The organism is Roseateles cavernae (assembly GCF_040187885.1).
GTDB classification, from domain to species: domain Bacteria; phylum Pseudomonadota; class Gammaproteobacteria; order Burkholderiales; family Burkholderiaceae_C; genus Roseateles_E; species Roseateles_E cavernae.
Genome location: NZ_JBDPLH010000010.1, coordinates 168,274 through 216,015 on the forward strand (window position 1 = coordinate 168,274; position 47,742 = coordinate 216,015).

40 protein-coding genes and 1 pseudogene are annotated in these 47,742 nt (G+C 68.9%); 16 read left to right on the forward strand and 25 right to left on the reverse strand.

Annotated elements, in window-relative coordinates; genetic code table 11:
* Positions 1-13: 13 nt before the first annotated feature.
* Genes ABGI63_RS21800 through ABGI63_RS21830 form a run of 7 tightly spaced genes read right to left on the reverse strand, consistent with a single transcriptional unit; the run spans position 14 to position 6,459 of the window.
* Complete coding sequence (locus tag ABGI63_RS21800; protein WP_432767454.1) at positions 14-994, reverse strand: TRAP transporter substrate-binding protein; 981 nt, start codon at positions 992-994, stop codon at positions 14-16.
* A gap of 46 nt (positions 995-1,040) precedes the next feature.
* Entirely contained in the window at positions 1,041-2,027 is a 987-nt protein-coding gene (denD, locus tag ABGI63_RS21805; RefSeq protein WP_349744603.1) for a D-erythronate dehydrogenase, read from the reverse strand.
* Complete coding sequence (otnI, locus tag ABGI63_RS21810) at positions 2,024-2,812, reverse strand: 2-oxo-tetronate isomerase (protein WP_349744604.1); 789 nt, start codon at positions 2,810-2,812, stop codon at positions 2,024-2,026. The genes denD and otnI overlap by 4 nt, the downstream gene beginning before the upstream one ends.
* A 20-nt stretch (positions 2,813-2,832) precedes the next feature.
* Positions 2,833-3,495 carry a class II aldolase/adducin family protein gene (locus ABGI63_RS21815; RefSeq protein WP_432767458.1) on the reverse strand — a complete coding sequence of 221 codons (663 nt, stop codon included), beginning with the start codon at positions 3,493-3,495 and terminating at the stop codon, positions 2,833-2,835.
* Entirely contained in the window at positions 3,492-4,775 is a 1,284-nt protein-coding gene (gene otnK, locus ABGI63_RS21820) for a 3-oxo-tetronate kinase (RefSeq protein WP_349744606.1), read from the reverse strand. Before otnK ends, ABGI63_RS21815 begins: the two co-directional genes overlap by 4 nt.
* Positions 4,772-5,704 (reverse strand): L-threonate dehydrogenase, encoded by a 933-nt coding sequence (ltnD, locus tag ABGI63_RS21825; protein ID WP_349744607.1) that lies wholly within the window; start codon positions 5,702-5,704, stop codon positions 4,772-4,774. The genes otnK and ltnD overlap by 4 nt, the downstream gene beginning before the upstream one ends.
* Positions 5,701-6,459 carry a FadR/GntR family transcriptional regulator gene (locus tag ABGI63_RS21830; protein WP_349744608.1) on the reverse strand — a complete coding sequence of 253 codons (759 nt, stop codon included), beginning with the start codon at positions 6,457-6,459 and terminating at the stop codon, positions 5,701-5,703. The genes ltnD and ABGI63_RS21830 overlap by 4 nt, the downstream gene beginning before the upstream one ends.
* 209 nt (positions 6,460-6,668) lie before the next feature.
* Here ABGI63_RS21830 and ABGI63_RS21835 point away from each other — a divergent pair, with 209 nt between their 5' ends.
* The 3 genes from ABGI63_RS21835 (at position 6,669) to ABGI63_RS21845 (ending at position 12,246) form a co-directional block, all read left to right on the forward strand.
* Positions 6,669-8,114, forward strand: a complete 1,446-nt coding sequence (locus ABGI63_RS21835) for a hypothetical protein (protein WP_349744609.1) — start codon at positions 6,669-6,671, stop codon at positions 8,112-8,114.
* A gap of 164 nt (positions 8,115-8,278) precedes the next feature.
* Entirely contained in the window at positions 8,279-10,897 is a 2,619-nt protein-coding gene (locus ABGI63_RS21840; RefSeq protein ID WP_349744611.1) for a TonB-dependent receptor, read from the forward strand.
* A gap of 20 nt (positions 10,898-10,917) precedes the next feature.
* Positions 10,918-12,246, forward strand: a complete 1,329-nt coding sequence (locus ABGI63_RS21845; RefSeq protein ID WP_349744612.1) for a sugar MFS transporter — start codon at positions 10,918-10,920, stop codon at positions 12,244-12,246.
* A gap of 10 nt (positions 12,247-12,256) precedes the next feature.
* On the opposite strand, the gene ABGI63_RS21850 is transcribed toward ABGI63_RS21845, so the two are convergent.
* The 7 genes from ABGI63_RS21850 to ABGI63_RS21880 form a co-directional block, all read right to left on the reverse strand.
* Entirely contained in the window at positions 12,257-13,807 is a 1,551-nt protein-coding gene (locus tag ABGI63_RS21850; RefSeq protein WP_349744613.1) for an ATP-binding protein, read from the reverse strand.
* Positions 13,797-14,513 carry a response regulator gene (locus ABGI63_RS21855; protein ID WP_137944729.1) on the reverse strand — a complete coding sequence of 239 codons (717 nt, stop codon included), beginning with the start codon at positions 14,511-14,513 and terminating at the stop codon, positions 13,797-13,799. The genes ABGI63_RS21850 and ABGI63_RS21855 overlap by 11 nt, the downstream gene beginning before the upstream one ends.
* On the reverse strand, positions 14,510-15,937 hold the full coding sequence (locus tag ABGI63_RS21860; protein WP_349744614.1) for an ABC transporter substrate-binding protein: 1,428 nt from the start codon (positions 15,935-15,937) through the stop codon (positions 14,510-14,512). Before ABGI63_RS21860 ends, ABGI63_RS21855 begins: the two co-directional genes overlap by 4 nt.
* 212 nt (positions 15,938-16,149) lie before the next feature.
* Positions 16,150-17,232, reverse strand: a complete 1,083-nt coding sequence (locus ABGI63_RS21865; protein WP_349744615.1) for a PDDEXK nuclease domain-containing protein — start codon at positions 17,230-17,232, stop codon at positions 16,150-16,152.
* A gap of 83 nt (positions 17,233-17,315) precedes the next feature.
* The gene (locus ABGI63_RS21870; protein ID WP_349744616.1) at positions 17,316-18,161 is read right to left on the reverse strand and encodes a PA4780 family RIO1-like protein kinase; all 846 of its coding nucleotides are present in this window, start codon (positions 18,159-18,161) and stop codon (positions 17,316-17,318) included.
* A 24-nt stretch (positions 18,162-18,185) separates the two neighbouring features.
* Positions 18,186-19,190, reverse strand: coding sequence for a Gfo/Idh/MocA family protein (locus ABGI63_RS21875; RefSeq protein WP_349744618.1), 1,005 nt, complete (start codon positions 19,188-19,190; stop codon positions 18,186-18,188).
* A 3-nt stretch (positions 19,191-19,193) separates the two neighbouring features.
* Positions 19,194-19,589, reverse strand: a complete 396-nt coding sequence (locus tag ABGI63_RS21880) for a PPC domain-containing DNA-binding protein (protein ID WP_349744620.1) — start codon at positions 19,587-19,589, stop codon at positions 19,194-19,196.
* Positions 19,590-19,683: 94 nt separating this feature from the next.
* Here ABGI63_RS21880 and ABGI63_RS21885 point away from each other — a divergent pair, with 94 nt between their 5' ends.
* Both ABGI63_RS21885 and ABGI63_RS21890 read left to right on the forward strand, forming a co-directional pair.
* On the forward strand, positions 19,684-20,943 hold the full coding sequence (locus ABGI63_RS21885) for a sensor histidine kinase (RefSeq protein WP_349744622.1): 1,260 nt from the start codon (positions 19,684-19,686) through the stop codon (positions 20,941-20,943).
* 52 nt (positions 20,944-20,995) lie between these two features.
* Positions 20,996-21,505, forward strand: coding sequence for an endonuclease V (locus ABGI63_RS21890; protein WP_349744624.1), 510 nt, complete (start codon positions 20,996-20,998; stop codon positions 21,503-21,505).
* A gap of 83 nt (positions 21,506-21,588) precedes the next feature.
* Here the strand turns inward: ABGI63_RS21890 and ABGI63_RS21895 are convergent, their stop codons facing one another.
* The 6 genes from ABGI63_RS21895 to ABGI63_RS21920 form a co-directional block, all read right to left on the reverse strand.
* The gene (locus ABGI63_RS21895; protein WP_349744626.1) at positions 21,589-21,900 is read right to left on the reverse strand and encodes a hypothetical protein; all 312 of its coding nucleotides are present in this window, start codon (positions 21,898-21,900) and stop codon (positions 21,589-21,591) included.
* Positions 21,901-22,754: 854 nt separating this feature from the next.
* The gene (locus ABGI63_RS21900) at positions 22,755-23,684 is read right to left on the reverse strand and encodes a VTT domain-containing protein (protein WP_349744628.1); all 930 of its coding nucleotides are present in this window, start codon (positions 23,682-23,684) and stop codon (positions 22,755-22,757) included.
* 87 nt (positions 23,685-23,771) lie between these two features.
* Positions 23,772-24,035: a hypothetical protein gene (locus tag ABGI63_RS21905; RefSeq protein WP_349744630.1), complete on the reverse strand. Its 264-nt coding sequence runs from the start codon at positions 24,033-24,035 to the stop codon at positions 23,772-23,774.
* Between the two features lie 25 nt (positions 24,036-24,060).
* The gene (gene ycaC, locus ABGI63_RS21910; RefSeq protein ID WP_349744632.1) at positions 24,061-24,690 is read right to left on the reverse strand and encodes an isochorismate family cysteine hydrolase YcaC; all 630 of its coding nucleotides are present in this window, start codon (positions 24,688-24,690) and stop codon (positions 24,061-24,063) included.
* 42 nt (positions 24,691-24,732) lie between these two features.
* Positions 24,733-25,410: a hydrolase gene (locus tag ABGI63_RS21915; RefSeq protein WP_349744634.1), complete on the reverse strand. Its 678-nt coding sequence runs from the start codon at positions 25,408-25,410 to the stop codon at positions 24,733-24,735.
* 47 nt (positions 25,411-25,457) lie between these two features.
* Positions 25,458-26,327, reverse strand: coding sequence for a pirin family protein (locus ABGI63_RS21920; protein ID WP_349744636.1), 870 nt, complete (start codon positions 26,325-26,327; stop codon positions 25,458-25,460).
* A gap of 117 nt (positions 26,328-26,444) precedes the next feature.
* Here ABGI63_RS21920 and ABGI63_RS21925 point away from each other — a divergent pair, with 117 nt between their 5' ends.
* Positions 26,445-27,371 (forward strand): LysR family transcriptional regulator, encoded by a 927-nt coding sequence (locus ABGI63_RS21925; RefSeq protein ID WP_349744638.1) that lies wholly within the window; start codon positions 26,445-26,447, stop codon positions 27,369-27,371.
* An 18-nt stretch (positions 27,372-27,389) separates the two neighbouring features.
* On the opposite strand, the gene ABGI63_RS21930 is transcribed toward ABGI63_RS21925, so the two are convergent.
* The 3 genes from ABGI63_RS21930 to ABGI63_RS21940 are packed head-to-tail and all read right to left on the reverse strand — an operon-like array spanning position 27,390 to position 33,302.
* Complete coding sequence (locus tag ABGI63_RS21930; protein ID WP_349744639.1) at positions 27,390-28,793, reverse strand: efflux transporter outer membrane subunit; 1,404 nt, start codon at positions 28,791-28,793, stop codon at positions 27,390-27,392.
* Positions 28,793-32,068, reverse strand: a complete 3,276-nt coding sequence (locus tag ABGI63_RS21935; RefSeq protein ID WP_137945722.1) for an efflux RND transporter permease subunit — start codon at positions 32,066-32,068, stop codon at positions 28,793-28,795. Before ABGI63_RS21935 ends, ABGI63_RS21930 begins: the two co-directional genes overlap by 1 nt.
* A gap of 19 nt (positions 32,069-32,087) precedes the next feature.
* Entirely contained in the window at positions 32,088-33,302 is a 1,215-nt protein-coding gene (locus tag ABGI63_RS21940; RefSeq protein WP_349744640.1) for an efflux RND transporter periplasmic adaptor subunit, read from the reverse strand.
* Positions 33,303-33,597: 295 nt separating this feature from the next.
* Here ABGI63_RS21940 and ABGI63_RS21945 point away from each other — a divergent pair, with 295 nt between their 5' ends.
* The 3 genes from ABGI63_RS21945 to ABGI63_RS21955 all read left to right on the forward strand — a co-directional run bounded on the left by ABGI63_RS21945 (position 33,598) and on the right by ABGI63_RS21955 (position 35,746).
* Positions 33,598-34,242: a TetR/AcrR family transcriptional regulator gene (locus tag ABGI63_RS21945; protein WP_349744641.1), complete on the forward strand. Its 645-nt coding sequence runs from the start codon at positions 33,598-33,600 to the stop codon at positions 34,240-34,242.
* Positions 34,243-34,325: 83 nt separating this feature from the next.
* A complete protein-coding gene (locus tag ABGI63_RS21950) occupies positions 34,326-34,958 on the forward strand; it encodes a hypothetical protein (RefSeq protein ID WP_349744642.1) in 633 nt (210 codons plus the stop codon).
* Positions 34,955-35,746 (forward strand): hypothetical protein, encoded by a 792-nt coding sequence (locus tag ABGI63_RS21955; protein ID WP_349744644.1) that lies wholly within the window; start codon positions 34,955-34,957, stop codon positions 35,744-35,746. The genes ABGI63_RS21950 and ABGI63_RS21955 overlap by 4 nt, the downstream gene beginning before the upstream one ends.
* On the opposite strand, the gene ABGI63_RS21960 is transcribed toward ABGI63_RS21955, so the two are convergent.
* Positions 35,743-37,620 (reverse strand): sigma-54-dependent Fis family transcriptional regulator, encoded by a 1,878-nt coding sequence (locus tag ABGI63_RS21960; protein ID WP_349744645.1) that lies wholly within the window; start codon positions 37,618-37,620, stop codon positions 35,743-35,745. The two genes, ABGI63_RS21955 and ABGI63_RS21960, sit on opposite strands and share 4 nt — an antisense overlap.
* A gap of 233 nt (positions 37,621-37,853) precedes the next feature.
* On the opposite strand from ABGI63_RS21960, the gene ABGI63_RS21965 reads away from it, so the two are divergent.
* The 3 genes from ABGI63_RS21965 to ABGI63_RS21975 are packed head-to-tail and all read left to right on the forward strand — an operon-like array spanning position 37,854 to position 41,618.
* Entirely contained in the window at positions 37,854-39,107 is a 1,254-nt protein-coding gene (locus tag ABGI63_RS21965; protein WP_349744646.1) for a PQQ-dependent sugar dehydrogenase, read from the forward strand.
* 50 nt (positions 39,108-39,157) lie between these two features.
* On the forward strand, positions 39,158-39,469 hold the full coding sequence (locus ABGI63_RS21970; protein ID WP_349744647.1) for a c-type cytochrome: 312 nt from the start codon (positions 39,158-39,160) through the stop codon (positions 39,467-39,469).
* The gene (locus tag ABGI63_RS21975) at positions 39,456-41,618 is read left to right on the forward strand and encodes a TonB-dependent receptor family protein (protein ID WP_349744648.1); all 2,163 of its coding nucleotides are present in this window, start codon (positions 39,456-39,458) and stop codon (positions 41,616-41,618) included. The genes ABGI63_RS21970 and ABGI63_RS21975 overlap by 14 nt, the downstream gene beginning before the upstream one ends.
* Here the strand turns inward: ABGI63_RS21975 and ABGI63_RS21980 are convergent.
* Positions 41,536-42,540, reverse strand: a complete 1,005-nt coding sequence (locus ABGI63_RS21980; RefSeq protein ID WP_349744649.1) for a LysR substrate-binding domain-containing protein — start codon at positions 42,538-42,540, stop codon at positions 41,536-41,538. The two genes, ABGI63_RS21975 and ABGI63_RS21980, sit on opposite strands and share 83 nt — an antisense overlap.
* A 123-nt stretch (positions 42,541-42,663) precedes the next feature.
* Between ABGI63_RS21980 and ABGI63_RS21985 the strand changes: the two genes are divergently transcribed.
* The 4 genes and pseudogenes from ABGI63_RS21985 (at position 42,664) to hpaI (ending at position 47,674) form a co-directional block, all read left to right on the forward strand.
* Complete coding sequence (locus tag ABGI63_RS21985; RefSeq protein WP_349744650.1) at positions 42,664-43,650, forward strand: Bug family tripartite tricarboxylate transporter substrate binding protein; 987 nt, start codon at positions 42,664-42,666, stop codon at positions 43,648-43,650.
* 5 nt (positions 43,651-43,655) lie between these two features.
* Positions 43,656-45,185: a UxaA family hydrolase gene (locus ABGI63_RS21990; RefSeq protein WP_349744651.1), complete on the forward strand. Its 1,530-nt coding sequence runs from the start codon at positions 43,656-43,658 to the stop codon at positions 45,183-45,185.
* Positions 45,186-45,195: 10 nt separating this feature from the next.
* A pseudogene (locus ABGI63_RS25920) lies at positions 45,196-46,865 on the forward strand (NAD-dependent succinate-semialdehyde dehydrogenase).
* Positions 46,866-46,876: 11 nt separating this feature from the next.
* Entirely contained in the window at positions 46,877-47,674 is a 798-nt protein-coding gene (gene hpaI, locus ABGI63_RS22005) for a 4-hydroxy-2-oxoheptanedioate aldolase (protein ID WP_349744652.1), read from the forward strand.
* The last annotated feature ends 68 nt before the right edge of the window (positions 47,675-47,742 follow it).

The window sequence follows — 47,742 nt, forward strand, 5'->3', positions numbered from 1 at the left end:
GGGCGCGGCTCAGTTACTTCACCGCCTGGATGGCCGCGATCTTGTCGGCGCCGAACTCCTTGGCGAAGTTCGCATAGGCCGGGGCCACGGCCTTGCGGAAGGCCTCGCCGTCGACCTTCTCGACCACCTGCATGCCGTCCTTGCGCAGCTGGGCGATGCCGCTGGCCTCGTCGTCATTGACCTTCTTGCGCTGGGCCGCCGCACCCTTGGCGGCCGCGTCGAGGAAGACCTTTTTGTCGGCCTCGCTCAGCTTGTTCCAGACCGTCGGCGACAGCAGCAGCACGGCCGGCGAGTAGACATGGCCGGTCAGCGACAGATGCTTCTGCACCTGGGCGAACTTGGACGACAGGATCACCGGGATCGGGTTCTCCTGCCCGTCGACCGTGCCCTGCTGCAAGGCGCCGAACAGCTCGGGGAAGGCCATCGGCGTGGGCAGCAGGCCGAAGGTCTTGTAGCCCTCCATATGGATCTTGTTCTCCATCGTGCGCAGCTTCAGGCCTTTCGCATCGGCCGGCGTCACGATGGCGTGCTTGTTATTGGTCATGTGGCGGAAGCCGTTCTCGGTCCAGGCCAGGCCGATCAGGCCCTTGCCCTGCAGCTTCTTCAGCACCTCCTGGCCGATGGGTCCGTCCATCGTGTGGCGCGCATGGTTGTAGTCGCGGAACAGGAAGGGAATGTCGAAGATCTTGGACTCGGGCAGGAAGTTGCCCAGCGGCCCGGTCGAGGTGTTGGTCAGGTCCTGCGTGCCCAGCTGCACCGCCTCGATCTGCTCACGCTCGCCGCCCAGCGCCGAGCTGGGGAACTGCTGGCATTTGTAGCGGCCTTGCGTGCCCTTCTCGATCTCGTCGCAGAAGGCGGTCGAACCGACGCCGTAATGCGATTCCTTGCTGGTCGCGTAGCCGATCTTCAGCACGGTCTGGGCCGAGGCCGCGCCGGTGAGGGCGGTCATGGCGATAAGGGCCAGTGCGGCCCCTTGGATAGCGTTCTTTGTCATGGTTTGTCTCCTGTTTTTCTATAGAGAAGGGTTGAAGAAATGGAAATCAGAGCCGCAGCGGCACGCTGGCGGGGTTGTCCTGCAGGTACTGCCGGACGATGCTGAGGAAATCGCGGTCGGGGGCGAGCCCCAGCCGCGCCTGGCGCTGCGACTCGAAGCGGGCCGGCCAGCCGCCCACCATGCGGGCCACGCCGGCATCGGGCCGGAAGCTGACGCGGGCCACGGCCTCGGGCCCGGCCACGGTGGCCAGCGCGTCCAGCATCTGCTGCACGGTGACGGTCAGCGCCGGCAGGTTCAGCGCGGTGCGTCCGCCGAAATCCTCGCGGCTGGCTTCATAGACCTTGATCAGCCCGGCGATGGTGGTGGCCGGCGAGGCCAGCGCAATCGCCGTGTCCGGCGCCACCGGACAGACCGCGTCCAGGCCCGCCAGCGGCTCGCGGATGATGGCCGACAGGAAACCCGAGGCCGCGCCATTGGGCCGGCCCGGCCGCACCGACACCGTCATCAGCCGCGCCGTGCGGCCATCGATGAAGCCCTTGCGGCTGTAGTCGGCCACCAGCTGCTCGCAGATGAATTTGTGGATGCCATAAGAAGACTGCGGCGTCGGCAGCGTGTCGTCGCGCACCACGGCCGGCAGCGGCAGCGCCGGGTCGGAGCCGAACACCGCCACCGAGCTGGCGAACACCAGGCGCGCCGGCCGTGGCGCGGCCCGCAGCGCGTCGAGCAGGGCCCGGGTCGTGTCGAGATTGGAGCGCAGGCCCAGCTCGAAATCGGCCTCGCATTCGGCCGACACGGCCGAGGCCAGGTGGAACACGCCGTCGAAGCCCTCGGCACCCAGCCCCGCGCACTGATCGAGCAAGGCACCGGTGCGGGCCTGCACGCGCGCATCGGCCAGCAGATCGGCCGGCGGCGAGAACAGATCGGCCAGCACCAGGGCCTCGATCGGCTGGCCGGCCAGGCTGCCGCGCGCCAGCAAGGTGCGCGCCAGACGCGCACCGAGGAAACCGGCACCGCCGGTGATCAAGAGCTTCATGTTTGGGAATCCTTGTAGGGGGCAAACCAGCCCAGGCCCGCCGAGGTCCCTGCCCGCGGCCGGTACTCGGCGCCGACATGGCCGGCGTAGCCCAGCTCGTCGAGCAGCGCGAACAGCCAGGGGTAGTTCAGCTCGCCGAGATCGGGCTCGTGCCGATCCGGCACGCCGGCGATCTGGATGTGGCCGACCGCGCCGCCGGGCACCAGGTACTGGCGCAGCTTCGTCGCCAGATCACCCTCGACGATCTGGCAGTGATAGAGGTCCATCTGCAGCTTCAGATTCGGCGCGCCGATCTCGGCGATCAGCGCATGGGCCTCGTCCTGGCGGTTCAAAAAGTAGCCGGGAATGTCGCGGGTGTTGATCGGCTCGATCAGCACCTCAAGGCCTTGCGCCCTCGCCTGCCCGGCCGCCCAGTCCAGATTGGCCAGATAGGTCTCGCGCACGGCACCGGCTGAGCGCAGGCCGGCCATCACATGGATGCGCGGGCAGGCCAGGGTCTCGGCATAGGGCAGGGCCTGCTCGACAAAGCCCCGCCGGAATTCATCCTCGCGGCCGGGCAGCGCCGCAATGCCGCGCTCGCCGGCCTCGAAGTCGCCCGGCGGGGCGTTGAACAGCACCTGGCGCAGGCCGGCGTCGCGCAGACGTGCGGCCAGCTCGGCACGCTCGAAGGCATAGGGAAACAGGTACTCGACCGCCTTGAAGCCATCGCGCGCGGCCGCCGCGAAGCGGTCCGCAAAGGCATGCTCCGTGTACATCATCGACAGATTGGCGGCGAAACGGGGCATGTGTTTTTTCCTCTTCCTTCTTACCAGCGCGCGCCGAAGTGCTGGCGCAGCTCGTCGATCTGCTGATCGCTCAGCGGTGCCGGCTTCGGATCGCTGATCAGCCAGAGCCGGGCGGTCTCTTCCAGCTCTTCCAGCACCGCCATCGCGTTGGCGGGCGAGTCGTGCCAGACATTGGGGCCCAGCCGATCCATCAGCAGCGCGCGAATCGGTGCGCCGCTGCGCTGGGCTCGCAGGATCGCGGCAGCGGCGGCCTCGGCCGCGGCCGGGTCGCCGGGCCGGTGGTAGCGGATCAGCGGCACATGACCGACCTTCATCACGTAATAGGGCGTGATCGGCGGCAGGATGTCCTGCTCGCGCCAGACACCGGCCAGGCTCAGCGCCACCAGATGGCTGCTGTGGGTGTGGATCACGCAGCCTGCCTGCGGCTCGGCCTCATAGATGCGCCGGTGCAGGGCCAGGGTCTTGCTGGCGCGCGCGCCGGAGACTTGCTCGCCATCCAGCCCCACCAGGGCCAGGTCTTGCGGATTCAGAAAGCCCAGGCAGGCGTCCGTGGGTGTGATCAGAAAGCCCTGCTCATCGGGCAGGCGCACGCTGATATTGCCGGCCGTCGCATGCACATAGCCACGCTCGAACAGCGAGCGGCCGACGCGGCAGATCTCGGTGCGCAAGCTGTCCATCATCAGCCCACCATTCCCAGCGCCTTGGCGAAGAAATCGACGCTGCCGAAATTGCCGGACTTCAGCGCCAGCAACAGCGCCCGGCTCTCGGCCTGCGTCCAGGGCACGCCCGGATCAATCGTCGCGCCGATGCGCAGCGAGCGCACGCCCAGGGCCTGCACCACCGCGCCCGAGGTCTCGCCGCCGGCCACCACCAGGCGGCGCACGCCGCCACGCTCGACCAGTCCCTGCGCGATCTGGGCCAGACAGTGTTCGACCAGCTGACCGGCCCGCGCCACGCCCAGGGCCTCTTGCACCGCCTTCACATCGGCGGGCTCCGCCGTCGCGTAGATCAGCACCGGATCGGGTTGCCGGGCCGCCCAGGCCAGCGCCTGCTCGGCTTGCGCTTCGCCGGCGGCCAATGCCAGCGCATCGATCTGGAAGCCCGGACGTCCATCACCAAGCCAGTGACAGACCTGCGCATTGGTCGCCGCCGAGCAGGAGCCCGACAGCACCGCCGCCGCGCCGCCGACCGCCGGCAACACGGCCGCGCCGGCATCGGGCTGGAGCCAGCCACGCGCGGCATAGACCTCGGGCAGGCCCAGCGCGACGCCGGAGCCGGCCGTGATCAGCGGCAGATCGTCGCAGGCCTGGGCCAGCACGCGCAGGTCCTCGTTGCCGATCGCATCGGCGACGGCCAGGCGCACGCCCTCGCCGCGCAGCGCCGCGATGCGCTCGCGCGTCGCGGCCACGCCCCGGGCGATGCTGTCGTAGCGCAGCAGGCCCACGCGGGACTGCGGCGCCTGCGACTGCAGCACACGCACCAGATTGGCATCCCGCATCGGCGTCAGCGGGTGATCGCGCATGGCCGAGTCGCTGAGCAGCTGGTCGGCCACGAAGAGATGACCGCGGAACACCGTGCGGCCGTTCTCCGGGAAGGCCGGGCAGGCGATCGCGAAGTCGGTGCCCAGCGCCGCCATCAGCGCCTGCGCCACCGGGCCGATATTGCCGGCCGCGGTGGAGTCGAAAGTGGAGCAGTATTTGAAATAGAACTGGCGCGCGCCGGCGGCCTGCAACCAGCGCAGCGCGGCCAGCGACTCGACCACCGCCTCGGCGGCCGGTGTCGTACGCGATTTCAAGGCGATGACCACCGCGTCGGCATCCGGCGCGGCCTCGCCATCGCCCGGCACGCCGATCAGCTGCAGCGTGCGCATGCCGGCGCGCACCAGCATGCTGGCCACATCGGTCGCGCCGGTGAAGTCATCGGCGATCACGCCGAGCACAATGCTGCTGCGTTGCGCCCTCATGCGCTCGCCTTCGGCAGCTCGATATCGGCCAGTTCGGCATAGAACTTGATCACCGCCGCATCGTCCTCGGCACCATGGCCGGCGGCGGCGGTGGCCAGATAGAGCTGGTGGGCCTGGGCCGCCAGCGGCAGCGGGAAGTGCAGCTTGCGCGCCGCGTCCAGCACGATGCCCAGGTCCTTGATGAAGATATTGACGGCCGACAGTGGCCGGTAGTCGCCGTCGAGGATATGAGGCACGCGGTTCTGGAACATCCAGCTGCTGCCGGCCGAGTTGCAGATCACCTCGTAGAGCTGGCGCGGGTCGGCGCCGGCCCGCATGCCCAGCGCCATCGCCTCGCAGGCCGCCGCGATATGCACGCCGGCCAGATGCTGGTTGACCATCTTGACGGTGGAGCCGACGCCGGCCTTGTCGCCGAGCCGGTAGACCTTGCCGGCGATCGCGTCCAGCGTCGCGCCGGCCGCCGCAAAGGCCTCGGGCTTGCCCGAGGCCATCACCGTCATCTGGCCCTCGGCCGCCTTCTTCGCGCCGCCCGAGACCGGGCCGTCGATCAGCCACAGGCCGCGCTCGGCCAGCCGTGCTTCCCACAGCGGCGGCAGCGTCGGGTCGACCGTGGCCGAGCTGACGACCACCGAGCCCGGCTTCAGCAGCTCGCACAAGCCCTTGGCCGCCCCATGGCCGAACAGCAGCTGCTCGGTCTGCACGGCGTTGACTACCAGCACCACGACCACATCGCAGTGCGCGGCCAGCTCGGCCAGCGACTCGGTGGCCGCGCCGCCCTCGGCCGCGAAGCGCTCGCGCGCGGCGGCCGTCAGATCCAGGCCCCAGGTCGGCACGCCGCGCCGCAGCGCCGATACGGCCGCGCCGAAGCCCATCGAGCCCAGACCAATCACGCCCAGGGTCTTCGCGCTTGTTGTCTGTGCTGCCGTCATTGCTTTGCCTTTGTTGACTTGCCGGCTTTCAGCACGCCGGCGATCTCGAGTCGCCGCGCCGCCTGTTCCATATGGCCGGTGGCCACGCGCCGCGCCGTCAGCGCATCGCGCGCCGCGATCGCCTCGACCAGGGCGCTGTGCTCCTGGCGCACTGCCTCGGCGAAATCGCGGTGGCGCGCCTCGTTACCGCGCGTGACCCGCATCGCCTCGCGCAGATACTGCTCCAGAAAGCCGAGCAAGCGGCCGAACTGCGGATTGCCCGAGGCCTCCGCGATCGCGCGGTGCAGGGCCAGGTCTTGATCGACCCCGTCGCCACCGGCGGCCACGGCCACCTCGATGGCCTGCAAGGCCTTGCGTATCGCCGCAATCTGGGCCCGCGAGGCCCGCTCGGCCGCCAGCGCCGCGATCTCGCCTTCCAGCGCGCGTCGCACCTCGACGATCTGCGCCACCGCCTGCAGCGACTCCAGCACCGTCGGATCAAAGGCCAGCGGCTTGTTGGCAGCCGGCGGCGCGACATAGACGCCCGAGCCCTGGCGCGAGATCAGGAGACCCTGCGACTTCAGCTGATGCACCGCCTCGCGCACCACGGTGCGCGACACGCCATGCAGTTCGCTGAGTTGCTGCTCGGTCGGCAGCCGGGCGCCGGGCGCCAGGCTGCCGGCCTCGATCTGCCCGGCCAGCAAGGCCGCCAGCCGGTCCGACAGGCGGCTGGCCTGCAGCCGTGGCGCACTGTGCGCTGCGGCGTTCAGTGACACGATGGGAAGAAGCTGAAATTCATCAGGTCATCCTACAACTTTGGAGAAGCAGCGTTCCTGGGGGATACCCTGGCGACCGAGCCGGCGCGGCACTCCAGATTTGCAAAGCGCTGCCGATACAGCAGACAAGGTCCGCACCGCGCCGCGGACCCAGAACAATCAGGGAGACTCCGACTCGCATGACACGCATCAGCTCAGCAGGCTTGAGCTTGCCGACACAACACCTCAGCGCCGTGCGCACGGCAACGCCGGCCCGGCCCACCGCCGTGGCGGTAGAAGGCAGTGCGTCGCCAGCGCCCACGCGGGTGACACTGGACACCGCGGCCGTCGCCACGGTGGTCTATGCCAAACCCAGGGCTGTCGACGAAGCGCCGTTCGCGCCGACCCGTTCCTGGGCTGCGCCGCAGCAAGACGCCATCAGCAGCCTGATGGCGCGCAATGGCAGCGCCGGCGGCTTGGCCGGGCGCTGGAGCGGGCTGGGCGGCGCGCTGCTGTCCCACCTCGCCAGCACGCAGTCGGACTACCGCCAGACCCTGGTCGATGACTCGGCACCGCCTGCGGCCGACGCGAGGGCCACAGATCGCACAGGCGCCCTTGCGGCCCCGGCGCTGGATGGCGCAGCCGCGGCCCAGGTCAGCCTGAAGATACGGACCCTCTCGGGGCAGACCGTGGCGCTGAAGATCGCCACGAGCGAGCATGAAGGCCGCAGCGGCCTTCAGGTCGAGATCGGCAGCTCGGGCCCGCTGAGCAAGGCCGAGCGCGAGGCCTTGGCCCGGCTCGCCGAGGGTCTGGACAAGGCGCTGGACGGCCTGGGCCAAGCCGGCGCGCTCAAGCTGGATCTGGCCGGGCTGATGGACTACGACAGCAGCGCGCTGACCAGCGTGGATCTCACGGTCAGCAACCCCAAGCCCTCGCAAGCCCTGGCTTCGTTCGCGCTGCATCTGGGGACGGACCGCAAGACGCTGGCGCTGGCGGGCCAGGCGGGCGAGATCGCAGTGGATCTCGACATGAGCACGCCCGTCGGTCGGGGCAGCGCGCAGCAGCGGCAGTCCGCGATTCAGCAGCATCTGCAGCAGTTCGATGCCGCCGCGCAGCGCAGCCGCGCCGACGCCGCGCTGGTGGCCCTGTTCAAGAACGCCTTCACCCAGCTGCATGCGCAGCCACCAAGCCAGGCGGCGTCCCGGGCCGAGGCCTTGAGCCCGGCGCTGGAGCGGCAGGTGCAGCCCCTGCTCAGCGGCTTGATGGATTTCCAGGCCAGTTTCGGCGGCGACTTCGAGAGAAGCAACCCGGCGGGCGCCGTCACCGAGGCCGGCCGCGCCGACTACCAGCTCAGCCAGAAGACCACGCTGCGCCGACACGGCGCCGCCGACGACAGGTCCATCACCCAGACGCAGAGTGAGAAGCTGGATGCGCATGCCAAGAAATCGCGCACCGGCGGCATGCTGGACACCCGAAGCGGCAACTACGACCTCCACAAGATCCAGGATCGCAACACGGTCACGACCTTGATCGAGGCGACCGAGGGCCAGCTGACCCGCGCGCTGAAGAAGACCGACCAGCATCAGCTGCACACCTACGAGAAGCTGGTGGACCACCGCGTCGAGGAACGGCGCAGCACGCCGCTGGCCAAGAACACGCTGGAACGGCTGCGCTAGCCGGCGCTGCCGGGCTGCTCGTCGGGCGCGAGACTTCATCTTGCGTCTTTGTAAGCCCGCCGCAATGTAGTCCAACAAAAGGCAACGCCGTGCGCCGAAGCGGGCCGGCGCCGTTAGATTGGCCGCTCCGAACCGCCCCCAATGAAAACATCAGGAGCAAGCCCGTGTCCCAAGCCATCGTCAAGCCGCAGTTCCGTCGGCAAGTCCTCCCCACGCTGATCACCCTGGTCCTCGGCACGCTGGCCGCCGCAGCCACTGCCCAGAGCCAGGAGTCGGCCGGCACCGAGGCCAAGGAGAAGCTGGACACGGTGGAGATCACCGGCGTGCGCGCGACGCTCAAGCGCAATCTGGCCGAGAAGCGCGAGTCGCTCAATATCGTCGACTCGATCAGTGCCGAGGATGTCGGCAAGTTCCCCGACAAGAACGTGGCCGATTCGCTGCAGCGCGTGCCCGGCATCTCGGTGGACCGCATCTGGGGCGAGGGCAAGGCCATCTTCGTGCGCGGCACCGACAAGAATCTCAATATGACCCAGCTCAACGGGCAGGCCGTCGCCTCGTCCGAGTGGTGGCTCAATGAACCGCAGACCCGCAGCTTCAACTACGACGTGCTGCCGTCCGAGATCGTCGGCAGCCTCGATGTCTACAAAAGCCCCTCGGCCGACCTCGACGAGGGCAGCATCGGCGGCCTGGTGATCGTCAAGACGCGCCGTCCGCTGGATTTCAAGCAGCGCCTGACGCTGCAGGCCGCCGCCGAAGCCATGCACAGCAAGCTGCCGGGCAAGACCGATCCGCAGCTGTCCGGCCTCTTGAACTGGCAGAACGAGGACCGCAGCTTCGGCGTGCTGCTGGCCATCAGCAGCCAGCGCCGCCATATGCGCCGCGACGGCCTGGAGATGTTCCCCGACGGCAAGTACGAGGTGGTCGACCAGAACGGCGCCATCACCACCGCCTACGCGCCCTGGGGCGGCGGCTCGGCCATCTTCCGCCAGGATCGCCGCCGCACCACCACCAATCTGTCGCTGCAGTTCCGACCCAACCCGGCCACCGATCTGGTGCTGAATCTGATGGATTCAGACATGAAGATGGACAACAACAACCAGAACTATCTGTGGCAGGCCGGCGGCCTGGCGGTGAACGGCCGCATCGCCGTCACCGACCCGAAGTTCATCAGCGTGTCGGACGGCTCCAAGGCCCTGGTGGGCGGCACGGTGGGGCCGAAGACCGGCGTTTCGTTCGAGCCTATCTATCGCAAGTCCTATATCAAGTCGCGCGTGGCCGATCTGGACGGCAACTACCAGGGCGGCAACTGGAAGCTGCACGGCCAGCTCGGCACGACCTCCAGCGAGGGCGGCAGCTCGCATGACCGCCATTTCTGGATGGAGGGCGACACCCGGGTGCAGCTCGATCTGGGCCCCGACAAATACGGCGTCAAGTACCTGGACATCAATCCGCTGGATCCGAAGGCGCTGACCCTGAAGGCCGGCGACGACCGCATCCGCCGCATGGAGAGCAAGGAGAACTATGCCCAGGGAGATCTGAGCTGGGAGTTCGACAACAGCCTGCTGCACACCGTCAAAGTGGGCCTGAAGCTGCGCGACAACACGCTGCGCAATAGCCGCATCCAGGGCACGGCCGGGCCGGGCTCGGCCGGCTGGCAATCGTTCTCGCTGGCCGAGCTGTCCAGCGGCGCCTCGCCGCACCTGAGCCAGCAGGCCGGCCACCCCGGCGCGCTGACCCAGTACGCCTGGTATGACGACGGCCTGGTGGCGAGCAAGGGCATCCCGATGTTCGACAAGGCCATGGTCTACAAGGACGTACCCAATGAGAACTACAAGATCCATGAGCGCATCAGTGCGGCCTATGTGAAGGCGGATTTCGGCCTGGACAAATGGCGCGGCGACGTGGGCCTGCGCCTGGTCCGCACCGCGCAGAGCTCGGAAGGCTTTCTCGGCGGCGCCAGCGGCAGCTTCACGCCGACCCGGGTCGAGCACAACTACACCGATGCCTTGCCCAATCTGAACCTGGTCTACCAGCTGCGCAAGGATGTGATGCTGCGCGGCGCCGTGGCCCGGACGATGGCGCGCCAGACCTTCGACCTGCTGAGCCCCGGCATGCGCCGCGACGGCACCGTGCTGAGCCGTGCCTATGCCGGCAACCCGCTGCTCAAGCCGGTGCATGCCAAGCAGGCCGAGATTGGCGCCGAGTGGTACTACGCCGACGCCGCGCTGGCCTCGGCCACCTTCTTCGTCAAGCGGCTCGACACCTTCACCTACAAGGCCTCGAAGCAGGAGCAGGTCGGCGGCGAGACCCTGACGGTGGAGCGCCCCTACAACGCCGACAACGGCGCCGACATCAAGGGCATCGAGCTGCAGTGGCAGCAGCCCTTCGGCCAGAGCGGCTTCGGCACGGTCGTCAACTACACCTTCACCGATGCCAAGGCCGGCGCGGTGGCGGGCCAGCCGCGCCTGAACGTGCTGGGCAACTCGCGCGACCAGTTCAATATCAGCGGCTACTACGAGCGCCACGGCATCAGCCTGCGCGTCTCCTACAACTACCGCTCCAAGAGCTATGGCGATGTGCAGATGGGTGGCCAGGTCGTCAACGGCGACTATGGCCAGTGGGACGCCTCGGCCAGCTGGGACATTAGCCCCAAGCTCGCGCTGTACGCCTCTGCCGTCAATATCAACAACGAGGTGATACGCGCCAACACCGCCGACGGCCTGCCGATCGGCGTCTACGAGAACGGGGCCCGCTACAGCATAGGCCTGCGCGCGAAGTTCTGAGAGCCGGGATGACACACACCATGAACCGATCCATCCCTGCGGCGGCCGCCTCGCGCGGCCAGGTGCTGCTGCCCATGCTCTTCATCGGCCTGATGTTCTTCGTCCTCGGCTTCGTCACCTGGCTGAACGGCTCGTTGATTCCGTTTCTGAAGCTGGTCTGCGATCTCAACAACTTCCAGGCCCTGTGGGTAACCTTCGCCTTCTACATCGCCTACACGGTGATGGCCCTGCCCTCGGCCGCCATCTTGGGCCGCATCGGCTACAAGAACGGCATGAGCCTGGGCCTGGCCGTGATGGCGCTGGGCGCGCTGCTCTTCATCCCGGCGGCGCAAAGCCGCCATTACGGCGTCTTCCTCGCGGCCCTGTTCACGCTGGCCAGCGGCATGACGCTGATGCAGACCGCGATCAACCCCTATATCGTCTGCATAGGCCCGCGCGAGAGCGCGGCCATGCGCATCAGCATCATGGGCCTGTTCAACAAGGGCGCCGGCATCATCGTGCCGCTGGTGTTCTCGGCCCTGGTGCTGTCCGGCGTCGGCCAGTACTCCGACGCGGCCCTGGCCACACTGGACGAGGCCGGGCGCGAGGCGCTGCGGGTGGAGCTGTCGGCCCGCCTGCTGCGGCCCTATCTCGTGATGGCCGGCGCGCTGGCGCTGTTCACCGCCATCATCCACTTCTCGGCGCTGCGCGAGCCGGTGCTGGACGAGGGTCGCGACGAGCCGGCCCGGGTGCAGCGCGGCGTGTTCCAGTTCCCCCAGGTGGTTCTGGGCGCGCTGGCGCTGTTCGCCTATGTCGGCGTCGAGGTGATCGCCGGCGACACCATAGGCCTGTACGGCCAGCAGCTGGGCGTGCCCAACTTCGCGGTGCTGACCTCCTACACCATGGGCTTCATGGTGCTGGGCTATCTGCTGGGCGTGCTGTGCATCCCGCGCCTGCTGTCGCAGCGCGCCGCGCTGCTGCTGTCGGCGCTGGCCGGCCTGGCGTGCACGGCCGGCGTGACCCTGGCGTCCAAGAGCTCGACGGGGCTGTCGCTGGCGCTGCTGGGCTGGGCGGGCGTGCCGCCGGTGCCGGACACGGTGATGTTCCTGGCCCTGCTGGGCCTGGCCAATGCCCTGGTCTGGCCGGCGATCTGGCCGCTGGCGCTGGACGGGCTGGGCCGCTACACCGCCAGCGGCTCGGCCCTGCTGATCATGGGCATTGCCGGCGGCGCGCTGCTGCCGATGGGCTATGGCCGGCTCGCCGACACGGGCCAGGCCCAGGCTGCCTACTGGCTGCTGCTGCCCTGCTACGGCTTCATCCTGTTCTATGCGCTGATCGGCCACCGGCTGCGGCGCTGGGGTCGGGCCTGAGGTCGGGGCATCAAGGCCGGGGCGCCGGCAGGGCCAGGCAGACCTCGAAGCCGCCCTGCGGATGATTGCGAAAGCGCAGCGAGCCGCCATGGTCGGCGACGATGTCGCGCACGATGGACAGGCCCAGGCCCAGCCCCTCCTCGCGCAGCCGCGCCCCATGGGCCAGCCGGGTATAGGGTTGGCCCAACTCGGCCAGCGCGGCCTCGGGCACGCCGGGCCCGTGGTCGCGCACCGTCAGCAAGACCTGACCCTCATCGGGACCGCCCGCCTCGCCCTCGCTCATCAGCAGCTCCGCGTGATGCCCGCTGGGTTCCGGTGTGCCGGCGCTGGCGCCGTAGAAGATCGCGTTGTCGAGCAGATTGCCGATCGCCCGCTTGAGCGCCAGCGGCTTGCCGAACACGGTCAGCGGGCGGTCCTGCAGCTCGATGCGCTGGCCGGCCATGCGGGCATCGCGCACCATCTTCTGCAGCACCAGGTCGATGCGCACCGGCACGCGGTTCTCGTGGATGTCGGTGTCCTTGACGATCTGCAGCGCGGTCTTGACCATCATGTCGAGCTCGTCCAGGTCTTCGTGGAAGGCGTCCTGCAGCGCCGGGTCGTCGAGCAGCTCGCTGCGCAGCCGCAGCCGGGTGATCGGGGTGCGCAGATCGTGCGAGATCGACGCGAACAGGCGCTCGCGGTCGCTCAGGTAGCGGCGGATGCGCTCCTGCATCTCGTTGAAGGCCTGGATCGCGCGCCGCACCTCCGAGGTGCCGCTGACGCGCAGCGGCGCGGGCGCGGCCTTGCGGCCGACACGCGCCGCCGCCCGGCTCAGGCCCGCCAGCGGCCGGGTCAGCGCACGCGCCGCGATCAGGGTCAGCAGCAGGGCCAGGCCCAGCGTCAACAGCTGCGGGGTCAGGCGTTGCCAGCTGAAGAACTCCAGCTGTTCGAGGAAATAAGGGTCGGGCAGCGCGCTGCTCAGATACAGCCACTGCCCCGGCTCGGTCTCGACCTGTATCACCAGAAAGGGCGCCGGCCGCTCCGGCGCCAGCAGCGAGGGATCGACCCAGCTGTCGGGCAGATCGGCCAGCAGCGCGCCGCCGGGCCCGACCTGCAGGCCCAGCGGCGAGGCCAGGGTCACGCGCAGCGCCGTGCCGGCGGCCAGCCGGGACTCCAGCTCCTCGCGCACCCGCGCCTCCAGCAGCCGCGCCAGCGCCTGCTCGGGCAGCGGCCGGATCGCCACCTCGGCCTGGTTGAAGAACACCAGAAAGCGCGTGCCGCCCATGGTGCGCAGCTGCTCGATCAGCAGCGGCCGGTAGGCCGCCGGCAGCTCGCGCAAGGCGCGCAGCGCCCCCAAGGCGCCGCTGGCCACATGGTGGGCGGCCTGCTCGGTCTGGCGCTTGGTGCGCTGCTCGATCTGGCTGTACCAGAGCAGATTGATCAGCAGCTGCACCAGGGCCAGCCCCCCCAGCATCGCCAGCACGAAGCGGCCCTGCAGGCTGTCGAACAAGAAGCCGCTGAAGCGCTGCGGCCAGCCGGTGCCGCGCCACCGGCCGGCCCCACGCCCCCGCTCAGGGCGCATGGCCCACCGTCACCGTGGTCGCGAACACATAGCCCGAGCCGCGCACCGTCTTGATCAGCGCCGGCTGCTTGCCGTCGTCCTGCAGGCGCTGGCGCAGCCGGCTCATCTGCACATCGAGCGAACGGTCCAGCGGGCCGAGGTCGCGGCCGCGCGTGACCTCGGCCAGGCGGCTGCGCTCCAGCACCTCGCCGGGATGCTCGACCAGCAGCTTGAGCAGCTGGAAGTCCATGCCCGACAACGCACTGGCGCTGCCGTCGGGGTCGATCAGGCTGCGCTCCAGCAGGTCCAGCGAGAAACCGTTGAAGCGGTAGTAGCGCGGCGCCTGGCTGCGCTCCTGGCCGGTACGCCGGGTAATGGCCTTGATGCGGGCCAGCAGCTCGCGCGGGTTGAAGGGCTTGCCGATGTAGTCGTCGGCGCCCAGCTCCAGGCCGATGATGCGGTCGGTCTCCTCGGCGCTGGCGGTCAGCATGATGACCGGCACCTCGGAGCGCCGCCGCACCGCCTGGCACAGCGCAAAGCCCTCGGTATCGGGCAGCATCACATCGAGGATGCACAGGCTGATCTCGTCGCGATGGCGCTCGAACTCGGCCATGAAGCTGGCGCCGTCATGGGCCAAGAGCACCGCGTACTGGTTCTTCTCCAGATAGGTCTTCAGCAGGGTGCGGATCTTCTGGTCGTCGTCGACGATCAGGATGGTGCGGGTCATGGCGCGGTTTTCCTGGGGTTCGGGGCCGCCGTGGCAGCGGCGGGGCTCAGCGCCCGCAGCAGGCCCTGCAGCTTGCGCTGCGCGGCGGCCGGTGTCTGGCTGGGGTCGAGAGCGAAGCGATGCACCGTCTCGATGATGGCGTTCTTGCCCACCTCGCCGAAGGCCATCCGGTGCACCAGGCTGGGCACGCGCGGCGTCGCGGGGTTGGCAAACAGGTGGAAGGACTGCTGGGCGCAGGGGTCGAGCTCGTCAACCGGCACATCGCGGCGCACCGGCACCGAGCCCTTGATGCGGTTGTAGCCCAGCTGCAGCGCGGCGCTGCCCAGCAGCTCGGCCATCTTTTCCTGCTCGGCCTGTGCCGGGCTGCCGCCGGCCAGCATCGCCAGCGTGTCGATGCTGAAGAGATGGACCTGGGCCGTGCCGGGCACGGCCTTGCACTCGAAATCCCGGCCGCCCTCCAGGCCCAGCATGCCCAGCTCGCCGCGCGCCCAGTCGCCCATGATCAGCATGGCCGAGCGCTCGGCCGCGAAGTCGGCCACCAGCTCGGTCCACGGACGCTCGCCGAGCGCGGCGACCGCGGCGCCGCTGGCCGGCGCGGTGACGGCCGGCGCCGGGCCGGCCAGACTGCGCCAGGCGCGCAGGCGCTTGAACGCCCGCTCCAGCGCCGGGTCGCCAAAAGCCGCCGGATCACGCTGCACCAGCATGCGCCGGTACAGCGCCGGCCCGGCCTCGCTGAGCAGCAAGGCCTCGAACACGGTGGCCACCTGCCAGGGCTCGTCGCTGAAGGCCACCGGGCTCACGCCGGCGGCACGCAGCCGGGCGGCGGCGCGCTCCAGCCCGTCCCAGTCGCTCGGCAGTTCGATCCTGTGCTGGCGGAACAGCGATTTGTTCAGATAGAGGTTGTTGATGCGGTGGATGCCCAGCGGTGCGGCCACCACATGCTCGCGCACCGTCAGCTGCGCCATCACCTGAGGGAACAGCACGCGGCTCCACTGGCGCCGCTGGGCCACGCCGTCGAGCTCCAGCAGCAGGCCCATATCGGCCCACTCGCTCATCGACTGGCCATTCAGCTGCGCCACCTTGGGCGCCATGCGGCGCAGCGTGCGCTCGTTGAGCACCTTGATGGCCGCGCCACCGCCGCCGCCGGCCACCGCGCCGTCGACCCAGCGCAGGCCGATCTCGGCCATGCGCGCCGCCACATGGTCGGCCGCCGCACGCTCGCTGGCCGAGGTCCACCAGTGCAAGACATTCAGCTCGGCCGCCGGCTTGTCCGCCAGCGCGCCGGCCGGCGCGGCCCAGGCCGGCGCCAGCCCGCCGAGCGCCAGGCAGGCACAGACCAGCGCACGGCCGCCCCGGCCGGTCGGCGGGTGGCGGCCTTGTGTCCCTGCTGCTGGGTCTGTCTGTTGTGGAAATCGCTGAGTCACCGAAAGCGTCCCTCGCTGCGCTTGGCAGCATTCTGGGAGCGCCCGCTCGGCGCTGGCGATTGGGAATAACGCCCTGGCGTCTCCCTCGCGCCCGCTATCTCCCATGAAACGGGGCCAGCGCTCGAATCTTAAAAAACGTAACACGATGCCTGCGCGCGACGATTCAAGTGCGCATCGAACTCCCAGCCACGCAGCACCACAGACCTCGGAAGTCAGCCCGCCGGCGGTGCTTCATCGCCATTGAGCTCAGCCCGAAGCTCCAAGCTAGCGCGAGCCTCCACCATTGCCTTGTGCAACTTCTGCTGCAGAACTTCCTTGGGCGGCAGTTGCAGCCAGTACTCGGCCACATGGATATGGTCTTGCTCCAGGCCCATCAACTCCACCACCTCTGCGTCTTTGTCGCTGCACAGGATGATGGCAATGGGAGGCGACTCCAGGGGCTGCTGCTCGTGCTTAGCCAGCCACTTCAGGTACAGCTCGACCTGACCTTTGTATTCGGGCTTGAATGCGCCCAGCTTCAATTCGATCAGCACCAGGCGACGCAAGCGGCGGTGGAAGAACAGCAAATCCATCACGTAATCGTGCCCACCCACCTGGATGCGCTTTTGCCGCCCCATAAACGCGAAGTCGCTGCCAAGCTCGAGAATGAAACGTTCCAACTCGGCAAGAATCGCGTCTTCCAGGTCTCTTTCGGTGAAGCCGTCCTTCAGGTCCAGAAAGTCCAGCAGATAGGGGTCTTTCAGGAACAGGGAGGGACTGGCGACGCCCCCCTGTTTGAGCTGTGCCAGTTCCTGCCGGATCAATAGCTCTGGCTGCTTGGCGATGGCGGTGCGCTGGAACAGCATGCCATCCATGCGCTCGCGCAGGGTTCGCACCGACCAGTGCGACTGGGCACACAAGTCGGCATAGAAGGCCCGCTGGGTCGGATCATCGAGTTTGATGATCTCCACGAAATGTGACCAACTCAATTGTTGCGACAGCGTCGCAACAATTGCTTCGTCGGGCAGATAGTCAAAGAACTTGGCCATGCGCGTCAGGCCCGAGTAGCTGAAGCCGCTGCCGTAATCCTGTGTCAGACGCTCGGCCAATTGTCTGAGAACACCTGCACCGTAGCGGGCCCGCTCGCCCTGCAAGACCTCGGTCTGGATGGTCTTGCCGATACTCCAGTAGGTCAGTACCAGGGCCTGATTGACCTGGGTGAGCACCTGCGCGCGCGCTTGTGCCACTCGTTGTTTGATGTCCAGATACAGCAGGTCCAGGGCCTGAGTAGCGGGCGGGACGGAGGGTTTGGCCATGAGTCTTTGGTGGGTCAAGAGGTGATGGCGACGAGCATCAGCAGCAACTGAATCAAGCGATTTATAGCGGATGCCCGGGCCGCTCAACCCATCTGCATCCTCAGCCGCCGCGCCGCCTCTTCGTCGCGCGCGTCGTCGATCTCGCGCAGCACCGCGCCGAGGTCGACCGCCGCCAGCCGGCGCTCGAAGCGGCCGCTCAGCGGGGTCTCGGGCGTCAGCGCGCCGCGCTGGAACAAGGCCCAGATCTCGGGGCCGTAATCGGTGCTCAAAAGCGCCGGCGCGAAGCGGCCGAAAAAGTCGCGCAGATTGCCGACATCGCGCAGCAGCATGCGCATCGCATGGTTGTTGCCGGCCGCGTCCACCGCCTGCGGCAGGTCGATGATGACCGGGCCGTCGGCCGCCAGCAGGATGTTGAACTCGGACAGATCGCCGTGCACGACGCCGGCGCAGAGCATGCGCACGACCTCGCCGATCAGGCTGGCGTGATGGGTCTGCGCCTCCTCGGCCGTGAACAGCACATCGTTCAGGCGCGGTGCGGCGTCACCGTCGGCATCGGTGACCAGCTCCATCAGCAGCACGCCCTCATGGAAGTTGTAGGGCCGGGGCACGCGCACGCCGGCACCGGCCAGGCGGTAGAGCGCGTCGACCTCGGCGCTCTGCCAGGCCGCTTCGGTGGCCTGACGGCCGTAGCGGGTGCCCTTGGCCATCGCGCGGGCCTGGCGGCTGTTCTTGACCTTGCGGTTCTCGGTGTAGTCGACGGCCTGGCGGAAGCTGCGCTCGCTGGCCTCCTTGTAGACCTTGGCGCAGCGGATCTCGTCGCCGCAGCGCACGACATAGACGGTCGCTTCCTTGCCGCTCATCAGCTGGCGCTGCACCGCATCGATCAGCCCCTCATCGATCAGGGCCTGCAGTCTCTTGGGTGCTTTCATCGGCGCATTGTCGCCGCAAGGCCCTCACTCGAAGGGATAGCGCACGCCCAGCTGGCGCCGGATCTCGTCCATCCAGGCGAGAGTCGCCAGGCTTTCGGCATGCGGCATCTGCGGGCTCTCTATCAGTCCGGCGCGTATGCAGCGCATCGCTTCCTCGATCTCGCCCTCGAAGCCGTTGATGCGAAACGGCGCGGCCACGGTCTGCGGCGCCTCGCCGTGCAGCTGCAGCCGCGCCTCGGTGGCCTGCCAGAAGTTGTGCGGCAAGGTGATGCTGCCGCGCGTGCCGAGGATGTGCAGCGCGTTGTCGGAGCTGCCGTCGATGCCGCAGATGAACTGCGAGACCAGGCCGCCTGGGAAGCTCAGCGTCGCGTTGACGCGCTGATCGACGCCGGTCGGCGCCAGCAGGCCCTCGGCACGCAGCACCAGCGGCTCGGGGCAGACGCCCAGCGCCTGCTGCAGCACCCAGCGCGTCACCGTCAGGTTGTAGATGCCGATGTCCAGCAGCGCCCCGCCGGCCAGGGCCGGGTCGAACAGGCGGCTGCCGCTCTGGTAGGGGGCGGGAAAGCAGAAGCTGGACTGGATGCCGCGCAGCTCGCCGATCAGCTGGGCGCGCAGCCAGCCCTGCAAGACCTCGTTGTAGACCGGCAGGAAGCGGGTCCACACCGCTTCCATCAGGAACAGGCCGCGCTCGCGCGCCAGCGCCACCAGCGGCTCGGCCTGGGCAAGACCTGGCACCAGCGGCTTCTCGCACAGCACCGGCTTGCCGGCCTCCAGGCAGGCGCGCACGATTTCGCCATGCTCGGAGTGCGGTGTGGCCACATAGACGCCGTCCACCGCCGGATCGGCCAGCAGCGCGGCCAGATCGGTGGTCGAGCGGGCGGCGGAGAACTCCCGGGCAAAGGCCTGGGCGCGGGCCGCGTCGCGGCCCAGCACGCTGTGCAAGCGGGTGCCGTCCAGCTGCTGCACGGCGGAGGCAAAACGGCGGGCGATCTTGCCGGGGCCGATCAGGGCCCATGCGAATTCGGTCATGAGTCAACGGGCGCGGATGATCAGCTCAGCATAGCCGGTGGCGGCGTCGGGCTCGCGGCGCAGCTGCCAGTCGGGCAGCAGGGCCAGCAGCACTTCGGCCGTCGTGTGGACGATGCAGCCGGGCGCCACATGGCCGCCCAGCACGCGGCCCTGGCGGTCCGACACGCTGATGTGCAGATGCGAGCCATTGGCCGCGAGGCTGCCGGCCAGGGTCAGGATCTCGACATCATCCGTCAGATCGATGATCTGCGCGGCACCGGCCAGGCGCAGCCGCGCGGGCTTCAGACTGCCGATGCCGCTCAGCACAAAGCCGGCACTGCCGCCCTGGGCGGCCAGCGCCGCCTCCAGCGCGGCACGCAGATCGTCGCCGGGGAACAAACGCACAGGCAGGGTATTCATCGGCTCAGCGTAACCGATGCATGCGTCATCTGCACTTGCCCTGCGGCGACGCAGCAGGCATAAAGAGCTCTTGATATGCGTCAAGGGGCCATTCATGAGCCAGAGCCTGTTGCAATGGACCGCCAGCCAGGGCTTCCTGCCCCATGGCGTGTGCTTCCAGTGGAGCCCCGACCTGCTCGGGCTGATGGTGGGCGCGGACGCGGTGACGGCATTGGCCTATTTCTCGATCCCGCTGGCGCTGATGGTCTTCGTCAAGCGGCGCAGCGACCTGAAGTTCAACTGGATCTTCGTGCTGTTCTCGGCCTTCATCTTCCTGTGCGGCAGCACCCATGTGGTGGACATCCTGACAATCTGGACACCGGCCTACTGGCTGCAGGGCTATGTCAAGGCGGCCACGGCGGCGGTCTCGCTGGTCACCGCGATCGGCCTGTGGTGGCTGATGCCGCAGGCGCTGCGCCTGCCCAGCACCGAGACGCTGGAGAAGATGGTCGATCGGCTGGCGCGCGAGGTGGCCGAGCGGCGCGCCGCCGAGGCCAGGCTGGAGCAGCTCAGCCAGGAGCTGGAGGCGCGCGTGCTGGAGCGCACCCACCAGCTGGAGCTGGAGACCGCCGAGCGCCTGCGCCTGCAGGACGCCGACCGTGCCCGCGAGACCGCCGAGCAGGCCAACCGCGCGAAGAGCGAGTTCCTCTCGCGCATGAGCCATGAGCTGCGCACGCCGCTGAACGCGGTGCTGGGTTTTGCCCAGTTGATGGGCAACCAGGCCGAGGCGATGACGAGCAAGCAGCGCGAATGGCTGCAGCACATCGAGACCGCCGGCTGGCATCTGCTGCGCCTGGTCGATGATGTGCTGGACATCGCCCGTATCGAGAGCGGTGTGATGCGCATCGAGCGCGAGCCGGTGAATCTGCAGACCGTGCTGCAGGACTGCCGCGACATGGTCTCGCAGTCGGCCCAGGCGCGCCAGGTCAGCCTGGACCTGGCGACCGAGAACGGCCACCATGTCGTCGTCTCGGATGGCAAGCGCCTGCGCCAGGTCTTGTCGAATCTGCTCAGCAATGCGATCAAGTACAACCGCCCCGGCGGCCATGTGCGGGCCCGGCTGTCGCTGCGCCAGGATCAGCTGCATATCGAGGTCGAGGACACCGGCGTCGGGCTGACGGCCGCTCAGCAGGCCCAGCTGTTCCAGCCCTTCAACCGGCTGGGCCGTGAGCGCGATGGCCATGTGCAGGGCACCGGCCTGGGTCTGGTGATCGTCAAGCAGATGATCGATGCGCTTCGCGGTCATATCCAGGTGCGCAGCCGGCCCGATGTCGGCACGACCTTTGTCGTCGAGTGGCCGGTGGCACGGGCCTGAGTGCTCGGGCGCGCGACAATGCCGCCGGCCCGAGGACAAACGAAGCTGATCAATGAAACTGGCGATAGATGTTCACCACCACAGCGCGGGCGGCGCCACCGCCGCCGCCGTGGCCTTCGAGGCCTGGGATGCGGTCGAGCCGCTGCGCAGCTTCAGCACCCGCATCGCCCATGTCGAGCCCGCGCCGCGCGGCGGGCAGCTTGACCTGCGCGATCTGCCCTGCATGCTGCAGCTGCTGCGCGAGCATGCGCTGGCGCCCGAGCTGATCGTGATCAACGGCGCCGTCCATCTCGACGCGCAGGAAACCGCGGGCCTGGGCCAGCATCTGTTCCACGCACTGGGCGGCCAGGTCGCCATCGTCGGCATCTCCAAGACCGCCCTGCCGGGCCTGCCCGCGCAGTTCGAGCTGATCCGGGAGGAAGAAACCCGCCCGCTGCTCATCAGCTGCGCCGGCATCGACCTCGGCGCCGCCAAGGCGCGGGTACGCGGCATGCATGGCAAGCGCCGCGTGCCGACCTTGATGAAGCTGGTGGCGAGGCTGGCGAAGGGGACGGCGGCGTGAGCGCTGGCCGCGCCTCAGAACGCGATCTCGACGCCGTCGATCTTCCAGCCGCCGCCTTCCTTGACCATCTTGTTCTTCTGCCGCTATCGCGCCGATGCGGCCGGGGCCTTGGTGCAGCGGTCGGTCGCCGAATACTCCAGATAGGCCGCCGCCTCGCGCGCCTCCAGCCGCTGCGCTGCCAAGCTCAAGACCTGGCACTTGGCCAACGCCCTGGAAACCTGCGGATAGAACGCGATCACCTCGGCCCGCTTGCGCGCCAAGTAATAGGCCGCATCGTCCGCAAAACTGATGCTCCGTACTACCCGGGCGGTGTACTCCGCATAAATCTCCGCCGGGGACTTCTCGGCCGCACCAGCGGCTAGCGGCACAAGCGCCAGGGCCAGCGCGACAGCCATAGCGACCCAGGCTTCTTTCCTCCATCATTTCGGTTCTCCCTTCCCGAGCCCGTGACATGGGTGCCGCGACGGCGGCAAAACCTGAGCCTGGCGGGTAGTGCGAGCGATCACGAGACAGCACGGGCCACTATCGGCACGTCGCCGCCCCCGTACCCGGCGAGCGGGGGGCATGACCGGTCAAACGATGAATGGCGCTCGTGCGGCCGTGCATGTGGGAGTTCGAGCACAGCGGGCGATGGCGTGGACTCGACCTTGAAGCGGGGCAGAGTGAAATCCCGGCGGGGGCAATAGCGTCGATTTCTGGAACCGCTTGGGGTCATGTCTTGACTAGAATAAGGTCTGACCCCGGAGACTCGAGACTCGATAATCTCCAGCTCCCGGCTAATTGGTATCCTGGGTCAAGCAAAGCTTGGGCTCCGTGAACAGGCGATGGCAGCAATGATGATGAAAACCTTTTCTATGCTGATCGCCTCTGCGCTATGCATTGGATGCGCCGCTCCACTTATGCGCGAAGACATCAATCAAGTGCCTGTTGAGTCGCGCGATGTGCCCCGAAGCACAGAGCCCTTGGCCCCCTCCTCTGCAAACAAACCATTGCCCCCAAATTGCTACATCGGTCCGAAGGGAGGGCGCTACACGATCACAAAGAGTGGCAAGAAAAACTACGGCGGCTGCTAGGTTCGCCAATGCAAGACGCCACCTTCTTTGCCAGTCAATCGCGGGACGCATAAATGTGCGATTTCTGGGTACCAGTCCATGTGGCTGAGCTAGTTCAAGTCTTTCCCTGAGCCGAACGATTCTCAAAAGGCGCGAGCCCCGGGAAACATGACGGGTAAGCACAAGTCTCGGCGTCCTCACGCCACCGCCCTCCCCGCCCCCACCCACCCATCCAGCCCGCCCACCAGCGCCCTTGCCCGCGTGACGCCTGCCTCGGCCAGCACCGTCACCGCCAGCGCCGCCGTGACCTCGTTGGGGCAGTTGCAGTAGAGGATAAGCTCGCGGTCGCGGGGCAGGCTGGCGGCGTGGCTTTTGATCTGATCGATCTCCAGCAGCAGGGCGCCGGGGATGTGGCGCGGGTCCACCGCGCGGCCGCCGGCGGCGCGCACGTCGATGAATACCGGCGCCTCGCCCCGGTCCTGCAGCGCGGCGGCCTCGGCAATGCTGATGCGACGGCCGCCACGGGTGCGGCGCGCGAAGCGGCGGCGCTGCCACCAGCGCCGCAAGATCAGACCGGCAACGATCAGGGCCAGGGCAGCCAGCGCAACATAGCCGGCGCCGGCCAGCATGTCCAGCACCTGCTGGATCTGGTCGGACAGCATCAGGCCCAACAGCACAAAGGCGCCGCTCCACAACAGGCCGGCGACGAAGTCATAGGCGATGAAGCGCCGCCAGCTCATGCCCAGGGCACCGGCCATCGGCGCGGCGACCACCGAGACGCCGGGCAGGAACTTGGCGGCCAGCAGGGCACGGCCGCCCCAGCGCAGGATCAGGCCCTCGCTCTGGCGCACGCAGGCGTCGGGCGACAGCGAGATGCGGCACAGCAGCTTCATCACGCGATGGCCCTGGCGCTGGCCGGCCACGAACCAGACCGCATCGCCGGCAATATTGGCCAGCACGGCGACGAGTAACACCGCCCAGCCCGACAGTGCGCCCTCGGCCGCCAGGCCGCCCGCCACCACCAGCAGCGGCGCGGCCGGCAGGGGTGCGCCGGCGCGCGCCGCCAGGGTCACGAGAAAGACCAGCAGCACGCCGTGGGTAATCAGGAGGTCGAGCAGTTCGCGCATGGGATCCAGAGAATGCAAAGGGCCGGGCGAATTTTCGCCCGGCCCGTCGCCCTGCGAGGCCCGCAAGGCCATTGTCGTGCGCGATTCTCAGGCCAGTTCGGCCCGCACCGCCTCCCAGGACAAACCATAGGCCTGGATGAAGACCGCGAAACGTTGCTCGCCGTCGCTGCGGTCCGCCCAGTCCTCAAGGCCGATCACATCCATACGGCCCGCCATGACCTGGCCGGGCGCCAGCGCCTGGGTGTCGAGTTGCTCGGCCAGCACGAAGCTGCCGTCGGCTTCGACACGCAGAGCGACCCTGCCGCCCGCCGCTTGCGTCAGCACGACCGTCGCTTGCTGCTGCGCGTCCATCTGATCGGCGCTCCGGCCACCCGGCTCAGCGAGCGTTGGCCTTGACCGTCGTGTAGCTGCCGATCAGGTTGCGATAGTCGGGGATGTGGTTGGAGAACAGCGCGCCCAGACCCTCGACATCGTTGCGCCAGTCGCGGTGCAGCTCGCAGGCCACGCCGAACCAGCTCATCAGCTGGGCGCCGGCCGCGCTCATGCGGTCCCAGGCGGCGTTGCGGGTGATCTCGTTGAAGGTGCCAGAGGCATCGGTGACGACAAAGACCTCATAGCCCTCAGCCAGCGCCGACAGCGCCGGGAAGGCCACGCAGACCTCGGTGACGACGCCGGCGATGATCAGCTGCTTCTTGCCGGTGGCTTTGACGGCCTTCAGGAAGTCCTCGTTGTCCCAGGCATTGATCTGGCCGGGGCGCGGGATGAAGGGGGCATCGGGGAAGATCTGCTTCAGCTCAGGCACCAGCGGGCCATTGGGGCCGTCCTCGAAGCTGGTGGTCAGCACGGTCGGCAACTTGAAGTACTTGGCCAGGTCGGCCAGGGCGAGCACATTGTTCTTGAACTTGTCCGGGTCGATATCGCGCACCAGGGACAGCAGGCCGGCCTGGTGGTCGACCAGCAGCACGGCGGCATTGTTCTTGTCCAGGCGGGTGTAGGGCTTGCTCATCATGAGTCCTTTCGAGAGGGGTGGGGTGACAGAGTTGCGCGCTCAGGCGCGCTGCGAGTCCAGCTTCTCGCCGCTCTTGGCGACGGCCTGGGCCTTGCCATAGCTTTCGATCAGCAGCTGGTATTCGGGGAAGATGCGGGTGTAGATCTCGGCCCATTGCAGCGCGTCGGCACGGTTCCAGCTGCGCTGGATCTCGGAGGCCACGGCTGCGGTGTCCATCGGCACGACGCCGGCCTGCACCACGCGGGCCAGCGTGATCTCCTGGGCCATCTTGGAATAGGTGCCTGAGGCATCGACCACCGCGAACACCTTGTAGCCGGCATGCACCGCGCTGATCGCCGGGAAGGCCATGCAGACGCTGGTGATCGTGCCGGCAATGATCAGAGTCTTGCGGCCGGTGGCCTCGACAGCGGCGACGAAGTCCGGGTTGTCCCAGGCATTGATCTCGCCCTTGCGCGAGACGTACTGCGCGTGCGGCGCGTTCTCATGGATCTCCGGGATCAGCGGGCCGTTCGGGCCTTGCGGCACCGAGGCGGTCGTGATCACCGGCATCTTGGCCAGGCTGGCCATCTTGGCCAACGCGCCGGCATGGGCGCGTAGCCGCGGCATCGGCATGTCGTTGACGGTCTGGAACAGGCCGCTCTGGTGGTCGATCAGCAGCATCACTGCGTCGTTGGGGTCGATCACGGGGCGCTGGCCGTTGAAGTTGGCGATGGTCATGGGGTCTCCTGCTTGTGAGAGGGGTTGAGAAGGGAGAGAAGGGCAGCTCAGGCGGGGATGCGGCCGAACTGACCACTGCGGAAATCGGCCGTGGCCCGGTCGATCTCGGCCTGGCTGTTCATCACAAACGGGCCCTGGCCGACGATGGGTTCGTTGATCGGTTCGCCGCCCAGCAGCAGCAGGGTCGCGTCGTTGTTGGCCTCGATCTCCAGCGCGTCGCCGGCCCGGTCCAGATGCAGCCACTGCGCCTCGCGCAGCAGTTGCTGGCCGTTCACCAGCACCGTGCCGTGCAGCGCCACCAGGGCGGTGGTGTGTCCCGCCGGCAGGCTCAGGCGTGCGGTGCCGCCTTGTGCCAGGCGCAGATCCCAGGCATTGATCGGCGTGTGGGTGCGGGCCGGGCCCCGGTGTCCTTCAAACTCGCCGGCGATCACGCGCACGCGGCCGGCCCCATCGGGCAGCGCGACGCTGGGGATCTGGGCATCAAGCAGGGTCTGGTAGCCGGGCGCGCCCATCTTGTCGCGCGCCGGCAGATTGACCCACAGCTGCACCATCTCCAGATTGCCACCGCGGCGCGTGAAGGCCTCGGAATGGAACTCCTCGTGCAGGATGCCGGACGCGGCCGTCATCCACTGCACATCGCCCGGACCGATCAGGCCGCCAGCACCGGTCGAGTCGCGGTGCTCGACCTCGCCCTCGTAGACGATGGTGACGGTCTCGAAGCCGCGATGCGGATGCTCGCCGACGCCACGCGGCTCGGCCGAGGGGCCAAAGTGTGCCGGGCCGGCATGGTCCAGCAACAGAAAGGGGCTCAGCGATTCGCCATGGCTGCCGTAGCTGAACAGAGAACGCACCGGGAAGCCATTGCCCACCCAATGGGGCCGGGGGGCGCTGTAAACGCCAAGGATCTGCTTCAGCATTTCATCGTCTCCTTCAAACAGGTCCCGGCTGCGCCAGAACATGGTTCAAAGAATAGAGATGGAACGCTGATCGCAGTAGTCGCTAATATTTCGCCTCAGAGTCCTACGAATAGAACAATGAAAGCCGGCACCGATCTCAACGACCTCTTCTATTTCGCCCAGGTGGTCGAGCATGGCGGCTTTGCGCCGGCCGGCCGGGTGCTGGGCATCCCGAAGTCCAAGCTGAGCCGGCGCATCGCGCTGCTGGAAGAACGGCTGGGCACCCGGCTGCTGCTGCGCTCGACGCGCAGCTTCGCAGTCACCGAGCTGGGCCGGGCCTACTACGCCCATTGCCGCGCGATGCTGGTTGAGGCCGAGGCGGCCGAGGAGGCGATCGCGCTGGCCCATGCCGAGCCGCGCGGCGTCGTGCGCATGGCCTGCCCGGTGGCCCTGCTGTCGGCCCGCATCGGCGAGATGCTGGCCGAGTTCCTGGCCGCGCATCCACGGGTCGAGCTGCATCTGGAGGAGACGAACCGGCGGGTCGACGTGATCGCCGAGGGCATCGATATCGCGATCCGGGTGCGGCCGCCGCCGTTGCAGGACAGCGAGCTGCTGATGCGGGCACTGTCCGACCGCGGCCAGTGCCTGGTGGCCAGTCCGGCACTGCTGGCGCAGGCCGGCATGCCTGCCCTGGGGCTGTCGGGCCCGGCCGAGCTGGCCCGGCTGCCCAGCATGGATCTGGGCCAGCCGCAGGACGAGCATCTGTGGGTGCTGCAGGGTCCGGACGGCGCGCGCGCCGAGCTGCGCCACAGCCCGCGCTATGTGACCCGCGCGATGCTGGCCCTGCGCGCCGCTGCGGTGGCCGGCGTCGGCGTCGTGCAGCTGCCGCGCATGATGGTCAGCGAGCAGTTCGCGCGCGGCGAGCTGGTGCCGGTGCTGCCCGGCTGGGAGCCGCGGCGCGAGATCATCCATGCGGTGTTCGCGTCGCGACGCGGCCAGTTGCCCGCGGTGCGGGCGCTGATCGACTTCCTGGCCCAGCGCTTTGCGGCGCTGGACGAGGACTGATCGATCAGCAAGGCAGGGTCAGCCCCAGCCGCCGCCCAGCGCCTTGATCAAACCCACCGTGGACTGGTACTGCGCCGCCCTCACCTGCAGCGCCTGGCGGCGATTCGCCAGCTCGCTGCGGCGCGCGTCCAGCAGCTCCAGCTGGCTGACCAGGCCGTTGCGGTAGCGCGAGTCGGAGAGCTGCAGCGCGCGCGTCGCCGAGGCCACGGCCTGGGCCTGCACCTCGGCCTGGGCCTGCAGCAGCGTCAGGGCCGAGAGCTGGTCCTCGACATCGCGGAAGGCCTGCAGCACCTGCTCGCGATAGCCGGCCGCCGCCAGGTCCAACTGGGCCGCCGCACTCTGCACGCCGGCCTCGCGGCGGCCGCCGTCCAGGATGGGCAGATTCAGCAGCGCGTTCAGGCCCCACAGGCCGGCCGAGCTCTTGAACAGATCGGACAGCTCGGGCGAGGCACCGCCGGCCGAGGCCGTCAGCGCCAGGCTGGGGAACCAGGCCGTCTGCGCGACACCCAGACGTGCCTGCGCGGCACGCATCGCGCTCTGCGCGGCCGCCACATCGGGGCGGCGCTCCAGCACCGTGCTGGGCAGGCCGGCCGGCACGTTCGGCAAGGTCTCGACCCAGACGCCCTCGGCCACGCTCAAGCTGCTGGGCAGCTCGCCGGCCAGCACGGCCAGCGCATGCTCCAGCTCGGCCCGGCGACGGTCCAGCGCCAGCGCCTGGGACTGCGTGGCCGCGACCTCGGTGCGCACCCGCACCACATCGAGCTCGGCAATGTCGCCGGCGGCATGGCGGCGCTCGGTCAGCCGCAAGGTGTCCTGGTAGGCGGCCACCGTCTCGCGCATCAGCGCGCGCTCGGCGTCCAGCGCGCGCAGCGCGAAGTAGGCCTGCGCCACATCGGCCTGCACCAGCAGGCGAGCGCTTTGCAGCAGCTGCTCGCTGGCCTGGGCGTCGAGCGCGGCCGCGCTGCTGGCCTTGCTGAGCCGGCCCATCACGTCGATCTCATAGGAGAGATTGACGCCGGCCGTGTAGACCGTGCCGGCATTGCCGGCCGCGCGCGCCGCATCACCGCCCTGGCGGCTGGCGCCGGCGCTGGCGCCGAGCTGCAGCGCCCGGTTCGCCTCGGTGCTGCGCAGCAGCGCCCGGGCCTGGGCCAGGCGCGCGGACGCCTGCTGCAGGCTGGTGTTGTGGGCCAGCGCGCGCTCGGTCAGTGCATCGAGCTGCGGGTCGGCAAAGGTCTTCCACCAGTCAGCCTGAGCCAGCGTGGCGCTGGCCGGCAGAGCCTTGTGCTTGAACGAGGCCGGCGTGGCCGGCAGCGCGTGCGGTTCGCTGACCGGCACGCTGGCGCAACCGGCCAGCACCAGCACGGCCAGCAGCGGGGTCAGCAGCAGTTTCTTGTTGAACATGATTTCGTTCTCCGTCTTCATCACTCGTGCTCGTGGCGCGGGGCCGCGGGCAGAGGCTTGGTCGAGGTGCCGGCGGCATGCGCCTGGTGCGTGAGCTTGTCGTGCATCTCTTCGGAGCCGGCAAAGGCTTCCAGATGCGCGTCGGCATCGCCATGCAGCTTCAGCGGTCGGTTGCCGGTCAGGCGGCGCAGCAGCACATAGAACACCGGCGTCAGGAACAGGCCGAAGGCCGTCACGCCTATCATCCCGGCGAACACCGCGACGCCCATTGCCGAGCGCATCTCGGCGCCGGCGCCGGTGGCCAGCACCAGGGGCAGCACGCCCATCACAAAGGCCAGCGAGGTCATCAGGATGGGACGCAGGCGCAGGCGGGCGGCCTCGATCGCGGCCTCCAGCGGGCTGCGGCCGGCGAACTCCAGCTCGCGGGCGAACTCGACGATCAGGATCGCGTTCTTCGCACTCAGCCCCACCAGCACCATCAGCCCGATCTGGGTGAAGACATTGTTGTCCCCGCCCGAGAGCCAGACGCCGGTCATCGCCGACAGCAGACCCATGGGCACGATCAGCAGGATGGCTAGCGGCAGGGTCAGGCTTTCGTACTGCGCGGCCAGCACCAGGAAGACCAGCAGGATGGCCAGCGGGAAGATCCACAGCGCCGAGTTGCCGGCAATGATTTCCTGGTAGGTCAGCTCGGTCCACTCATAAGTGATGCCGGGCGGCAGCGTCTCGGCCGCGATGCGCTTGATCGCATCCTGGGCCTGGCCCGAGCTGAAGCCCGGGGCCGGGCCGCCGTTGATGTCGGCCGACAGGAAGCCGTTGTAGCGCATCGCCCGCTCGGGGCCGAAGGAGTGCTGCACCGTCATCAGCGCCGACAGCGGCACCATCTCGCCGGTGTTGGAGCGCACCTTCAGCTGGCCCACATCCTCGGGCCGCGCACGATAGGCGGCATCGGCCTGCACGCGCACCGAATAGGTCCGGCCGAACTTGTTGAAGTCGTTGACATACAGACTGCCGAGGTAGATCTGCATGGTGTCGAACACATCGGTCACCGCGACGCCCAGCTGGCGCGCCTTGGTGCGATCGATGTCGGCATAGAGCTGGGGCACGTTGACCTGGTAGCTGGAGAACATGCCGGCCAGCTCAGGCGTCTGGTAGGCCTTGGCCATGAAGGCCTTGACCGCCTGATCCAGCGCCTCATAGCCGAGGCCGCCGCGGTCTTCCAGCTGCAGCTTGAAGCCGCCGGTCGTGCCCAGGCCCTGCACCGGCGGGGGCGGGAACATCACGACGAAGGCGTCCTGGATCTGGCCGAACTGCGCATTCATCGCGCCGGCAATCGCGCCGGCCGACAGTTCCTTGCTGGTGCGCTCCTCGAAAGGCTTCAGCGACACAAAGACGATGCCGGAGTTGGAGCTGTTGGTGAAGCCGTTGATCGACAGGCCCGGGAAAGCGATCGCATGCTCGACGCCGGGGGTCTTCAAGGTGATGTCGCTCATGCGGCGGATCACATCTTCGGTGCGGTCCAGCGTGGCGCCATCGGGCAGCTGGGCAAAGCCGATCAGGTATTGCTTGTCCTGCGCCGGCACAAAGCCGCCGGGCACGGCCTTGAACAGGCCCACGGTCAGCAGCACCAGGCCGCCGTACAGCGCCAGCATCACCGCCTTGCGGGCGATGGCGCGCTGCACGCCGCCGCCATAGGCCTCGGAGCCGCGCTTGAAGACGCGGTTGAAGGCGCGGAAGAAGCGGCCGAACACCTTGTCCATGCCGCGGGTCAGCGCGTCCTTGGGCGCGTCATGGCCACGCAGCAGCATCGCCGCCAGCGCCGGCGACAGGGTCAGCGAGTTGATCGCCGAGATCACCGTCGAGATCGCAATCGTCAGCGCGAACTGGCGGTAGAACTGGCCGGTCAGGCCGCTGATGAAGGCCAGCGGCACGAACACCGCGACCAGCACCAGGGCAATCGCGATGATGGGGCCGGAGACCTCGCGCATCGCGCGGTAGGTGGCGTCGCGCGGGCTCAGGCCGGCCTCGATATTGCGCTCGACGTTCTCGACCACGACGATGGCATCGTCGACCACGATGCCGATCGCCAGCACCAGGCCGAACAGGCTCAGCGCGTTGATGGAAAAGCCGAACAGATGCATCACCGCGAAGGTGCCCACCACCGACACCGGCACCGCCAGCAGCGGGATGATGGAGGCGCGCCAGGTCTGCAGGAACAGGATCACGACCAGCACCACCAGGGCCACGGCCTCCAGCAAGGTGTGCACCACCGATTCGATCGAGGCGCGCACGAACTGGGTCGGGTCATAGACGATGCTGTACTCGACACCCTCGGGCATGCTCTTCTGCAGCTCGGCCATCGTCGCGCGCACCTGGTCGGAGATCTGGATCGCGTTGGAACCGGGGGCCGCGAAGATGGGCACCGCCACCGCGTCCTTGTTGTCCAGCAGCGAGCGCAAGGCATAACCCGAGGCACCGAGTTCGATGCGGCCGAGCTCGCGCAAACGTGTCACCGCACCCGAGGCCTCGGTCTTGACGATGATGTCGCCGAATTCCTCTTCGTTCTGCAGCCGGCCCTGCGCGTTGATGGAGAGCTGCATGTCCACGCCCGGCAGACCCGGCGAGGCGCCGATCACGCCAGCGGCGGCCTGGATGTTCTGGCCACGGATCGCGGCGACCACGTCGCCGGCCGACAAGCTGTGCTGGGCCACCTTCTGCGGGTCGAGCCAGACGCGCATCGAGTAGTCACCCGAACCGAACAGCTGCACATCGCCGACGCCCTGCAGCCGCGCCAGCCGGTCCTTGACGTTCAGCAGCGCGTAGTTGCGCAGATAGGTCATGTCGTAGCGGCCGCTCGGCGACAGCAGGTGCACGACCATGGTCAGGTCGGGCGAACTCTTGATCGTCGTGACGCCCAGGCGCCGGACCTCCTCGGGCAGGCGCGGCTCGGCCTGCGAGACGCGGTTCTGCACCAGCTGCTGGGCCTTGTCCGGGTCGGTGCCCAGCTTGAAGGTGACGGTCAGGGTCATCAGGCCGTCGGTCGTCGCCTGGCTGCCCATATAGAGCATGTCCTCGACGCCGTTGAGCGCTTCCTCCAGCGGCGTGGCCACGGTTTCGGCGATCACCTTGGGGTTGGCGCCGGGATAGTTGGCGCGCACCACCACGGAGGGCGGCACGACCTCGGGATACTCGGAGATCGGCAGCGCACGCACGGCGATCAGGCCGGCCAGCACCATCAGCACCGAGATCACGCCGGCGAAGATCGGCCGGTCGATGAAGAATTTGGATAAGTTCATGGTCTTGTTTCCTGCCTGATCAGCTCTTGTCCGCTGTCTTGGCCTTGGCCTGTACTTCCGGCTTCGCATCCATCGCCACCGAACTCGGCGCCAGCAGCGAGCCGGGACGCACGCGCTGCAGGCCGTTGACGACGATGCGCTCATTGGCCTTCAGGCCGCTGCTGACGATGCGCAGCCCGCCGGCGGGCGCGCCCAGGGTCACCTCGCGGTACTCGGCCTTGTTGTCGGCGCCGACCACCATCACGAAGCGCTTGCTCTGGTCGGTGCCGACCGCGCGCTCATTGATCAAGAGGGCCTGCTGCTTGCCGGACTGTCCCAGGCGCACGCGGGCGAACTGGCCGGGCATCAGGCTGCCGTCCTTGTTGTCGAAGACCGCGCGCACCCGCACCGTGCCGCTCTTGGCATTGATCTGGTTGTCGATCAGCTGCAAACGGCCTTCCAGCGGCGTGCCGTCCTGGCCCAGCGTGCCCATCTGCACCGGGATGCGCTCGAGCTTGTTGCGCTCGGCGAGCGCCTTGGCGATCACGCGCTCGTCGGCGTCGAAGCTGGCATAGATCGGGCTGACCGACATCAAGGTGGTCAGCAGCGGCGCGCCGGGGCCGGCGGCCACCTGGTTGCCGACCGTGATCTCGAGCCGGCCGACCCGGCCCGACACCGGCGCGCGCACCTGGGTGTAAGAGAGATTCAGCTTGGCGGACTGCAGGCCGGCCTGGGCGGCGCGCAGATTGGCCTCGGCCTCGCGCAGCACCGAGCTGCGCTCATCGAACTCGCGCTGCGCGATCGCCTGCTCGGCCAGCAAGCGCTTGGCGCGGGCCAGCTCGGTCTGCGCGTTCAGCGCCCGGGCCTGCGCGGCGGCCACCTGGGCCTCGGCGCGCTCGGCCTCGGCCGCATAGGGGGCCGGATCGATGGTGATCAGCAGATCGCCCTTGCCGACCAGCGCCCCCTCGCGGAAATGCACGGCCTGCACGGTGCCGGGCACGCGCGGGCGCAGTTCGACGCGCTCGATCGCTTCGAGCCGGCCCGAGAACTCGTCCCAGGTGGCCACTTCGCTGGACTGAACGGCGGCCACCGAGACCGGGGTGGCCGGCGGCGCGGCCGGCGGGCTTTCGGCCTCAGCGGCCTGGTTGAGGCCGAAGAAGGCCGCGCTGACGGCGGCGATCGCGGTCAGCGCGGTGAAGGTGGAGCCGGCCAGCCACAGGCGGCGGCCACGAGACGGGGTGTGGTTCTGAGACATGGGATGAACTCCTGGCGGATGTTTTTGAGAAGCAATGCAGCGGCCTCACCCAGACCTCGGCGGGTCTGCGCGAAAACGACGAAACGGGAGCAAAAAGAGGGGGCTGGGCGACTAGGCTGAGACCCGGGGGCTCAGCCGGCTGCGGCCCTGGACCTCGTCAACAGCGGCGACAGGCGGGGCGGTGAAAGCATGTCATGATGTGCGCTAAGTCCATATTCATAATGACCATTACGATTTATGGACTGCAATGTAGTCGCCTTGTTTTATGGCGTCAAGAGTTTTATTATCGATCACTATGGAAATCAACGACGCCAAGGTTTGCAAGCCACGCGGCCGGCCCCTGTCCTTCGATCGGGACAAGGCGCTGGAGCAAGCCATGCATGTGTTCTGGCAGCGTGGCTATGAGGCGGCCTCGATTGCCGAGCTGACCGCCGCGATGGGCATCACCGCGCCCAGCCTCTACACCGCCTTCGGCGACAAGGAGCGCCTGTTCCTGGAGGCCATCGAGCGCTATGCGCTGGGCCCGGCCGGCGGCTATCCGCGCGCGCTGGAAGAGGAACCGACCGCCCATGGCGCGATCAAGCGCCTGCTGGAGGAAGCCGCTGAGGAGCTGACCCGGCCCTGCCACCCGCGCGGCTGCATGGTCGTGATGGCCGCGACCAACTGCTCCGAGGCCTCGGCCCATATCCAGGCGGCGCTGGCCAAGCGCCGCGCCGCTGCCGACAGCGGCCTGCGCTGCCGCATCGAGCAGGGCATACGCGACGGCGAGCTGCCGGCCGACACCGACGCCGCCGCGCTGGCCAGCTTCTACAGCACGGTCTACCAGGGCATGTCCATCCAGGCCAAGGACGGCGCCAGCCATGAAAGCCTGCTGGCCACCGCCGCCGCCGCGATGCGCGCCTGGCCCAGCGCCGGGCCGGCAACAAAAGAAACAGCCTGAGCCGGGCCCGGAAACGCCGCTGAAGCCAGCGGCTCGCAGACTGCCTTCCAACGCGCCGATGCCGGCGCCGCGAAGGACAGACCATGCAACACCCCGCCCGACACCGCTGGCTTGCCACCATCCCGGCCCTGGCCGCCCTGGCTGCTGCGGCCTTCTTCTCCGCCTGGGCCGGCGCGCCGGCGCGCGATGAGCCGCAGCTGATCACGCAGATCGCCGAGTTCCCGCTGCGCCTGGACCGGCCCGGCCGCTACCGCCTGAGCGCCACCATCGACGTGCCGGCCGGCCGCAGCGGCATCGTGATCAGCGCCCCCGGCGTCGAGCTCGACCTGGGCGGCTTCAGCCTGCGCGGCCCGGTGCTGTGCAGCGTCGAGGTCGACGGCACCGAATGCGACACCGCGCCGCGCGCGGACCTGGCCGGCCTGCAGATCAGCGCGGCCGATGTGCGCGTGCACAACGGCCATGTGCGCGGCTTTGCCGGCACCGGCCTGCGCCTGGACGCGCGCGCCAGCGTCGACGATGTGCTGCTGAGCGACAACGCCGGCCCGGGCCTGCACGCCAACACCTCGGCCTCGCAGCCGGTGCGGCTGCGCCGCGTCCAGGCCCTGCGCAACGGCGGCGACGGTTTCTGGGTGCAGAACGGGCAGCTGGAACAATCCGGCGCGCGCGCCAACAAGGGCCAGGACTACGCGCTGGGCGCACTGGCGCGGCAGCTGTGAACCGCCCAGACGTCCGGCAACAGGCCCGGCAGCAGGCCCTGCCGGCCGATCTGCGCGGCATCGGCGCGGTCGCCTGCACCCTGCTGCTGCTGGCCGGCGCCGCCCTGCCCGGCTGGCGCTGGCTGCAAGGCCTCGCGCCGACACCCTGGCAGCTGGCGATCTGCGCGCTGCCACCGACCCTGGGCCTGGCGGCGATGGCGGCGGCGACATCGCCGCGCCGGACTCTTGTACATCTGTTCGCCTGCCTGCTGATGCTGCCCCTGCTGCTGCTGATGTGGGGCAGCAACCTGCCGGGCGCCAGCGCCGCAGCGCTGCTGCCCGGTCCCCGGCTGGCCGAAACGCGGCTGTTTGACGGCGCCCAGACCGAGCAGGAGATCGCGACCGGCGGGCCGAACCCGGTCGGCCTGGCGCGCATGCGCGGTGCCCACTTCGCCGACGGCAGCGAGCTGCGCCTGCTGCGCTTCGAGAGCGCCGAGGCGGCCGAGCGCTATCTGGACTTCATCGCCGCAGCGCTGCAGGGCCGTCGCGAGCGGCTGGGCGAGCGGCCGGTGCTGCGCCTGCACCAGCAGGTCTGGATGGAGCGCCACGGCGCCGATCTGCTGGAGCTGCGCGCCGCCTCCGCCGAGCAGGCGCTGGCCCGCTTGCAAGCCCAGGGCCTGCCGGCGCCGTCGACACCCGAGGCCGCCCCCGCCGACGGGCCGAGCTACTGGCCGTTCGCGCTGGTCTATGCCGGCGCACAACTGCTGTGCCTGCTGGCCTTTGTGCGCTGGGTCGGCCGGCGCGCCTAGCTCTTGAACAAGGCGGCGTCAGCCGCCTCGCGCAGATGGCGGTAGACGGTGGTGCGCGAGATGCCCAGCTGGCGCGAGGTGCGGCTGACGCTGCGGCCGCAGCGCTCGTACTCGCGCAGCACCAGCTCGGTTCCATGGCGCTGCAGCGCCGAGCCGGCCAGGCCGGCGACCGCCGGCAGCTGGGCGGCCACATCATCCGGCGTCAGGACCTGCCCCTGGCGATGCAGCAGCGCCCGCGTCAGCACCGCGCGCAGCTCGCGGAAATTACCCGGCCAGCCATGGCGCTGCAGGCGCGCTATGGCGGCCTCGCTGATCTGCGCCCGCGTGTCCAGCCCGGCCAGCACGCCGCGCACCGCCAGCGCGAAGTCGCTGCGGCAGCGCAGCGGCGGCAGCGCGATCTTGATGGTGTTGAGCCGGTACAGCAGGTCGTCGCGAAAGCGCCGCGCGGCCACCTCGGCCTCCAGGTCCACATGGCTGGCCGCCAGCAGCTGCACATCGACCTTGCGGGCCGCAATGCCGCCGACCGGGCGCAGCAGCTGGTCGTCGAGAAAACGCAAGAGCACGGCCTGCAGCGGCAGCGGCAGCTCGCCGACTTCGTCGAGCAGCAGGCTGCCGCCGTCGGCGCTGGCGATCAGGCCGGCATTGCCCTCGCGGCGTGCGCCGGTGAAGGCGCCGCCGACATAGCCGAACAGCTCGGCCTCGAACAGCTCGGCCGGCAGCGCGCCGCAATTGACCGCGACAAACTCGCCGCGCCGCCCGCTCAGCTCATGAGCGCGCCGCGCCAGCAGCTCCTTGCCGGTGCCGGTCTCGCCCTGGATCAGGATAGGCGCGCGCATGGCCACGGCGGCACGCAGCACGCGGCAGGCCTCGGCCACCGCCGCATCCTCGGCCAGCATGCCGGGCAGCGACGGCAACGCCGGTGCTGCTGCCGCCGCCGCTGCAGGCATGGGCCGGGGCGGCGGCGGCGGGCGGGCGATCACGCGCGCCACCAGCGAGCTGCCCAGCGCATCGCGCAGCTGCAGCTCGGGCTGGCGGTGCAGGCGCGCCAGCATCAGATCGAAGGGTTCGCCGAACAGCTCCTCGAACGAGACGCCACGGCGCGCCTCCAGCCCCGACAGCAGGACCGCGCCGCGCTGGTTCAGCGCCAGCAGCCGGCCGCGCTCGTCGAAGGCCAGCAGGCCGGCGCTGAGCGTGGCCAGGAACTCGGCGCGCGGATGCAAGGCCAGTATCAGATGGCTGCGCATCTGCTGCAGCAGCAGGCTGTTCTCGATCTGGGTGGCGGCCATCTTGACCAGCACCTGGGTGTGCTGCTGGCGCGAGGCGTAGTAGGACGAGGCATCGAGCACGCCGACGATCTCGCCCAGCGCATCGCGCACCGGCGCGGCGCTGCAGGAGATGTCGCCGAGCTTCAGGAAGTAGTGCTCCGGCCCGGTCACCGCGACCGGCGCACCGGTGGCCAGGGCCGTGCCCAGGCCGTTGGTGCCACAGAGCTGCTCGCTCCAGCAGCTGCCGGCCAGGATGCCGGCATCGGCATCGCTCATCGCGAAACGGTTGTCGGCATAGAGATCGAGGATGACGCCGTCCCGGTCGGCAAAGGCCAGCAGGAAGTTGGAGCCGGCGATCTGCTGCGACAGGGTCTCCAGCTCGGCCTGGGCCAGGCGCCGCACCAGCGCGGCATGCTCGCGCCGGCGCGCCAGCTCCATGCCCTCGACCACCTGGCGCTGCGGCGCGCCATCGATCGCCAGGCCGGCGCGCGCGCAGCGGGCCCAGCTGTCGAGGATGGTGGCCGGCGGCATGCCTTCCGGCGGCATCCAAGCCATGCCCCGCGAGCGCAAGGCCCGCGCGTGCGCCAACGTACGCTCGCTGTCTGCCATCGTCTGTCTCCTGGCTGACCGATCAGTGTCGGTTCTGGCTGGCGACGGTAGCAGGTCCGCCGGCGCAGCGGCAATTGCACAGAATCTGTACGGGTGTCAGGGCCACTGTGCCAAGACTGCACAGCTCGCCGGCGCTACGCCCTGGGAAGCCGGCCTGGTACGCGCTTTGCGGTGACCGAAGCGCCGTGCCCCGAGTGCGGCATCGACACCACAACAAACCGGAGACGACAACCATGCCCATCCAACAAGCGGCGCTCGCGGCCCTGGCGCTGATCGCCTCGGCGGCCCTGGCCCAGCCGAACATCGACAAGCTCAAGCAGTTCAAGGTGGCCACCACCGACCTCAACATCCCCACCGTGCCGCAGACCGGCCGCAATGCCGATGCGATCCGCGAGAACCTCAAGCGCATCAAGCTGCCGCCGGGTTTCAAGATCGAACTCTATGCGGTGGTGCCCGACGCCCGCCATATGGCGGTGGCGCCCAGCACCAATATGCTGTTCGTCGGCACCCGCAAGACCTCGGTCTGGGCCGTCACCGACCGCAACAGCGACGGCGTCGCCGACGAGGTCAAGTCCTTTGCCCCGTCGCTGAAGTTCACGAACCCGAACGGTGTCTGCTGGACCAAGGACGGCTTCCTGATCGTCGCCGAGCACAACCGCGTGCTGAACTTCCCGGCCGCCGAGTTCTTCTACGAGGGCCCGGATGTCGCGGTGATCGAGGTGGTCGGCCAAGGCAAGCTGATCCCGCCCGAGGAGGAGAGCTTCAACCATGGTGCCCGGGTCTGCAAGATCGGGCCGGACGGGATGCTCTATGTCTCGCTGGGCCAGCCCTTCAACGTGCCGCCGCGCGACAAGCTCAAGCTCTACAACGAGGTGGGCATCGGTGGCATGGTGCGCATGAACGCCTTTGACGGCAGCAAGCGCGAGGTCTATGCCACCGGCATCCGCAACTCGGTCGGCCATGATTTCAATCCCAAGGACGGCACACTCTGGTTCACCGACAACCAGACCGACGGCATGGGCGACGACATCCCGGCCGGCGAGATCAACCGCATCAGCAAGGCCGGCCAGTTCTTCGGCTACCCCTGGCGCCAGGGCAAGACCCGGATCACCGAACATGGCTATGACAAGGACCCGCTGCCGGCCAATATCACCGACCCGCAGGTCTACACCATCGCCCATGCGGCCGATCTGGGCATGAGCTTCTACACCGGCAAGCAGTTCCCGGCCAAGTACCAGGGCGGCTTCTTCTCGGCCCAGCATGGCTCGTGGAACCGGACCAAGCCGGTCGGCGCGCTGGTGCTGTTCACCGCGCTGAAGGCCGACGGCACGGCCGACAAGACCGAGGTCTTCGCCGAGGGCTGGCTGGACGAGAACGGCCTGTACCGCGGCCGGCCGGTCGATGTCGCGGTGATGAAGGACGGCTCGCTGCTGATCAGCGACGACTTCGCCGGTGCGCTCTACCGCGTCAGTTATTCTGCGCCCTGAGCTCTCGTGAACCGGGCCCACCTCGCGGTGGGCCCTCTACTTCCAAAGCCATGCGTTCACTCCTCTTCATCGCCTTGCTGGCCGCGCTGCCGGCCGGGGCCCAGGACATCGCGGCCGGCCGGGCCAAGGCGCAGGCCTGCGCGGTCTGCCATGGGCCGCTGGGCCTGTCCAGCCAGCCCGACGCCCCGCATCTGGCCGGCCAGAGCGCCATCTATCTGAGCGGCCAGCTGAAGGCCTACCGCAGCGGCGCGCGCCCGCATGAGGTGATGGCCGTGATGGCCAAGCCGCTCAGCGATACCGACATCGCCAATCTGGCCGCCTGGTACGCCGCCATCCGCATCGAAGCCCATGCGCCGAACTGAGATCGCCGCAGCCTGGCTGCTGCTGAGTGCCGGCGCGCAGGCCCAGACCCACACGCTGGAGCGTGTCGTGCTGGACAGCGGCGGCGTCGAGCAGCGCCTGTTCGACACGCCCTTCGCGGTCAGCGTCGTCGACGCCGAGCAGCTGCGCAATGCCGGCGCGATGGTCAATCTCAGCGAGGCGCTGCAGCGCGTGCCCGGCCTGGTCGCGAACCAGCGCCACAACTATGCCCAGGACCTGCAGCTGAGCTCGCGCGGCTTCGGTGCCCGCGCCACGTTCGGCGTGCGCGGCCTGCGGCTCTACAGCGACGGCATTCCCGCCAGCGGCCCGGACGGCCAGGGTCAGGTCTCGCACTTCGACCTGGCCGGGGCGCAGCGCGTCGAGGTGGTGCGCGGGCCGTTCTCGGCCCTCTATGGCAACAGCTCGGGCGGGGCCATCCTGCTGCACAGCGCCGCGCCGACCGAGCGCCGCCTGCTGCTGGACAGCGATATCGCCAGCAACGGCCTGCGCCAATGGCGCTTGGGTGTGGAGCTGCCGGCCAGCGAGGCGCGGCCCTTCAGCGTGCGCGCCCAGCTCTCCAGCTTCGAGACCGACGGCTTCCGGCGCCAGAGCGCCAGCCGCCGCGATCTGGCCAATCTGCGCCTGGCCTGGGACGGGGCCCAGGACCGCGTCGTGCTGATCTTCAACGCGATCGACCAGCCGGCCCAGGATCCGCTGGGCCTGAACCGGGCCCAGCTGACGGCCGACCCGCAGCAGACCATAGGCCTGGCCCTGCCGCAGGACGAGGCCGGCGAGCCGGACCGCTACAACACCCGCAAGAGCACCCGCCAGCAGCAGCTCGGCGCCAGCTGGCGGCACCGCTTCGTCGATGCCGGCGCGCTGCAGCAGCTGCTGCTCAGCGCCCATATCGGGCGCCGCGAGGTGAGGCAATGGCAGTCGATACCGGTCGCCACCCAGCTGGCCAGCGAGCGTCAGCCCGGCGGCGTGATTGCTTTCGAGCGCGACTACTACGGCATCGACGGCCGCCTGGTCTGGCAATGGAGTCTGGCCGACGAGCGCCGGGCCCGCCTGGTGCTGGGCGCCAATCTGGACGACAGCGACGAGGACCGGCGCGGCTACGAGAACTTCAGCGCCGGCCCGGCCGAGACCCGGCTGCTGGGCGTGACCGGCCGGCTGCGGCGCAATGAGCGCAACCGCCTGGGCGGCCGCGATCTCTATGCCCAGGCCGATATCGAGCTGAGCGCGCGCTGGCAGGCCAGCCTCGGCCTGCGCCGCGGCGAGACCGAGTTCAAGGCCCGCGACCGTTACATCGTCGGGGCCAACCCGGACGACTCGGGCCGCCAGAGCTACCGCTACACCAACCCCTTCGCCGCGCTGCAGTGGCGCGCGCTGCCCACGCTCAACACCTATCTGAGCCTGGGCCGCGGCTTCGAGTCGCCGACCCAGGGCGAGCTGGCCTACCGCAACGACGGCCAGGCCGGCTTCAACAGCGGCCTGCGGGCTCAGACCAGCCGCCAGCTGGAGCTGGGCGCCAAATGGCGGCCGGCGCCCGAGCTGGCCCTGGATGCGGCGCTGTTCCAGGCCAATAGCCGCGACGAGATCGGCGTGGCCAGCAATAGCGGCGGCCGCGCCAGCTTCCGCAATGTCGGCCGCACGCGCCGCGAGGGCGCCGAGCTGGACCTGCGCTGGCAGATCGCACGCGGCTGGCGCAGCCAGTTCGCGCTGAGCTGGCTGGACGCCCGCTACCGCGACGGCTTCACGATCTGCGCCGCCGCGCCCTGCACCAATCCAACCCTGCTCGTCGCGCCGGGCCGGCGCATCGCCGGCACGATCTCGCGCAGCGCCTATGCCGAGCTGGCCTGGGACGCAACGCCCGCCACCCAGCTGGCGCTGGAAGGCCGCGCCCAGGGCCGCCAGCAGGTCAATGACATCAACAGCGATGCGGCGGCCGGCTACGGCCTCTTGAACCTGCGCGCGCGCTGGCAGACCAGGCTGGGCCCGGGCCGGCTGGAGCTGCTGGGCCGCATCGAGAACCTGGCCGACCGTGACTATGTCGGCAGCGTCATCGTCAACGAGGGGAACGGCCGCTTCTTCGAGCCGGCGCCGGGGCGGACCTGGCTGCTGTCGGCGCGCTGGTCGCAGAATTGGTGAGGGCCGCCTCACGCAGGCAGGCCATCAGCTGCTCGCTGGCCGGCGTGCGCAGCCGGCCGCGCATCGTGATGAGGCCCACCGGCGGCAGCTCGATGCCGACCGCGATCTTCAGCACCTTGACCAGCCCCTGACGCTCGAAATGCAGGGCCACCGAGCGGGCCCAGAAGCCGAGCGCGCGGCGCTGCTGCATGAAGTTCAGGGTGACCAGGAAGGAGGCGGATTCGACGATGTCGGCCGGCGGGTTCAGCCCGTTCTTGTAGAACTGCTGGTTCAGCTTGATGCGCGACGAGGCCCAGGGCGGCGGCATCACCCAGGGCTCGCCAACCAGGTCCGCCCAGCGGGGTCGGGTCTTGCCTGCCAGCCCATGGCCGGCCGGCGCGACGATGCACATCGGCTCCTCGTACAAGGCCTCCATCTCCAGGTCCGGCGCCGCATAGCCGGGCTCGAGCCGGCCGACGAAGAGATCCAGCTCGCCAACCCGCAGACGCGGCAGCAAGCGGGTCAGGTCGCCCTCCTCGATCGCCACCGTGGTCTGGGCCGAGCGCGCCTTCAGCAGCGCCACCGCACGCGCCAGCAGCACCGGCGTGGCCACCACCATCGCACCGACGCTGGTGCGCCCGGCCGCGCCGCTGGCCACCGCAGCGATCTCGTCGCGGGTGCGCTCATAGTCCGACAGCACCGAGCGCGCGAAGCGCACCACGGCCAGGCCGTAGGCGGTGGGCTCGGTGCCACGGGTCGAGCGGACGAACAGGTCCAGCTCGAACAGGCGCTCGATCTCGGCCAGGGTCTTGGAGACGGCCGGCTGGGTCAGCGCGAGGAACTCCGCAGCCCGGCCCAGATGGCGGAACTGGTCCAGCGCCACCAGCAGCTGCAGATGGCGCAGCTTCAGGTTGGAGCGCATCACGCGGTCGATCTTGCTCATGGCTGTTTTCCGCTACATGCCGAATTCGGCAAGAAGACAGTCCTATTCCTCATTGGATCGCCATGATAAGAGCACCAACAATGGGCCGAAGCCAGATCACAAACCCAGCAGGAGACAAGCACCATGACGATCAAAGGATCCAGCCGCCGCCAGTTCGTTCTCGGCACCGCCGCCGCCCTGGCCCTGCCCTTCGGCCGCGCGCTGGCCAGCAGCTATCCCGAGCGACCGATCACCTTCGTCTGCCCCTGGCCCGCCGGTGGCACCGCCGACGCAACGATGCGCGCGCTCTGCGCCGTGGCCGCCAAGACCCTGGGCCAGACCATCGTCGTCGACAACAAGGCCGGCGCCTCCGGCATGCTGGGTCTGCGCAGCATGGCCTCGGCCAAGGCCGATGGCTACACCATCGGCCAGATCCCGATCTCGGTGGCCCGCTTCTCGCAGCTGGGCAGCGTGCCGCTGGATCCGCTGAAGGACCTGAGCTATATCGCCCGCGTCTCGGGCCAGACCTTCGGCATCGTCTGCCAGGCCTCGGCGCCGTGGAAGGACATCAAGGAGCTGGTGGCCTATGCCAAGGCCAATCCGGGCAAGCTCACCTATGCCAGCGCCGGTGTCGCCGGCGCCACCCATGTGGGCATGGAGGAGTTCGCACAGGCCGCCGGCATCGAGATGCTGCACATCCCCTACAAGGGCGGCGCGCCGGCGCTGCAGGGCGTGCTGGCCGGCGAGGTGAACCTCTTGATCGACTCGACCTCCTGGGCGCCCCATGTCCAGGCGGGCAAGCTGCGCCTGCTGGGCACCTTGGGCGCCAAGCGTACCAACGACTTCAAGGAAGTGCCCACGATCAGCGAGCAGGGCTATCCGGTCGTCGTCGATGCGCCCAATGGCATCGGCGGCCCGAAAGGCCTGGACCCGGCCATCCTGGCCAGGCTGCGCGCCGCCTTCAAGCAGGCGGCCGCCAGCCCCGAGTTCGCCGCAGCCTGCGACAAGATCGACGCGCCGCTGATGTATCTGGACGGCCCGGACTATGAGAAATACGTGGCCCAGACCGTGGTCAAGGAAAAGGTCTTGATCGAGCGGCTGAAGCTGCGCGAGCTGCTGGCCAAGGGCTGAACACCATGAACGATGCGCCGCTGATACGCCTGCACGCGCGGGACAATGTGCTGATCGCGCGCCGCGCCATCGCGCTGGGCGAGGCGCTGCCGGGTCTGGCCGCCCGGGCCCGTGCCCAGGTGCCGGCCGGCCACAAGATCGCCGCCCGGGCCATCGCCGAGGGCGAGGCCGTGCTGAAGTACGACACGGTGATCGGCTTCGCTGCACGCGCGGTCGAGGCCGGCGAGTACCTGCACACCCACAACATCCGCCACGAGGAGCGGCACGAGGGCTATGCCTACGAGTTCGGCACCGATCTGAAGCCGGTGGCCCTGCTGCCGCAGGACCAGCGTGCCAAGTTCATGGGCATCGTCCGCGCCGACGGCCGGGTCGCGACGCGCAACTACATCGGCCTGATCGCCTCGGTGAACTGCTCGTCCACCGTGATCCACAAGGTCGCCCAGTGGTTCACGCCGGAGCGGCTGGCGGCCTATCCGAATGTCGACGGCGTGGTCGCCTTCGCACAGACCAGCGGCTGCGGCATGTCCTCGCCCAGCGAGCATTTCGATGTGCTGCGCCGCACCTTGGCCGGCTATGCGCGCCACCCGAATCTGGGTGGCGTGATCGTCGTCGGCCTGGGCTGCGAGCGCAACCAGGTGCCGGAGCTGATGGCCTCGCAAGGCCTGGACGAAGGCCTGCAGCTGAAGAGCTTCGTGATGCAGCAGACCGGCGGCACGCGGGCCACCATCGCGGCCGGCATTGCGGCGGTCGAGGCCATGCTGCCGGCGGCCAACGACATCCGGCGCGAGCCGGTGCCGGCCAGCCATCTGAAGATTGGCCTGGAATGCGGCGGCTCGGACGGCTTCTCGGGCATCAGCGCCAATCCGGCGCTGGGCGCGGCGATGGACATCCTGGTGGCCCATGGCGGCACGGCCATCCTGTCGGAGACGCCGGAGATCCACGGTGTCGAGCATCTGCTGACACGCCGTGCGGTCAGCGAGGCCGTCGGCCGCAAGCTGCTGGACCGGCTGGACTGGTGGAAGCGCTACACGGCCGGCCACAACGGCCAGTTCAATGGCGTGGTCGGCCCGGGCAACCAGGCCGGCGGCCTGGCCAATATCGTCGAAAAATCGCTGGGCTCGGCGATGAAGGCCGGGACGACGCCGCTGCGCGCGGTCTACGAATACGCCGAGACCATCACCGAGCGCGGCTTCGTCTTCATGGACTCACCCGGCTACGACCCGGTGGCCACCACCGGCCAGATCGCCAGCGGCGCCAACGTCATCTGCTTCACCACCGGCCGCGGCTCGATGTTCGGCTCCAAGCCGGCGCCGACGATCAAGCTGGCCTCGAACACGCCGATGTTCGAGCGTCTCGGCGAAGACATGGACATCAACTGCGGCCAGGTGATCGACGGCCGGCTGAGCATCGAGCAGATGGGGCAGGCCATTTTTGAACACATCCTGCGCACGGCCTCCGGTGAAGCCACCTGCAGCGAGAAACTGGGCCTCGGCGACCATGAGTTCGTCCCCTGGCATCTGGGCATTGTGAGTTGAGACCCCATCGATGAGTCATGACCTGACCCTGCGCAATAGCGAGCTGCTGCGCTCCTGCAACTTCATCGCCGGCACCTGGTGCGCGGCGGCCTCCGCAGCGCGGCTGCCCGTTGTCAATCCGGCCGATCAAAGCCTGATCGCCGAGGTGCCGGACAGCGCCGCCGCCGACGCGCAAGCCGCCGCCGACGCCGCGCACGCGGCCTTCCCGGTCTGGCGTGCCACGCCGGCCAAGGCGCGCGCGCAGATCCTGAAGCGCTGGCTGGCGCTGATCCTGGAACACCAGGACGATCTGGGCCGGCTGATCTCGCGTGAACAGGGCAAGCCTTTCGCCGAGGGCAGGGGTGAGGTGCTGTATGCGGCCAGCTATGTCGAATGGTTTGCCGAGGAGGCCGTGCGCATCTGCGGCGATGTGATCGCCGCGCCGGTGGCGGGCCGGCAGATGCTGGCCATCAAGGAGCCGGTCGGCGTGGTCGCGGTGATCACACCCTGGAACTTCCCGGCCGCGATGATCGCCCGCAAGATCGCGCCGGCGCTGGCGGCCGGCTGCACCGTCGTCGCCAAGCCGGCCGAGGACACGCCGCTGACCGCGCTGGCGCTGGCGCGCCTGGCCGAGCTGGCCGGGCTGCCGGCGGGTGTCTTGAACATCGTCTGCGCCTCGCGCGCGCAGACGCCGGTGGTGGTGGACGCGTGGCTCAAGGACGGGCGCGTGCGCAAGATCAGCTTCACCGGCTCGACGCCGGTGGGCAAGCATCTGGCGCGCGAGTCGGCCGCTACCCTGAAGAAGCTGTCGCTGGAGCTGGGCGGCAACGCGCCCTTCATCGTCTTCGACGATGCCGATCTGGACGCCGCCGTCACGGGGCTGATGGCTGCGAAGTTCCGAAACGGCGGCCAGACCTGCGTCTGTCCGAACCGGGTCTATGTGCAGGACGGGGTGTTCGAGGCTTTTGCCGACAAGCTGNTACCCTGAAGAAGCTGTCGCTGGAGCTGGGCGGCAACGCGCCCTTCATCGTCTTCGACGATGCCGATCTGGACGCCGCCGTCACGGGGCTGATGGCTGCGAAGTTCCGAAACGGCGGCCAGACCTGCGTCTGTCCGAACCGGGTCTATGTGCAGGACGGGGTGTTCGAGGCTTTTGCCGACAAGCTGGTGGCTCGGGTCAGCGCGCTCAAGGTCGGCCCGGCCAGCGAGGCCGATGCGCAGATCGGCCCGATGATCAATGAGCGCGCGGTCGAGAAGATCCTGCTGCATATTGCCGATGCCGTGGCCCAGGGCGCGCGGCTGCTGACCGGCGGCACCCGCGTGCGCGAGGAGCTGGGCCCCAACTATGTGGCGCCCACCGTGCTGGCCGAGCCCTCGGGCGCGGCCCTGGTCTGCGGCGAAGAGACTTTTGGCCCGGTGGCGCCGCTGTTCCGTTTCAGGACCGAGGCGGAAGCGATCGCGCTGGCCAATGACACGCCCTTCGGCCTGGCCGCCTATTTCTATTCGCAGGGCGTACAGCGCATTCACCGTGTCGCGGCGGCGCTGGAAGCGGGTATCGTCGGCATCAACGAGGGTGCGGTGGCGGCGGAGGCTGCCCCCTTCGGCGGTGTCAAGGAATCGGGTTACGGCCGCGAGGGTTCGCGCCACGGCCTGGACGACTATATGCATCTCAAATATCTCTGCCAGGGTGGCCTGGCCTGATCGATCACACCATGAGCAACTCATTCAAGGCCGCGCTGCAGCGCGGCGACGCCCAGATCGGTCTGTGGCTGTCTATGGCCCAGTCCTACAGCGCCGAGATCTGCGCGACGGCCGGTTTTCAATGGCTGCTGATCGACGGCGAGCATGCGCCCAACGATGTGCGCTCGACCCTGGCCGCGCTGCAGGCGGTGGCCGCCTATCCGGCCCATCCGGTGGTGCGGGCGGTGCAGGGCGAGACCGCGCTGATCAAGCAGCTGCTGGACATCGGGGCCCAGACCTTGCTGGTGCCCATGGTGGACACGGCCGAGCAGGCGCAGGCCCTGGTCTCGGCCTGCCGCTATCCGCCGCAGGGCGTGCGCGGTGTCGGCTCGGCGATCGCCCGGGTCTCGCGCTGGAACGCGCGCAAGAACTATCTGGACGAGGCCAATGACGAGGTCTGCCTGCTGGTGCAGGCCGAGACCGTCACGGCGCTGCGCAATCTGCAAGCGATCTGCGCGGTGGACGGTGTCGACGGCGTCTTCATCGGCCCGGCCGATCTGGCCGCCTCGATGGGCCATCGCGGCAAGCCCGGCCACCCGGAGGTGCAGGCGGCGATCGAGCAGGCCATCCGCACGATCACGGCCAGCGGCAAGGCGGCCGGCACCCTGACCAGCGATGTGGCGGCGGCACGGCGCTATCTGGCGCTCGGCGCACGCTTTGTCGCAGTCGGTATCGATGTCAGCCTGCTGGCCCAGGCCAGCCGAGGTCTTGCCGCCGAGTTCGGCCTGGGCGAGGCGCCTCCGGCCCAGCCCAGCTCTGCCGCCTACTGAAACCAATAGCAAGAAAGCGAACGAACCCATGAAGACCTACAAGATCGCGGTGATTCCCGGCGACGGCA

Coding starts and splice junctions, on each gene's coding strand:
- ABGI63_RS21800 (WP_432767454.1), bottom strand. CDS start 994: ATGACAAAGAACGCTATCCAAGGGGCCGCACTGGCCCTTATCGCCATG.
- denD (WP_349744603.1), bottom strand. CDS start 2,027: ATGAAGCTCTTGATCACCGGCGGTGCCGGTTTCCTCGGTGCGCGTCTG.
- otnI (WP_349744604.1), bottom strand. CDS start 2,812: ATGCCCCGTTTCGCCGCCAATCTGTCGATGATGTACACGGAGCATGCC.
- otnK (WP_349744606.1), bottom strand. CDS start 4,775: ATGAGGGCGCAACGCAGCAGCATTGTGCTCGGCGTGATCGCCGATGAC.
- ltnD (WP_349744607.1), bottom strand. CDS start 5,704: ATGACGGCAGCACAGACAACAAGCGCGAAGACCCTGGGCGTGATTGGT.
- ABGI63_RS21845 (WP_349744612.1), top strand. CDS start 10,918: ATGAACCGATCCATCCCTGCGGCGGCCGCCTCGCGCGGCCAGGTGCTG.
- ABGI63_RS21850 (WP_349744613.1), bottom strand. CDS start 13,807: ATGCGCCCTGAGCGGGGGCGTGGGGCCGGCCGGTGGCGCGGCACCGGC.
- ABGI63_RS21855 (WP_137944729.1), bottom strand. CDS start 14,513: ATGACCCGCACCATCCTGATCGTCGACGACGACCAGAAGATCCGCACC.
- ABGI63_RS21865 (WP_349744615.1), bottom strand. CDS start 17,232: ATGGCCAAACCCTCCGTCCCGCCCGCTACTCAGGCCCTGGACCTGCTG.
- ABGI63_RS21870 (WP_349744616.1), bottom strand. CDS start 18,161: ATGAAAGCACCCAAGAGACTGCAGGCCCTGATCGATGAGGGGCTGATC.
- ABGI63_RS21875 (WP_349744618.1), bottom strand. CDS start 19,190: ATGACCGAATTCGCATGGGCCCTGATCGGCCCCGGCAAGATCGCCCGC.
- ABGI63_RS21880 (WP_349744620.1), bottom strand. CDS start 19,589: ATGAATACCCTGCCTGTGCGTTTGTTCCCCGGCGACGATCTGCGTGCC.
- ABGI63_RS21885 (WP_349744622.1), top strand. CDS start 19,684: ATGAGCCAGAGCCTGTTGCAATGGACCGCCAGCCAGGGCTTCCTGCCC.
- ABGI63_RS21890 (WP_349744624.1), top strand. CDS start 20,996: ATGAAACTGGCGATAGATGTTCACCACCACAGCGCGGGCGGCGCCACC.
- ABGI63_RS21895 (WP_349744626.1), bottom strand. CDS start 21,900: ATGGCTGTCGCGCTGGCCCTGGCGCTTGTGCCGCTAGCCGCTGGTGCG.
- ABGI63_RS21900 (WP_349744628.1), bottom strand. CDS start 23,684: ATGCGCGAACTGCTCGACCTCCTGATTACCCACGGCGTGCTGCTGGTC.
- ABGI63_RS21905 (WP_349744630.1), bottom strand. CDS start 24,035: ATGGACGCGCAGCAGCAAGCGACGGTCGTGCTGACGCAAGCGGCGGGC.
- ycaC (WP_349744632.1), bottom strand. CDS start 24,690: ATGAGCAAGCCCTACACCCGCCTGGACAAGAACAATGCCGCCGTGCTG.
- ABGI63_RS21915 (WP_349744634.1), bottom strand. CDS start 25,410: ATGACCATCGCCAACTTCAACGGCCAGCGCCCCGTGATCGACCCCAAC.
- ABGI63_RS21920 (WP_349744636.1), bottom strand. CDS start 26,327: ATGCTGAAGCAGATCCTTGGCGTTTACAGCGCCCCCCGGCCCCATTGG.
- ABGI63_RS21925 (WP_349744638.1), top strand. CDS start 26,445: ATGAAAGCCGGCACCGATCTCAACGACCTCTTCTATTTCGCCCAGGTG.
- ABGI63_RS21930 (WP_349744639.1), bottom strand. CDS start 28,793: ATGAAGACGGAGAACGAAATCATGTTCAACAAGAAACTGCTGCTGACC.
- ABGI63_RS21935 (WP_137945722.1), bottom strand. CDS start 32,068: ATGAACTTATCCAAATTCTTCATCGACCGGCCGATCTTCGCCGGCGTG.
- ABGI63_RS21940 (WP_349744640.1), bottom strand. CDS start 33,302: ATGTCTCAGAACCACACCCCGTCTCGTGGCCGCCGCCTGTGGCTGGCC.
- ABGI63_RS21945 (WP_349744641.1), top strand. CDS start 33,598: ATGGAAATCAACGACGCCAAGGTTTGCAAGCCACGCGGCCGGCCCCTG.
- ABGI63_RS21950 (WP_349744642.1), top strand. CDS start 34,326: ATGCAACACCCCGCCCGACACCGCTGGCTTGCCACCATCCCGGCCCTG.
- ABGI63_RS21960 (WP_349744645.1), bottom strand. CDS start 37,620: ATGGCAGACAGCGAGCGTACGTTGGCGCACGCGCGGGCCTTGCGCTCG.
- ABGI63_RS21965 (WP_349744646.1), top strand. CDS start 37,854: ATGCCCATCCAACAAGCGGCGCTCGCGGCCCTGGCGCTGATCGCCTCG.
- ABGI63_RS21970 (WP_349744647.1), top strand. CDS start 39,158: ATGCGTTCACTCCTCTTCATCGCCTTGCTGGCCGCGCTGCCGGCCGGG.
- ABGI63_RS21975 (WP_349744648.1), top strand. CDS start 39,456: ATGCGCCGAACTGAGATCGCCGCAGCCTGGCTGCTGCTGAGTGCCGGC.
- ABGI63_RS21980 (WP_349744649.1), bottom strand. CDS start 42,540: ATGAGCAAGATCGACCGCGTGATGCGCTCCAACCTGAAGCTGCGCCAT.
- ABGI63_RS21985 (WP_349744650.1), top strand. CDS start 42,664: ATGACGATCAAAGGATCCAGCCGCCGCCAGTTCGTTCTCGGCACCGCC.
- ABGI63_RS21990 (WP_349744651.1), top strand. CDS start 43,656: ATGAACGATGCGCCGCTGATACGCCTGCACGCGCGGGACAATGTGCTG.
- hpaI (WP_349744652.1), top strand. CDS start 46,877: ATGAGCAACTCATTCAAGGCCGCGCTGCAGCGCGGCGACGCCCAGATC.